The organism is Methylovirgula sp., from assembly GCF_037200945.1.
GTDB lineage: Bacteria > Pseudomonadota > Alphaproteobacteria > Rhizobiales > Beijerinckiaceae > Methylovirgula.
This window is the reverse complement of sequence record NZ_JBBCGP010000001.1, coordinates 743,836-798,444: the sequence shown is the minus strand read 5'-3', so window position 1 is coordinate 798,444 and position 54,609 is coordinate 743,836. Positions and strand designations below refer to the sequence as shown.

Sequence of the window (54,609 nt, the reverse complement as noted above, 5' to 3'; positions counted from 1 at the left end):
ACTACACGGTTTTCCGACCTTCCGCGTCCCGGCGAAGGGACCTCGGAGAACGTCCTTACGGACTGTTCAATTCATCAACAACATTACGACTTCATGCCGAAGCGGCGCCTTCCTCCCGGTTCCAGTGGAACTCGCTGCCATCGACCCACATGCGATGCAGGACAGTGGCCAGCTTGCGGGCCACAGCCACCAGCGCCCGCTTGGCGCCTCGCCGGCGGGCGACCATCATCCCCCAGGCTTTCAGCGACGATGGCCGCGCCTTGAACAGCAGGACCAGGGCGGCTTCATAAAGGGTAGCACGCACCATAGCGTCGCCAGCCTTGGTGATACCGCCGCTCACGTCCGTCTCGCCCGACTGGTATTTCCGCGGCGTCAGGCCGAAATGAGCGCCGACGGCACGCGATGATTTGAACCGCGCAGGATCGTCGATCGCCGAAGTAAAGGTCAGCGCCACCACCGGCCCAACGCCCGGTGCCGTCATCAACCGCCGACATATCCCGTCCTGCCGCACGATCGCCAGCAGTTGGCGGTGTAGCTTGGCGAACTCCGTCCGCAGCGCTTCCCGGCACCGCAACAGTGGCTCAATGACGCTTTCCAGCATCGCCTGGCCAGCGATCAGCTCATGCACTCGGCCGGCGAATCCCAACCTGCTCGCCAGACCAACCTTCAAACCGAAGCCCCGCAACAGGCCGCGGATCGCGACCTCAATGTCGATCATCTTGCCGAGCAGCAGCTTGCGCGCCGTTAGCAGGACCCGCGTTTCCTGCGCCGGCAGCGACTTGCGATGCACTGAACGAAACCAGCCCATGCGCAGCAGCTGGGCAATGCCGCGGGCATCCTTCCGGTCGGTCTTCACCGTCATTGCCGAAAGGGCCGCCTTGACGTGCCGGGTTTCCAGCAAGACCACTTCGTAACCGGCATCCGTCAACCCCGCGTGCAGCCACTGCGACAGCGGACCCGCCTCAAGCCCGATCCGGATTACAGGAAAAGCCAAGCCTGCAAACAGCGCCGCCAGCGCAGCCGGCTCGCTCGAGACCTTCGCCTCCCGGATGATCTGGCCTTTCTCGTCCACAATACACACGCTGCTCTGTTCCAACGAAACGTCGATCCCGGCATAATACTCCATGGCAGTCCTCATACTGTTTGGGGCCGTAAGGACCCCGTTGATCTACACATCATCAGTATCGGGGACTGCCACCCCTACCGGCTAGAGCCAGTGCGCCGGCCCATTACGTCATCTCAGTTTGAAATTCAAATTGATTTACGCCCCCAGAAGAAGAACATGCCTATTGTGAACAGATTCGGACAGCCTGATATGCCCAGAGGCCCCAAAGGACAATACCGGCCGAATGACCCGGTCGCAGCTGCAGCCGCCGTGGTCCGGATCGCCACAGGCGAAAGCGATGAAGCGACAGAGAGCGCCCGGGCAATAGCGTCAGAAAAGAAAGACGCAGCGAAATCCCAGACCGCAAAGTTCCTGCGAACCAAACCTACGCCGATCGATCGTTAACCAGCATCAATTAAGCCACCTTAAACTTGGGGGTGGCTATGGATCAAATCTGGCGGGAAGCACGGGCGTTCCAGCAATGGGTTCGTACAGGCGAAATTCCAGCCTCGACAGCTTCGGATATATCCAAAGAAGAAGCATCCCCAAGGCCACTAAAGCTAGTTCCAATCAACCTTGATCTCACCGGCGCGCTCAATACGCTCAGGCAGTGTAAAGTCAACATTGTATGCGTGGCTCCCGGACTCAGAGAAATCCGAGTCGGCCTCGAAAAATTTCCAAAGACAAGGGAGAAAGATAGCCTCCCAACTGGAACGGCAAGCAACCACGCCATCCGATATCATGAAATTAAGACGCCGCAGATAGCCTTCCCAACTGCGAGCATATTATTTAGCCATGCTAACGCTCTTCGCCATGGCTACTACCCGTGCGGATCCTCAATCTCAATCGCAAACAAGATCGCCACAGGAACAGTGGGATGTCTGGTCCAAAAGGACGATGTTCTTTACGGCCTGACGAACAATCATGTGACGGGCCTATTCAGCCATAACAGAGTCGGAATGCCAATTCTCGGGCCCGGCCTAATGGACGTCAGCCCGGAAAACATAGACCCATTCGTAATAGGCCATCATACCCGCGGAATCGCCTGGACGCCCGGGACCTCCGATAACGTATCGATCGAAGACAACCTCGACCTAGCAATATTTCGCATAAAGAACGAAAACTCCGTCACATCGTTTCAGGGTCATCACTACGACACGCCGACAAAAATCGCGAACACAGCAGACCTATTCAAACGAGATCTGCCAAACGTCAAAGTCAAGAAAGTTGGACGAACAACCGGCCTAACGAGCGGATGGCTTTTCGGAAAAGCGGGCGGCGAATTTGAGGTACGTATCAAAGACCCAGACTTCACCAGCTCAATCTACTTCAATGACATGTTTGCAATCACTGATGACAGCAGCGGGAAGCCCTTCGCGCTCCCTGGGGACTCTGGCTCTCTCGTTGTACGTGACAACAACGGCACCTTGGAAGCCGTTGGAATCGTCTTCGCCATATCGCCTCGCACTATGATCACTCACGTCATGCCGATTGAGGTGGTCTTAGACCGCCTCGGCGTCACTCTCGTAGGAGATCATAATGTCAGCCCAACTAATGGACCATGAGGACATTTGCCAAGTCGCGCGCGAATTCGCCAAGGAATACAATCTCACCCCCGAGTTCTCGATCGTAATCGTCCGCTGCGCGAAGGAGCCCACCATTCATGTCATGACTATTATTGGCTACGAAAAGATGATGCCGAAACTGCCCACGACCTACAAAGAATGCATCATCGAACAAAGCAAATCTGACAGACCGATTATGAGCCCGGCGTATAGATGAGAACGAAAACTCAAAATTGACTCTCCTAAATGTTCTCTTTATGTTCTGTATAAGCCGCCGTTAATTCAAATACTTATCAAATTGACCGCCATGAACCATCTGCCTCTCGCATCGCGCGTCAAAATTCTTCAACTCACTGTCGAGGGATCATCGATGCGATCGATTGGGCGCGTCCTCGACGTTAGCCCAAACACCGTCGACAAGCTCCCGCGAGAAGCCGGCCAAGCATGTATCACCATCCACGACCAGGGAATCAGGAACGTCCGCGCTCAGCGCGTACAGTGCGATGAAATTTGGTCATTCTGCTATGCCAAACAGAAGAAAGTTGCCACGGCTAAAAGCCCGCCTCCAGAGGCAGGCGATGTCTGGACATGGACTGCGATTGACCCGCAAACAAAGCTGCTGATCTCTTGGTTTGTCGGAGACCGCTCCGCCACAGCGGCCAGCGTTCTGATCGATGACCTGAAAAACCGTCTCGCCAATCGCGTGCAACTGACCACGGACGGCTATCACGCCTACCTTCAGGCAGTCGAAGATGCCTTCGGCGCCGACATTGATTACGCCCAGCTCGTGAAGATCTACGGAGAGGCCCCCGCCTCCAAAGGCGAGGCGCGCTACAGCCCGGCGCAAATCGTCGCCGCCGAGCGCAAAAGGATCGAAGGATCACCTGATCCTGACCACATCTCTACGTCCATGGTCGAACGGCATAACCTGACCATACGCATGTCTCTGCGCCGTTTCACCCGCCTGACAAACGCTTTCAGCAAGAAAATCGAAAACCACATCAATGCGCTGGCCGTAGGCTTCGTGCATTACAACTTCATCCGGATTCACAAAACCCTCCGAGTCTCCCCCGCCATGGCCGCCGGCATCGCAGACCACCTTTGGTCATGGGAAGAAGTCATCGCCCGTATGGACGCCATAGCACCGCCACCAGCACCACGTGGACCGTATAAAAAACAAGCGCCAGCACCACCATAGCCCGAACCAAATAGTCGAGCTGGACCGCCCCGCTAGGGACCAATCGAGGTTGAAAACCCAACTGGATAGGTTATATTACTATGGTCACGATCTATCGTGGAAACGGACTGCAAGTCGTGATCTTCGTAGACGACCATGAGCCAGCCCATGTCCATGTCTTTGGTGATGGCCAAGCCAAGATCAACCTCATCGGGCCCGATGGCGATCCGGAGCTGATTTGGGCGGATAACATGAAGCGCAACGACGTGCGCCGCGCCATGCGGATCGTGACCGAGCACCAAATGTTGTTTTTGGAAAGATGGACCAAGATACATGGCTGAGTTGACCGACGCAGTAATCGACGCCGCGCTTGCGCGTGGAAAGATCGCGCGTGCGAACGAGCCGTGCGCGACCAAAGCCCGCTATGACCGCAGGCTAGGCCGGATAGTGGTTGATTTGACCAACGGCTCTACCTTCTCCTTTCCCCCTCGTCTGGTACAGGGCTTGGAAACGGCGACAGACGACCAACTCGCCGCTGTCGAGATGCTGGGCCACGGCTATGGCCTGCATTGGGAGGCCCTGGACACCGATATCTCGATTCAGGGCCTCATGGCCGGTATCTTCGGAACCAAGGTATATATGGCCCGGCTCGCCGGCCAGGCGAAGTCTTCCGCCAAAGCGGCGGCCGCGCGCGCCAACGGCGCAAAAGGCGGACGACCTCGTAAGGCAACACTCGCTTAAAATAACTTCGTATTCAAAAGCAAATGCTGAAAATCCGAAGGTTCCATAAGCACAATTCGCGTTGTCATCCCGGTTCACGCCGTTCATCGAAAACTCGGACAAATCCCGGCCCGAGGGCCTCCTAAATTCTAAAATTCAAACTGAGATGACGTAATGGGCCGGCGCACTGGCTCTAGCCGGTAGGGGTGGCAGTCCCCGATACTGATGATGTGTAGATCAACGGGGTCCTTACGGCCCCAAACAGTATGAGGACTGCCATGGAGTATTATGCCGGGATCGACGTTTCGTTGGAACAGAGCAGCGTGTGTATTGTGGACGAGAAAGGCCAGATCATCCGGGAGGCGAAGGTCTCGAGCGAGCCGGCTGCGCTGGCGGCGCTGTTTGCAGGCTTGGCTTTTCCTGTAATCCGGATCGGGCTTGAGGCGGGTCCGCTGTCGCAGTGGCTGCACGCGGGGTTGACGGATGCCGGTTACGAAGTGGTCTTGCTGGAAACCCGGCACGTCAAGGCGGCCCTTTCGGCAATGACGGTGAAGACCGACCGGAAGGATGCCCGCGGCATTGCCCAGCTGCTGCGCATGGGCTGGTTTCGTTCAGTGCATCGCAAGTCGCTGCCGGCGCAGGAAACGCGGGTCCTGCTAACGGCGCGCAAGCTGCTGCTCGGCAAGATGATCGACATTGAGGTCGCGATCCGCGGCCTGTTGCGGGGCTTCGGTTTGAAGGTTGGTCTGGCGAGCAGGTTGGGATTCGCCGGCCGAGTGCATGAGCTGATCGCTGGCCAGGCGATGCTGGAAAGCGTCATTGAGCCACTGTTGCGGTGCCGGGAAGCGCTGCGGACGGAGTTCGCCAAGCTACACCGCCAACTGCTGGCGATCGTGCGGCAGGACGGGATATGTCGGCGGTTGATGACGGCACCGGGCGTTGGGCCGGTGGTGGCGCTGACCTTTACTTCGGCGATCGACGATCCTGCGCGGTTCAAATCATCGCGTGCCGTCGGCGCTCATTTCGGCCTGACGCCGCGGAAATACCAGTCGGGCGAGACGGACGTGAGCGGCGGTATCACCAAGGCTGGCGACGCTATGGTGCGTGCTACCCTTTATGAAGCCGCCCTGGTCCTGCTGTTCAAGGCGCGGCCATCGTCGCTGAAAGCCTGGGGGATGATGGTCGCCCGCCGGCGAGGCGCCAAGCGGGCGCTGGTGGCTGTGGCCCGCAAGCTGGCCACTGTCCTGCATCGCATGTGGGTCGATGGCAGCGAGTTCCACTGGAACCGGGAGGAAGGCGCCGCTTCGGCATGAAGTCGTAATGTTGTTGATGAATTGAACAGTCCGTAAGGACGTTCTCCGAGGTCCCTTCGCCGGGACGCGGAAGGTCGGAAAACCGTGTAGTGCCTTGCGCTTCGAGCGCGCAACTGAGATCGGCTCCGACTTTCCATCTGATGTCATCTTGTGGCGGCAAGACGCCGACCACGGACGGAAGCGTGATACCGGCGGATGGATAAACGAGGATTGACACCCAAAGGCCCATTACGGAAGGCACTACCTAAATGGGGTTGTCTCGACAAGTCCTGCGGTCTCGTGTAGAAGCCGCGGCTTAACTTAAAACAGCGTTCCGAAACGCTCGCCGGGCGGCCCAGGCCGAACCAGGCGGAACGGCAGGGTTTTACCATGGCTAATATTATCGAAGAGCTGGAAGCGGCCCAGGTCGCCAAGCTCGTTGCAGTGCGTCCGGTCCCGGAATTTCAGGCTGGCGACACGCTGATTGTCAACGTGAAGGTGAAGGAAGGCGAGCGCACCCGCGTTCAGGCCTATGAGGGTGTCTGCATCGCCCGCACCGGCGGCGGCATCAACGAGAGCTTCACCGTTCGCAAGATTTCCTATGGTGAGGGCGTTGAGCGCGTCTTTCCGGTTCATTCGCCGAATATCGATTCGATCAAGGTCGTGCGGCGTGGCAAGGTCCGGCGCGCCAAGCTCTATTACCTGCGTGACCGGCGCGGCAAGTCGGCCCGCATTGTCGAGAAGCTTGAGACGCCGGCGCAGAAGGCTGCACGCGAGGCGGCCAATGCCCAGGCGCCGACCGTGAAAAAGGCACCGCCACCGAAAAAGGCCGGCGGCGCCATCCGTGCGCCGAAGAAGGGTGGCAAGGGCTAAATCGGCCCTCATCCCATCGGGGCATTCAGGATCCAACGATGACCGAAGGGGTCGCGGAAGGTTGCAAGCCGCGTCCCCCAGAAGCTGTTCGTCGGATTGGTTTCGCCTTTGCTGCCGAGGCTGACCGCGCGCTTGAAGACGGTGTCAACCTCTTCGGCCGTCTCGAATTCGAGACTGACCGAGGCGGTCATCGGCTCGCCGGGGACGGGCACGCGGGTGTTGCCAAACTCCGGAAATGCGTCGGCCAGCATGATCGAGCCGCCGTTGATCGTTAGTTCGCAATGCATGATCCGCAAGCCGTCGAGCGCCGGCATCAGCGCCTGCTGCTTGGCCCCGAAGACGGTCGTATAAAAGGCAATGGCCGCCATGGCCGGCGAGACGGTGAGATAGGGCGCGACGGGCGGGCGCATTCTGTTCTCCGGTGCTGCGGGCCTAGATCACGACGATTTCGGATCGAATCGATCCAAAAATCATAAACATGATCGATTCTTAAACTTAGAGCAGGATTTACGCGAAAACCGGCATCCACTTTTCGCATTCTGCTCTTGCGAGCCAAGACGCCTTCGCATAGTGGCGATGATGTTTTTATAACTGTTCCTATATGGGGGATGAGGTTAATAACGCCTCAGTTTCCGCCAGACGCGCCGCCCCGGCAAGCGGCGAACGGCTGTAACCCGATGAAGAGTGCTTTAAAATGGCCGAGTTACGCACGCTCTACGACAAAATCTTCGATGACCATGTGGTCGATCGTCAGGACGATGGCACCTGCCTCCTCTATATCGATCGCCATCTCGTCCACGAAGTGACGAGCCCGCAAGCATTTGAAGGTTTGCGAATTGCCGGGCGCGAAGTGCGCGCACCGCAAAAGACGCTCGCTGTCGTCGATCATAACGTGCCGACCTCGGATCGCTCGCAGGGCATCAAGGATGAGGAAAGCCGCATCCAGGTCGAGACTCTCGCCGCCAATGCCAAGGACTTTGGCATCGACTATTTCCACGAGCAGGATCGTCGCCAGGGCATCGTCCATATCATCGGGCCGGAGCAGGGCTTCACGCTGCCGGGCACGACCATCGTCTGTGGCGACAGCCATACCTCGACGCACGGTGCTTTCGGCGCTTTGGCGCATGGCATCGGCACGTCGGAAGTCGAGCATGTGCTGGCGACGCAGACGCTGATCCAGTCAAAGGCCAAGAACATGCGCGTCGTCGTTGACGGCACGCGCGGCCCCGGCGTCTTCGCGAAGGACATCATCCTCGCGATCATCGGCGAGATGGGCACCGCGGGCGGCAACGGCCATGTGATCGAATTTGCCGGCGAGGCGATCCGTGATTTGTCGATGGAAGGCCGCATGACCGTCTGCAACATGACGATCGAGGGTGGCGCCCGCGCCGGGCTCATCGCGCCGGACGAAGCGACCTATGCTTTCCTCAAGGACCGGCCGCGTGCGCCGAAAGGCGCGGACTGGGATGCGGCGCGGCGCTTCTGGGACACGCTGCACTCGGACGAAGGCGCACATTTCGACAAGGAAATCCGTCTAGATGCGGCCAATCTGCCGCCGATCGTCACCTGGGGCACGAGTCCCGAAGACGTGATCTCGATCACCGGTCGCGTGCCGACGCCTGAGACTGCGGCGAGCGAAGGCAAGCGTGCCTCGATCCGCCGTGCGCTCGATTATATGGGCCTGCAGGGCGGTGAGCAGATCAGCGACATCGCCGTCGACCGGGTATTCATCGGCTCCTGCACCAACGGCCGGATCGAGGATTTGCGTATTGCCGCGAAAATGGTCGCCGGCAAGAAAGTCTCGGAGCGCGTCAACGCGATGGTCGTCCCGGGTTCCGGCCTCGTCAAAGAGCAGGCCGAGGCGGAGGGTCTGGACAAGATCTTCAAGGCGGCGGGTTTCGATTGGCGCGAGCCGGGCTGCTCGATGTGTCTGGCGATGAACCCCGACCGTCTTGAGCCGGGCGAACGCTGCGCTTCGACCTCGAACCGCAATTTCGAGGGCCGGCAAGGCTTCAAAGGCCGCACGCACCTTGTCTCTCCCGCCATGGCGGCCGCGGCGGCGGTGGCCGGCCATTTCGTCGACGTGCGCGACTGGCATTAACCGCATCGTGCCGAAAAGTTGCGGACTTTTCGGATCAGGTGATGCGCAAAGACCAGTTTGAAATTGCGGCTCGCGTCTTGCGGGCCGCAAATCAATCTTATAAGTGAGCGCCTCGGCACAATTCTGAGCATGTTCTCATCGAAAAGTGGGTTAGCTTTTTCGGAACATGCGCGGGCGGGCGTGGCGGAACTGGTAGACGCGCCAGACTCAAAATCTGGTTCTGGTGACAGAGTGTCGGTTCGATTCCGACCGCCCGCACCAAAAATAAAAATCATGATGCTCTCGGCGGCGATGCCGTTTTCTGATTGAGCATCGGTGCGTTCATGCTGCGGCTTGGACGCTTCATCTGACATTGCTGTCGAGGCCCATGTGCCGCGTGCTTCGCTCCTGGAGCGCTTTGCGCGATCATCAATAGTCCGTCGTCATATTGATCCGGCAGATAAGCATCCAATTTTCGGACGGCATTCAACGTTTCGTATGAATTTTTAACGGTTGCAGTGCAGCATTTTTGAGTCGCACCCCTGTGAGATTCTGAAATGTTTGCTTTGCTTTCTCGCCTTTCGATTCCAAGGCAGTTCACGCTGCTAGGTCTACTCGCTGTCGTTCTGACGCTTCTGGGCCTGGGAATGACTTTGAAGCAAAGTTACGATCTCGCGCTGGAAGAAAAGCGCCAGGATCTGCGAAGCCTGGTTGAGAGCGCGGCATCGAGCATAGACTTCCTGGTCCAGCAGGAAAAAGCCGGTGCTTTGAGCACGGCCGAGGCACAGAAAAGGGCCAAGGCGCTCATCGCGGCGATGAAGTTCGACGGCAACAATTATTTCTTTTTGTACGATTACGACTGCGTTCTGCTCTCAATCAACGAGCGGATGCGCGGGTCGATCGGAAAGAATCTTTCCCATAACGTCGACGCTTATGGTCATCCCACCGTTCTTCCGATGATCGAATCGGCGAAGGCCGGGAGTCCACAATACAATTTCTACTATTGGCCAAGGCCCGACAATCCGCAGCCGCAGCCGAAGGTCGGCTATGCGCTTGCGATTCCGGAATGGCAATGGGTTGTCGGTGCCGGTCTTTACGTTGACGACATTCAAGCCACTTTCGTCGCGAGCATGTTGAAGCTTTCCGCGATCTTCGTTCCGCTCTTTCTTGGATTGATCGCAATCATTCTGATGATGCGGCGTTCCGTCTCGAAGCTTCTGGGATCGCTGACAACGAATATGCAGAGCCTGGTGCGCGGCGACTATGAAACCGAGATCGTCGGACGCACGCGCGTCGACGAAATCGGCGAGATGGCCGCCGCCGTCCAGGTCTTTAAGGACAATGGACTGCGGCTCAAGGCTGCGGAAATCGAAACCGAGCGTTTGAATGAGGCCGCGCAGGTGACGCGCAAAAGCAATGACGAGGCTCGGTCGGAGGCCGAGCATCGGCAGAAGACGGTTGTAGCGGCGCTCGCCGAGGGGCTCGGCCGTTTGGCCAAACGCGACCTTACAAGCCGGCTGGAACAAGGGTTCCCACCGGAATATGAAAAGATTCGTGCTGATTTCAACGCGACAGCGGAAAGCCTCAATCAGGCGATGCGCACGATTATCGCGGCCACGGTGAGTATCGATTCCGGCTCCGACCAAATTGCCATCGCGGCGGACGATCTTTCCCGTCGAACCGAGCAGCAGGCCGCGAGCCTCGAAGAGAGCGCGGCGGCGCTTAATCTCATCACCGGAACCGTGAAGAAGATGGCGGCCGATGCCGATGAGGCTGCGACGGTCGCGCGCGCCACGCGGCAATCCGCCGAAGCCTCGGGTCAGGTCGTCGCGCGAGCAGTCCAGGCAATGGACAAGATCAAGGAATCGTCCAACCAGATCACCCAGATTATCGGCGTGATCGACGAAATCGCGTTCCAGACGAGTTTACTCGCGCTCAATGCTGGGGTTGAAGCGGCGCGCGCTGGGGAGACGGGACGCGGTTTCGCAGTCGTGGCCTCAGAAGTGCGCGCGCTCGCGCAACGTTCGGCCGAAGCGGCGAAAGAGATCAAGGCGCTGATCTCGACGGCGACCGTCGAAGTCGATAACGGGGTCGCCCATGTCAGCCAGACGGGGATGGCACTTGGCGAGATCACGGAAAAGGTCACAGCGATGGATGCGCTGATTCACAAAATCTCGACATCCTCGAACGAGCAATCCGGGGGCTTGGCGGAGATTAATACGGCGATCGGCAGCATGGACACGATCATTCAGCAAAACGCCGCCATGGTTGAGGAATCGACGGCCGCTGTTCACGGTCTGAAAGACGAAGCCAAAGACTTGATGGTTATCGTCGGCGAGTTTCAAACCGGCACGGACGCATACCAGCGCGATTCATCTTCGCAAAACATGGGCCGGTCACAGCGGGCCTCGGCCGCATCGCCACAGGCACCAAGACCGCAGGCGGCAAAGCAGCAGGCGGCAAAGCAGCAGACGCCAAAGGCTTCGCCACGACCTCTCTTGCGCACAGTCGGCAGCGCCGCTCGGAAGGTTCTATCACCTGCACAAGACGAAGCCTGGGAAGAGTTCTGACAATTCGGGACCCGCAGGTCGGCCCGCGCTTATCGATCTCGGAGCCGTGCCGACATTCCCCGTCTCTAAATCCCGAAATGGTCGGGAATTAGTCCTGTAGCTTTTCGGATTTTCCTAAGCATTATGCGCGGTTAGAGAAAAAGCGGCGCCCGCTTCGATTCCGCCTCTCCCCGAGGTCTTTGAATCGAGAGACGAAATAGCTTTCGCAATAGAGTGAACAAGGCCGCCAGGCTTTCACGGCTCAACTTTCAGATTCGGCCATGCCCGCTTCGCAAGCTCTCGGGTTTGTGATCGCGGGCGTTGTTTGTTGTCGAAAATAATTCGTTGGAATGGAGAATCGGAATGAAGTGTCGTAGGGTAATATCGATCTGCGCCGGGATTGCCGGCGCGTGGTTATATGCCGGGGCAGGCTTCGCGGAAGACGCCTCCACGCTTGCTAAAAACCCCAATCTGTGGCCGGCGCCGGGACGTGATCTTGCACTCACCCGCCACAGCGAACTGAACCAGATCAATACGAAGAACATCTCGCATCTTCAGCTTGCCTGGGACCAGTCGACCGGCGCTCTGCGCGGTCATGAAGGGCAGTCGCTGGTCGTTGATGTCGACGGCACGCCGATGATGTACATCTTCAGCGCATGGCCGAACATCGTTCAGGCGCTCGATTTGAGCGATCCCGACTATCCGAAGGAAGTCTGGAACTACGTCAAGAAGACCGATCGTGATGAATCGGCTGTTCCGCGCGCTTGCTGCGACACCGTCAACCGCGGTGGTTCCTATGCCGACGGCAAGGTTGTCTACCTGACCCTCGACGGCTGGCTGATCGCGCTCGACGCGAAGACCGGCAAAGAAGCCTGGGTCGTCAAGAACAACTACCCGGACAAGGGTGAAGACGGCACACCGGCGCCGCTGATTGCGGATGGCAAGGTGTTCGTTGGCTTCGGTGGCGACGAATTCGCCGCCCGCGGCTCCTTCAGCGCCTATGACCTTAAGACCGGCAAGCTGGTTTGGAAAAAATACAGCACCGGCTCCGATGTCGATGTCGGCATCACCGCCGATACGAATAAGGACAATCAGCGGCACAGCCATACCACTGGCGACCTGGGCATCCACACCTTCCCCGAAGACAACAATTATAAAATCGGCGGCGGTGCGGCCTGGGGCTGGTACAGCTACGATCCGAAGCTGAACTACGTCTATTACGGAACGGGTAACCCCGGTCTGTGGAGCCCCGGCTATCGCTGCGGCGAGAAGCCTCTGACGCAGGCTGGCTGTAACTCCGGCAAGTGGGACAACAAGTGGTCGCTGACCATTTTCGCCCGCAAGGCGGACACCGGCGAAGCGGTCTGGGCCTACCAGATGACCCCCTTCGACCAGTGGGACTATGACGGCATCAACGAGATGATCCTCGTCGACTTCCCGAACATCGATGGCAAGGCCGTCAAGGGCCTCGTCCACTTCGACCGTAACGGCTTCGTCTTCGTTCTCGACCGCGTCACGGGCAAGTTGCTGCGCGCCCATAAGTACGTGACGGCGAACTGGGCCGAAAAGTACGACATGAAGACCGAACTGCCGGTCAAGGTGCCGGAGCATTCGCCGCTCGAAGTCGGCCGCAACACCCAGGCTTGCCCGTCGGCGATGGGCGGCAAGGACCAGCAGCCGGCTTCGGTCGATCCGAACGATCCGACCAAGTTCTATGTGCCGACCAACAATTGGTGCATGGAAGACAACCCGCAGACCCGGGCCTACCAGCAGCAGGGCACGGTCTACGTGTTCTCGAACGTCTATATGTATCCTGAGAAGCCCGGCGTGACCGGTCGCATCAAGAAGTTCGACGTTCTGACGGGCAAGGCTGATTGGGACATCCCGGATCCGTTCCCGAACTGGAGCGGCACGGTGAACACCGCCGGTGGTCTCGTGTTCTACGGCAGCCTTGGTGGTGACTTCCGCGCCGTCGATCGTAAAACTGGTGAAATCGTGTGGCAGCGCAAGCTCGGCTCGGGCATCATCGGCAACCCGATCACCTATGAGGTCAAGGGCAAGCAGTACGTGTCGGTTTATTCCGGCATCGGCGGCTGGATTGGTCTGCCGGTTACGGCTGGCCTCGATCTCAGCGACAAGTTCGGTGCGATCGGCGCGACGGCCATGACCAAGGCCACTGGCCTTGCCATGATCCCGCAGGGTGGCATGGTCTCGACCTTCCGCCTCTACCAGTAAGCGGTTGCGATATTAACAGGATGGCGCCCGGGTCTTTCGACCCGGGCGCCATTTGCATTCTTGGGCTGTCCGATCTTGGCCCAGCTAGGCGCCATCTAACTTCGCCGCCGCGCCAACGCGGATAATGACACTACGCGCTTTGCGCTGACCTGTTATCGAACGAGACCGGCGCAATCCTTCAGGTCGTCGAGCGCCTTGTTGGCGTCCTGAATCGACGAATAGGTTTTGTCGCCGACGATCTTCATGCCGGGATAATGGGTCGATGTAACCGCGGCGGAACAATTTCCGACGGTATCTTTGACAAGCGAATATGTGTCGTCAGCGAGCGCTGGTGCGCAGGCAACAACGACGAATCCGCAGGCAAGTATCAACTTCTTCATAGCTTCCTCCCATTTTTTATAAACGGGCGTAGGATTCCATGAAGTTTCCGCTCTGATAATTAGAAATTTTGTAAAAAATCCGGGAAAAACCGGAAGTCGCGCGAGCGCTTCGCGTTCACTGCCCTCCGCCGCCGTGCGTTGCAGCAAAGTCGATGCCCGCCCGAACCTCATGGATCGCATCGCGGACCAATTGCATCGCGCGCTCCCGATGACCGCCCTTGTTCGGGGTGGATTGGCGAAGAAAATCGAGCGCCTCGTGCAGCGAACCGAGCGCATTCTCCATGTTCCCCTGGTAGGCGGCCGCGGGTCGCACGGCCGCTAACGTCCCGGCAGAGGCGAGCGCCGACATCAGCGCAAGTTGGCGACGCGATATTGTCTCCGACATACCCAATCTCCCCTCATTTCCCGCAGGCTTGTAGCTGCAGCTGGAGAATAGCATAGCAGCATCGGCTCTGCCTCGAGAGACCACCGCCGCGCCCCGATATCGCCCAAGATTAAAGCGATTGGCGCAGGGTGACGATCCCGGATAGCCGGGATATAAGCCAGCCCGACCGGGAATGATAAGAACAGGGAGTGTTGGAATGCGTTCGAAGGTAGCCCTCTGGGCGAGCCCCGCTTTGATCTGCGGATTTATGGGAGTTTCGGCGTTCGGGCTTGGCGCCGCGCGGGCCGACGATGCCGCCTGCAAAGGCATTGCGGATGCGATGCTGATGAATTCCAAGACGCCATATCACAGCGTCGGCACAATCGCGTTCGATCCGAAAGACCCGCCTATTCCGGGCGCCGAGGCCATGCCGGCTATCAAGACCGAGACCATCTTCACCGGCACGCAGGTCTTCGTGAAATTGCCGACGGGACAGTGGAAGGACATCCACGCCAATATCGCCGACCTGCGAACCAAGGTGAAAGACAGCGCCAACAATTTCAACGATTGCACGCGCCTGCCCGATGAAAAGGCCGATGGCAAGACGCTCGCGGTCTATACCGGCGGGGACAAGACGGACACGATGAGCGTTTCAACCAAAGTTTGGGTGGCCGACGGTGCTATCCAGCGCTCCGAAACCGACGTCGGTGGCCCGACCGCGCCGGATGGCAAAGTCCGGCATCAGCATCTGTCGCTGCACTACGATTACGCTGACATCAAAGCGCCGGCGGAGTCGAATTAGCATAATCCCGAAAAGTTGCAGACTTTCGGATCAACTTGCGCGTCGAACAAAAGTTACCAGCGCGCGGCGGCAGCTTCGTCGTCATCCTTCGCGGCGACCCAGTCGCCGCTGCCGCCGCTGCGATGCGTCTTCTTCCAGAATGGCGCGCGGGTCTTGAGATAATCCATCAGGAATTCCGCAGCGTGAAAGGCCTCAGTGCGGTGTGCGCTGGCCGTCGCGACGAAAACGATGGCTTCGCCGGGGCGAATATGCCCATAGCGATGGATGACCGCTATGGCATCGAGCGGCCAGCGTTGCTCGGCTTCGTCCACGACACGCGCGATTTCGGCTTCGGCCATTTCCGGATAGGCTTCGATTTCGAGCGTCGCGAGCATACCGCCTTCGTCGCGGCAAAGCCCGGTGAAGGTGACGAGTGCGCCCGTGCCGGCGCCGAGTTCCAATGTCGCCGTTTCGGCGGCGATGTCGAAGGGCTGGTCTACAACGCGGACGATCCGCTGCGCCATGTCAGCCCCCCGTCATAGGCGGGAAAAAGGCAATCTCGGCGGCATCGGCGATCTTTGCCGCAGGCTTGACGTGCTGACGGTCGAGGGCGGCACGGATCGTCGCCGCATCGGCGAAAGCCGCGGCATAATTCTCACCACGCTCCTGTTGCCAGGCAATCAGGTCGGCGACGGTCTCGACAGAGGCTGGCGGCGCGATCTCTTCTTCGGCGAGGCCGATGCGCTCACGCACCCAGGCGAAATAACGGGCCTTCATACTTTCTCATCCTCGGCGAGAAGATGTTTGACCCCCGCAATGAAATAATCACCCCCGGTGTAAAACGTAAGGATCGCCGAGACCCAGAGCAGGCCGAGGCCGATCGTCGTGATGACTGGCGCTGAAGCCGGCCCGGCGATGAGAAAGCCGAGCGCGACGAGCTGTAGAAACGTCTTCCATTTTGCGACCCGACTCACCGGCACCGACACTTTGAGTTCGGCGAGAAATTCGCGCAGGCCCGAGACGAGAATTTCGCGGCAGAGAATGACGATCGCCGCCCAGAGCGAGACGCCAGCAATCGTATGGTCGGCGGCGAGCATCAGGAGGACCGCCGAGACGAGCAATTTGTCGGCGATCGGGTCGAGCATCCGTCCGAGCGAGGATTGCTGCGCCAAGGCACGCGCCAGATAGCCATCAAGAAAATCGCTGATGCCGGCGAGAATGAAAATCGCCAGCGCCGCCCAGCGCGCTGCCGCGACCTCCGGCCAGAACAGGCAGCCGACCACCACCGGCACGGCCGCGACCCGGCCGTAGGTCAACAGGTTGGGAAGGCTGAAGCGACGGCTTGACCCGCGCGTGAGACTGGACACGGCCATAGGGCGAAGGAACATGCCGTGGCGCGAAAGGTCAATAGAAGGATGCGTGAGTGTGAATGGTGTGGCACCGCTACGCCCGTTCGCCATGGAAGAAATCGTAGACGAGCTTCGCCGTGGCGGAATTGATGCCGTCCACCTTTTCGAGATCGGCCAAGCCGGCGTGAGCAACAGCCTTGGCCGTGCCGAAGGCCTGCAACAGCGCGCGTTTGCGCGCCGGGCCGACGCCGGCGATCTCATCCAGCGGGCTGCGGGTAAAATCCTTCTTGCGGCGAGCGCGATGCGTGCCGATGGCGAAGCGATGCGCCTCGTCGCGCAATCGCTCGACGAAATAAAGCGCCGGATCGCGCGGCGGCAGCCGGAACGGCTCCTTGCCCTCGACAAAAAATGTTTCGCGGCCCGCTTCGCGATCGAGCCCTTTGGCAATCGCGACGATTGCGACATCGTTGACGCCGAGATCGGCGAGTACGGTCCGCGTTGCTTCGAACTGGCCCTTGCCGCCGTCGATCAGGATAAGGTCAGGCCGCTGCGGAAAAGCCTCGGGGTCTTGGTTGGCGCCCTCGTCCTCTTTGGCGAGACGGGTGAAGCGGCGGCGCAGCACTTCGCGCATCATGCCGAAATCGTCGCCGGGCGTTAAATCCTCGCCCTTGATGTTGAAGGTGCGATAATGCGTCTTCATGAACCCGTCCGCCCCGGCGACGATCATCGCGCCGACGGCATTCGTGCCCATGATGTGGGAATTGTCGTAGACCTCGATCCGCCGCAGCGTATCTTCGATGCCGAACGCAGTGGCGAGCGCCGCGAGCAGCTTTTCCTGGCTCGCGCTATCTGCCAGTTTGCGGCCGAGCGCTTCGCGCCCATTTTGCGTGGCGTGATCGACAAGGTCTTTCTTTTCGCCCCGCTGCGGCACGGCGACTTCGATGCGATGCCCGGCGCGTTCGCAAAGCGCGCGTTCGAGCAGGTCGCGGTCCTCGATCTCGTGCGAGAGCAGGATGAGCCGGGCAGCGGGCTTGTCGGCATAGAATTGTGCGACGAAGGCATCGAGCACTTCGCTTGGGCTGAGGCTCTTGTCGGCACGCGGAAAATACGCGCGGTTGCCCCAGTTCTGATAGGTGCGGAAGAAGAAGACTTCGATACAGAATTGTCCCGCTTCCTCGGCGATGGCGAACACATCTGCTTCTTCGACCGAATGCGGATTTATCCCTTGCGCGCCCTGGATATTGGAGAGCGCTGCAATACGGTCGCGCAGCCGCCCCGCGTGCTCATAAGCAAGCACTTCGGCGGCTTCGTTCATTTCGGTCGCGAGTATGTCGCGCACCGCGCGGCTCTTGCCGGAGAGAAAGGCGCGTGCCTCGCCGACCAGTTCCGCATAATCTCCAAGTCCGATTTCACCGGTGCAAGGCGCCGAACATCTCTTGATCTGATGCAGCAGACACGGCCGCGTGCGATTGGCGAAATAGGAATCGGTGCAGGAGCGCAGGAGAAATGCGCGCTCCAATGCATTCAACGTGCGGTTGACCGCCCAGACGCTGGCGAAGGGGCCGAAATAATCGCCCTTCCGGTCGCGCGCCCCACGATGTTTCATGATCTGCGGCGCCGGATGATCGCCGCTGATGAAAATATAGGGAAACGACTTGTCGTCGCGCATCAGCACGTTGAAGCGCGGCTTCATCTGCTTGATGTAATTCGTCTCAAGCAGCAGCGCCTCGGTCTCTGTTCCGGTCGAAACAAAAACCATCGAGGCGGTGAGCGAGATCATCCGCGCGATGCGGTGGGTCTGGCCGGCAAGCCGCATATAACTCGCGATGCGCTTGCGCACGCTTCTCGCCTTGCCGACGTAGAGGACTTCGCCGTCGGCGCCGAGCATCCGATAGACACCGGGGCCGGGCGGCGCATGTTTCCAATGCGCCCTGATGACCTCGACGCCGCGCTTCAGCGCGCCATCAGGCGGCGCGTCGCCAAATTCGATGACCGGCTCGGTTTCGCCGGTCTCGACCGCCGCGTCTTCGGGCGTGGCGAAGCTGGAGGTCTCGGAATTTTCTGTCGGTCGCATTTGTTGAGATGTAGGCGGCGGGGGCGGCGAGGGAAAGCCGGATTTCGCTGCTCTTGGCCTTTGTTGTGGGGCATGCGGCCGCCGCCAGCGATTCGATCTAGGAAGATGATTCCGCAGGCAATTCATCCAGGAGGCGGGGCTGGCGGGGGTCGCCCGTCTGGACCTTGGGTTAAAATCGGGTTAGCTGTTCCATCCGGGCAATGCCCCAAGTTGGCCCACGCGGCCGCCGGTCCGCCGTGCAGAAGCGGCGTTATTTGAGGCGACATTAGAGGCGACATGGATCGAAGCTTCGGCGTTCCGACGCCCGTCCGCCATTCCGTATCCGCAGCCCGTCTTTGGATGATCTGGGCGGCGCTGGCGTGCGGATTTGGGCTCAGCGGCTGCGTCGAGGATGCGGCGCAAGCGCCGGTCGCCGCCATGCCGTCGTCGTCAGACAATATCACGCCGCGTCCGGGCGTCAGCCCGTCCGGTGCCACATTGGCCGTGGCCAGCATCAGCGGTGCGCCGGGCGGCCTCGACGACAGATTCCAGGCGATGCTGACGGCCTATGCCAAGCGTGGTGGTATCTCGATCGCCGATGCCGGGCAGCCCAATTATCTGGTGCGCGGTTATCTCAGTGCCGATTCCGAGGGCGATGCCGCGACGCTCGTATCGTATGTTCTCGATGTCTTCGATGCCGGGAAGCATCGCACGCAGCGCGTCGAGAATGAGGTCGTCCTCCGCGGTACGGCGCCGGATCCCTGGTCGCTGGTCAATGATGACGTTCTGGCAACAGTGGCGCAGAAAAGCGCCGCCGACCTCGCCGCTGTCATGACCAATACGCCCGAGGCGATCGCCGCGAGCACGCCCGCCACGGCGCCAACGCAGCAGGTTGCAGATGGCGCGCCGCCGCCAGCGCAAGACGGGCGAACCGTGGTTGCCGCCTCAGGGCCTGCAGCAGCCACCACGCCAACCGGGGCCCCCGCTAGTGCCGTGGCCCCTGCCAGTAATGGCTACGGTATGACTGCGCAGCGCTAGCCAGCCCTTTCCCGATGCTATAAGCACACCCCCGGCCGCCGGTCGCAGCTTTGCAGACCGCGAAGAAAAGTTTGAACACGAGGATAGCCTATGACCTTTTCGCAGCTTGCCCGCCCGCTTTGCTTGACAGGTTTGCTCTTGGCCTCGACCGCCGCTTTCGCCGAAATCACGCCGGCCGGTGACTGGCGCGTTGCCGATGGCACCGCGACGATCCGCATTCATCGCTGCGGCGCGGCCTGGTGTGGCAAAGTGGTGCAGACGATCACGCCCGCGGGCAAGGACGTGCATAATCCCGATCCGCGCCGGCGCAATCACACCGTTCTCGGCCTCGAAGTTCTTTATAGCCTGCGGGCCCACGGCCCGAACAATTGGGCGGGCTATAGCTACAATGCCCAGGACGGCCAGACCTATACGATCTCCGTTTCGGTGCAGAGCGCCGCGGCGTTGCGCATTCAAGGTTGTGTGCCGGGCGGCGGCGCCTGCGGCGGCGAGACATGGACGCGGGTGCGTTAAGCACCGCCGTTCAATTCTATGGACGCACGGGCGTCTTATCCGTCAATGTCGATGTCGATGAAAATCCTCTCTGGTAATTCCAATCATGCGCTGACCGCTGCCATCGCCGCTTACATCGGCGTGCCTTTGACCAAGTGTCAGGTGCGGCGTTTCGCGGATATGGAGATTTTCGTTGAGATCCAGGAGAACGTCCGCGGCCAGGACACGTTCGTCGTGCAATCGACGTCGTTCCCGGCCAATGACCATCTGATGGAAGTGCTGATCATGACCGACGCGCTCCGCCGCGCGTCAGCCCGGCGCATTACTGCGGTCATTCCCTATTTCGGCTATGCGCGGCAGGACCGCAAACCCGGTCCGCGCACGCCGATCTCGGCCAAGCTCGTTGCCAATCTCATCAGCCGCGCCGGCGCCGACCGCGTGCTGACGGTCGATCTCCATGCCGGGCAGATTCAGGGCTTTTTCGACATTCCGACGGACAATTTGTTCGCGGCGCCAGTGATGGTGCGCGACATCAAGGAGCGCAACGACCTGAAAAACGTCATGGTCGTTTCGCCCGACGTGGGCGGCGTCGTGCGCGCCCGCGCGCTTGCCAAGCGCATCGACGCGCCGTTGGCCATCGTCGATAAAAGGCGCGAACGGGCGGGCGAATCTGAAGTGATGAATGTCATCGGTGATCCGACCGGCAAGACCTGTATTCTCGTCGATGACATCGTCGATTCCGGCGGCACGCTTTGCAACGCCGCCGACGCGCTCATTGCGCAGGGCGCCAGGGATGTCTACGCCTACATCACGCATGGCGTGCTGTCGGGCGGCGCCGTGGCACGGATCGCCAAGTCCTCTCTCAAGGAGCTGGTCGTCACCGACACAATCGCGCCGACCGAAGCGATGCTTCAGACCAACAACATCCGCGTTCTGCCGATTGCCCCGCTGATCGGCGAGGCAATCGCGCGCACCGCCAAGGAAGAAAGCGTTTCGAGCCTTTTCGATTGAATTCGGGCGCCGGATTAATCTTCTTTCGCGATGCGCCTTTATGAGGCTGGCGCGAAACCCCATCTTGCTTGACTGAAAGCGTCTATTTCGGCAGTTCTCCCCGCTTTGTTCACCTGACTGGCTTTATGCGCACCTACCTCGATTTTGAAAAACCGGTTGCCGACCTCGACACCAAAGTCGAGGAATTGCGCGCGCTTGTCGGCGACGGTGAGCATGGCGTGGGGAGCGAGGATCTGACGCGGCTCGAAATCCGCGCCGAGAAGGCCTTGGCCGATCTGTATGCCGGCCTCACGCCCTGGCAGAAGACCCAGGTCGCCCGCCATCCGCAACGGCCGCATTACGCTGACTTCGTTGCCGGCCTTGTCACCGATTTCACGCCGCTCGCCGGCGATCGGCTGTTTGGCGAGGACGCGGCCATTATCGGCGGCTTCGCGCGTTTTCGCGGCACCTCGGTTTGCCTCATCGGGCAAGAGAAGGGCAATGACACCGAGACGCGCCTCAAGCATAATTTCGGCATGGCGCGGCCGGAAGGCTATCGCAAGGCCGTGCGGCTGATGGAGCTCGCCGACCGCTTTTCGTTGCCGGTGATTTCGCTGGTCGATACGGCGGGCGCGTTTCCTGGCGTCGATGCGGAAGAGCGCGGCCAAGCCGAGGCGATTGCCCGCTCTACCGACAGGTCGCTGTCGCTCGGCGTGCCAAATGTCGCGGTCGTCATCGGCGAGGGCGGTTCAGGTGGCGCCATTGCGATCGCCGCCTGCAATCGCGTGCTGATGCTCGAACATGCGATCTACACTGTTGCCTCGCCCGAAGCCTCGGCCTCGATCCTCTGGCGCGATGCGGCCAGGGCGCAAGACGCCGCAACCAATATGAAGATCACTGCGCAGGATTTGCTGCGCTTCGGTCTCATCGATGCGATCATTTCCGAGCCGATCGGCGGCGCGCATCGCGATCCAGCCGCGGCGATTGCCGCCACAGGCAATGCCATTGCCTCGGCGCTTGAGAGCTTCGGCAATATGTCGCCAGACGCGCTTCGCGACGCCCGCGCCGACAAGTTTCTGGCGATGGGCCGGAAGATTTAGCGCGTCATTGCTCGTCAGGGCACGTCATGGCCGGGCTTGTCCCGGCCATCCACGCAGCCACACCACTGCTTAATCATAATCATCACAGCAATGTCTCGGCGTGGATACCCGGCACAAGGCCGGGCATGACAGCTACCTAATGCCGGAAGTGCCGTGCGCCGGTGAAGACCATCGCGAGCCCCTCGGCGTCCGCCGCCTCGATGACATCGCCATCACGCAATGAGCCGCCGGGCTGAATCACGGCCGTCGCACCCGCCGATGCCGCCGCCAGCAAGCCGTCAGAGAACGGGAAGAAGGCGTCGGACGCGACGACCGCGCCTTTCGCCAGACTCTCTGGAAGCCCCGCCGTCTGCGCGGCTTCGAGCGCCTTCTGCGCGGCGATGCGCGAGGAATCGACGCGGCTCATCTGCCCCGCACCAATGCCGACGGTCGCGCCGCCCTTGGCATAGACGATCGCATTCGATTTGACGTGTTTGGCGACGCGGAACGCGAACTTGAGATCGGCGAGTTCGGCTGCCGTCGGCGCGCGTTTCGTGACGACCTGCAATTCCATGTCATCGACAAGTGCGTTGTCGCGGCCCTGCACCAGAAAGCCGCCATTGACCGAGCGAAAGGTGAGTTCGTGGCGGCGCGGATCGGGCAGGCCGCCGGTGAGCAGCAGCCGCAGATTGAGCTTCGTCGCGATGATCGCGCGTGCCTCTTCGGTTGCGTCCGGCGCGATGATCACCTCGGTGAAAATTTTAATGATCTCCCGCGCGGTGGCGGCATCGAGTGTCCGGTTCAGCGCGATAATACCGCCGAAGGCCGAGACCGGATCGCTGCGCAGCGCAAGCCTGTAAGCCTCGTCGAGACTTTGCGCCTGCGCCACGCCGCAAGGATTGGCATGTTTGATGATCGCGACCGCCGCATTCTTCGCGGGATCGAATTCGCTGACGAGTTCGAGCGCCGCATCGGTATCGCCGACATTGTTGTAGGAAAGCTGCTTGCCTTGAATCTGTTTGGCAGTGGCAAGCCCGAAACTCGGCTGCTCGTTGGCGTAGAAGGCTGCGGCCTGATGCGGATTCTCGCCATAGCGCAGTGCTTCGAGCTTCAGACCGCCGAAAGCGCGATAATATGGCGCTTTCTCGCCGATCTGCGCCGCGAACCAATTGGAAATTCCGGCATCATAGACGGCGGTACGCGCGAAAGCCTTTTGCGCCAAAGCACGACGGAAGCCGAGGCTCGTCTTGCCGGTGTTCGTTTCAAGCTCGGCAAGCAGTTTCGGATAATCCGCGACATCGACGATCACGCTCACGGCGTCGAAATTCTTCGATGCTGCGCGGATCATTGCGGGGCCGCCAATGTCGATGTTTTCGATACATTCGTCGAAGTCGGCGCCTTTGGCGACCGTCGCTTCGAACGGATAAAGATTGACGACGAGAAGATCGATCGGCGCGATGTCGTGCGCCAGCATCGCCGCTTCGTGCTCCGGGTTTTCGCGGATGGCAAGCAGGCCGCCATGCACTTTCGGATGCAGCGTCTTGACGCGGCCGTCCATCATTTCGGGAAAGCCGGTGAGTTCCGAAACATCACGCGCGGCGATGCCTGCCGCAACGAGCGCCTTATGCGTGCCGCCGGTCGAGACGATCTCGATACCGCGCGCCGCGAGCGCTTGCGCGAACTCCACGAGGCCAGTTTTGTCTGACACGGAAATCATCGCGCGAGCGATCGAATGGAGCTTTTCTGACATCGGGCCTCTCGAACTATCCGCGCGCTTTAGCACGTCCGTGAAAATGCGTCAGCGTCGCCGCCGTCGCAGAAGGCTCGTCCATTCGGGCAAACTCAGGACAGCGCCTCGGCGATCAACATCTTGCCATCGTGGCGGCCAATCCGGGCGTTCATGAGCCGTCCGGCCGGAATGTTGCCGACGCGCACTTTTGTGAAATCCTCCGCCCGCGCGGTGTCGCCGCGCTCGGTCAGAACGGTCAGGATCTTTCCGGTCTGGGCCGTGAGATGGCGCTGGAGCGCCGCTTCGCCGGCCTGCCGCAATGTTTTCGCGCGCGCGGCGGCAATGCCCGGCGGGAGCTGCGGCATCAGTGCTGCCGGGGTTCCCGGCCGCGGCGAAAACGGGAAGACATGCAGATGCGTCAGGCCGCAATCTTCAATGAGCGCCAGCGTGTCGGCAAACATCGCCTCCGTCTCGGTCGGAAAGCCGGCGATGAGATCGGCGCCGAAGACGATGCCGGGGCGCGCCTTACGGATATCGGCGCAGAATTGCACGGACTCGGCGCGGCTATGGCGGCGCTTCATCCGTTTCAGGATCATGTCGCTTCCGGCTTGCAGCGAGAGGTGCAGATGCGGCATCAGCCGCGGCTCGTTGGCGATGACGTCGAGCAGATCGTCGTCCGTCTCGATACAATCGATCGAAGACAGCCGCAGCCGAGCGAGACCCGGCGCCGCGCGGAGTATCGCCTTTGCTAGTTTGCCGAGGCCGGGTCGCCCGTCGAAATCGCGGCCATAGGCGGTGAGATCGACGCCGGTCAGGACGATCTCGTGAAAACCTTGCGCGACACAATTCTGCGCGGCGGCAACGATCTCGTCCGCGGGCGTCGAGCGCGACGGGCCGCGTCCATAGGGGATGATGCAAAAGGTGCAGCGATGGTCGCAGCCGGTCTGAATCGCAAGGAAGGCACGGGTATGATCTTCGACGCTGCCCAAAGCCCTCGGCGGCGGCGCCGGTTCGGCGAAAATATCGCCGACATCGACGCGCTGGTTTCGGCGTGGCGCGAAAGCGTCGGCACGGAATTTCTCGACATTGCCGAGCACCCGCGCGACCTCAGGCATATCGGCAAAGCTCGCGGGCGACGTCTGCGCCGCGCAGCCGGTGACGAGGATTTGGCGCTCCGGCGCTTCGCGCTTCAGCCGGCGGATGGTCTGGCGGGCCTGCCGCGCTGCTTCGGCGGTGACGGCGCAGGTGTTGATAATGACGAGATTGTCGCGCCCGGCCGCCTCTGCCGCGCGGCGCATGGCTTCGCCTTCGACGAGATTTAACCGGCAGCCGAAATTGACGATTTCAACCTTGGGACGCGCCACGGCACTCACGCCGCGGCGTCCTCAAGCCAGTTCGATTCGAGCACCACTTCGAATTCCCACTCGACCGGCCCTGATAGGACGACCTGATCGTCGCTCTCGCGCCAGGTCACTGAGAGATCGCCGCCCGGCAGGCTGACGACGGCATGGCGCCCTGTCAGGCCCTTGCGGGCCGCGGCGACCAGGACGGCACAAGCCGCGGAGCCACAGGCATAGGTGAGGCCGGCGCCGCGCTCCCAGACGCGAATGACGATATGGTCGCGGGCACGAACCCGGGCGAAGGAGATGTTGGCGCGCTCGGGAAACAGCGGATCGCGTTCGAGCTCCGGTCCCAGGACGGAAAGATCGTAGACGGGCAGATCTTCAAAGAAGAAGACAGCGTGCGGATTGCCCATGCTGAGGGTTGCCGCGAAGCGTGGCGTGCCATCCGGGCCGATCGGGAAGGGAATCGCCGACGTATCGGCAACGGGCTTTGCCAGCGGAATGTCGCGCCAGTCGAATTTCGGCGCGCCCATCTCAACCGAAAAGCGCCGCTCACCCTCGCGTCGGCATTCCAGAATGCCGTTGAGCGTCTCGACCCGAAGATTGTCCTGCGGTCCGTCGTCATCCAGCAGGAACCAGGCGACGCAGCGCGTGCCGTTGCCGCAGGCGCCGGCTTCGCTGCCGTCACGATTGTAAATGCGGACATAGGCCTCGGTGCCGAGCGAGACGGGCGCGTGCAAGACCATGAGCTGGTCGAAACACAGGTCCGGGGCCTGGGCGATCGCGCGAACCATCGGCGGATCGAGCCGATAGCCAGTATCGCGCAGATCGAGGATCAGGATCGCGTTGCCGAGACCATTCATCTTGGTCACGGTTCTGCCCGCGAGGGGGTGCATTTTTTACGCTCCATTACTTTGCACTCCATATAAGACAAAGCTGCCGCCGAGGCCAAGGATTTGCCCGTGGACCATCGCGGCGAGACGGAGAGACGGATGAAGGGTGCCTGGATCGGGTGCGCATTTGCGGTCGGGCTGACGATGTTCGCCGGACCCAGCCTTGCGCAGACGCCACCCCCAGCACCTGCGATTCCGGCGTCGCCTGCGACCGCCTCGCAACCGCCAGCCGCTCATCAACCTGGTGCTCCGCCGCCCGCAGCCGTCTCGAAACCGGCTTCGTCCCCACCGGCCCACGCCGCCGCGCCAGCTGCACCGGGAGAACCGCCGCCCCCACCGCCGGGGCCCCCGCCGGGTTTTGGGCCCAATGACGCGGATCAGGGCGCGCCCGGCGTGCCGAACAATTCCACGACCGTGACCCTCGACGTGCCGCCTCGGCCGGTGGTCCTGCTTACCGCCAAGGCCAAATGGGATGGCGGTTTCAAGACAATCAAGGACACGCTGGAGCGCGTGAAAGGGGCGGCCGACAAGGCGGGTCTCAAAATCACCGGCCATCCGCTGGCGATGTTCACCCAGGAAGACGATAATGGATTTGACTTCACCGCGATGCTGCCGGTCGCGGCAGGGTCAAAAGCCACGCTGACCGATGGCGTCACGCTCGGCCAGTCGCCAGCCGGCAAGGCGATCAAGTTCCAGCATCGCGGCCCCTATGACGACATCGATTCGACGTATGACCTCGTTACCGCTTATCTCGACGAGAAGGGTCTTGAGGCGCAGAATTTCTTCATCGAGGAATATTTGACGTCTTTGACCAGCGCCGAAGATCCTTATCTTGGGGTCGATATCTACGTGTTCCTTAAACCTTGAGGAAAACGCTGCGGAACGGAGACGGGCATGCATAATCATGCGAACGATGGAATGAACCATCCGCATGTCTTTCTCGGCGCTGAGCACGCCGCCAACGAACGACGCACGCTTGCGGTCGTCGCGCTCACCGTGGCCATGATGTTTGGCGAGATCATCGGCGGTCTTGCATTCCGCTCGATGGGCCTGGTCGCGGATGGTTTGCACATGTCGACGCATGCGGCGGCGCTCGGCGTGTCGGCTTTCGCCTATTGGTATGCACGCCGTCACGCCAGCGATCCGCGCTTCGCCTTTGGAACAGGTAAAGTCGGCGATCTTGCCGCGTTCACCAGTGGTCTCGGCCTCGCCATGGTTGCGGTGCTCATCGCGTATGAGAGCGCCATCCGGCTCTTTCATCCACAGCCGATCGTTTACAACGAAGCCTTGATGCTGGCCGCGCTGGGCCTTTGTGTGAATATCGCGAGTGCGTGGCTACTGCGCGACTCGCACGACCACGGGCATTCTCACGGACATACGCATGATCATGGCGAAGCGCATGACCACGATCATGATCATGCGCAGGGCGAGCAGGATCTCAATCTGCGCGCAGCCTATGTGCATGTGATCGCCGATGCGGCGGTCTCCATTCTCGTCATCGCCGCCTTGCTGCTGGCAAGTATCTTCGGCTGGGTATGGCTCGATCCGGCGGTTGGTCTGGTCGGTTCCGTGGTTATCATCAGTTGGGCTTATGGCTTGCTGAAGGCTGCCGGCGGCATTCTCCTCGACATGACGCCGGACGAGAAACCGAAGGAAACCATCCGCGCGCGGCTTGAGCGCAACGGAGATTACGTTTCCGATTTGCATCTGTGGCGTGTCGGTCCGGGCCATCGCGCCGCAATGGTTTCGATCGTCAGTTCCAATCCGCAGCCGACCGAAACCTACAAGGCGCGCTTGGCGGATATGCCGGGTCTGAGCCATGTGACGATCGAAGTTCTAACGTGTCCGGAAGAACATTAAGGCGTGTGCCGCTGGTGATTGGCGCGAGATATGAGCTGGCGTAATTTTTTCATCGTCGATCGCACAAGCCGGGCGAGCGATCGCTATCCGGCGATTTATTACGAGGACATTGCCAAGGCGATTGCGGCACAGATTCCCGCGCCCGGCGCGGTCGTTCTCGATTATGCCTGCGGCGCGGCGCCAGCCGCTTCGCTCATCGCCGAACATTGCGCGACGGTCTATCTTTACGATCCCACGCCGAAGATGCAGACGATCCTGCGTCAACGTTATGCGGCCAATCCCAAGATCAAAATTCTGAACGAGGCGCAGGTCAGGGCGTTGCCGGATGAAACGCTCGATATGGTTTTGTTCAATGGTCTGTTTCAATATCTGACGTTGGCGCAATGCACGGAAGCGGTGGATTTCGCCGCAGCAAAATTGCGGCTTGGCGGCCGGCTCGTCGTCGCCGATGTTATCCCGCCGCACGCTGATCCCCTGAGCGACTCCTGGGCCTTGGTCGAATATGCCTATCGCGGCGGCTTTCTGCTTGCGGCGTTGCGCGGCGCGTTATCGCGTTCGCGGCCGCTTCGGCGCCGCATCGCGCTGACGACCTTTACGATTCCGGACATGCAGCGGTTGCTGGCAACGCATGGTTTTGAGACGCGTCGCGCCGATCGCAACATCGGGCACAATCAGATGCACATGACGTTTCTGGCGAAGCGGGTATAACGGCGACGCTGCTTAACTCAGCTCTGCCGCAAGCCGGCGCATGAATGTCACGCCCGCCGCCAATTGGTCGATCTCGATATATTCATCCGGCTGATGCGCCTGGTCGATCGATCCCGGACCGCAGATGATTGTCGGGATGCCGGCGGCCTGGAATTGTCCGGCTTCGCTGGCATAGGAAACTGTAATCGTCGCGTTGCGGCGCGCCAGTTTCAGTCCCAGATTTTCGGCCAAAGATCCCGGCTCGGGATTGAGGCCCGGCACAGGATGATGTGCCGCCGTATCGACACGGGCGCGCTTAGCCGGGTCCGCGGCTTTCTCGGCGACGATCCGCGCGATCTGCGCGTTCATGTGTGCCAGAGCAAGGTTGTAATCGACATTGGGGAGGCCGCGAAACTCCCATTCGAACACGCATTCCCTGGCGAGGATGTTGCGCGCCGTGCCGCCGCGGATGATGCCGACATGGATGGTCGAGCAGGGTGGATCAAAACGCCCACTGGGATCGCCCGCCGTCTTAAGGTCGTCGGCCAAGCGATAAAGCTCGCCGATCAAAGCGCAGGCGACTTCGATCGCACTCGATCCGAGATAAGGCTTCGAGGAATGGGCCTCATGGCCGCAGACATTGGTGCGATAGGTCGTGATGCTCTTATGTGCATCGGCCACCTGCATGAGGGACGGTTCGCCGACGATCACGCTGGCCGGGCGTGGCAGGTCGTGGCCAAAGCGGGCGATCGTGTCGAGCGAGCCGCGGCAGCCGATTTCCTCGTCGTAACTGAGCAGAATGTGGATCGGGCGCTTGAGATCGGCGCTTAAAAACTCCGGTACCATCGCCAGGCACAGCGCATCGAAACCCTTCATGTCACAGGCGCCGCGTGCATAGACGCGGCCATCCTCGCGCCGCAACTTGAACGGATCGGATGTCCAGGTCTGGCCCGCGACCGGCACGACGTCGGTATGGCCGGAGAGCAGCACGCCTCCGTCAATCTTCGGGCCGATGGTTGCGAACAGAGCGGCCTTGTCGCCGGTCGCGTTGGGCACTTTGACGTAATCGACGCCATGCGCCCGGAAATAGGTTTCGACATCGTCGACGAGCGGCAGGTTGGACTTGGCGCTTTCGGTGTCGAACGATACGAGCCGCGCGAGCATTTCGAGCGTCGCAGCAAGCCGCTCGGTCGAATCGATACGATCAGGCACCATGTCTCCTAAAGACCGAATGGATGAATCGCCGCGCGGGCGAGCCCCTACGATGGCATTAATGAAGAACGCGCGCCTCATAGGGCGAGTCAAGCGAGAAAACCGGGATGGCCGCTTCGAAAACTTCGCCATTCTCCGCCACCATTCGATAGGTGCCGGTCATGATGCCGGACGGAGTGGTCAGCGGGCAGCCGGAGGTATAGCGGAAGGTCTCGCCGGGCTTCAGAACCGGCTGTTCGCCGACGACGCCGGGACCTTTGACTTCCTCGAGCCGGCCATTGGCATCGGTGATTTTCCAATGCCGCTCAGTCAATTGTACGGTCTGGCCGCCCTGATTGGCAATCTCAACAGTATAGGCCCAGAAGAAGGTCGCTTGATCGGCGTCGGACCTCTCCGGCACGAATTCTGGCTCGACAGTAATCTGAATGTCCTGAGTGATCGTGCTATACATTTCGGGCGACATAAGGCACTTTTCTCTAATATGATTTTTCTCTACGCTAGCATAAGTTTCCTCCGGCGCAAAAGAACGCCGTCTTGGTGCCAGTCGCGAGACGATGCCTGAAAATCCTGCGGCGCATCGTTTGCCAGTGCGCATCTATTACGAAGACACGGACTTTTCCGGCGTCGTTCAGCACGTGGCCTATCTGCGTTTTCTCGAACGTGGACGCACGGAGTTCTTGCGGGCCTGCGGGGTCAACCAATCGGCGCTTTTCGCTGGCACGGCGCCGCTCGCCTTCGCCGTGCGGCGGGTCAGCGTCGATTATCGCAAGCCAGCGATCATGGATGACCTTCTGAGCGTCGAGACGCGTATCGCCAAGCTTGGCGGCGCTTCGATCGAAATGGCGCAGAAAATCCTGCGTGGCGACGAAATCTTGCTCGTGGCGGATGTTCAGGTCGCCGCCGTCGCGGGGGGGCGGGCGCAGCGCCTGCCGGCCGAGGTCGCCGCCAAATTGACCGCAGGCTGCTTTTTAGGGGCATAGGAATTGCGAAACTAGGCCTAGGACGGTCCCGAGCCGCGATTTCGTAACCCATTCTTAACGTTGGCGATGGCTCAACAGTATGCGTCGCATTTTAGTTACACGAAGAATCGCAACAGCCCAAGAAATGACGGAATTACAGTGGAGGAAAGGGTTAACCGCCGGTCCGATCAAGAAGTTCCGCGCGCCGAAGGCTTTTCGCAAAGGGTTTGAACCTCTCCCTGGGACGCCCCTAGAGCGGGCCGGGTGTTCCGGAAAGAGGGCGGTTCGCTGGTGCGCCTTGTAACGCGCCGGGGGAGTAACTCGGGCATTTTGACCGCAGTTTTGCAAGGACCTCTGTAATGAATCCTGCCGATATCGCTGCTTCCGGGGTCGCCTCGCCGGCGGTGGAAGTCTCCCTCTGGAGCATGTTTCTATCGGCGCATATCGTCGTGAAACTGGTCATGCTCGGTCTGCTCGGCGCCTCGATCTGGTGCTGGGCGATCATCATCAACAAGACGCTGCTCTTTGCCAAAGTGCGCCGCGCGATGGACAGGTTCGAGCAGGTCTTCTGGTCCGGCAATTCGCTTGAAGAGCTTTACGGTAACCTTTCATCGCGGCCGACATCCGGCATGGCGACGTTGTTCGTTGCCGCCATGCACGAATGGAAGCGCTCGGTGCAAACCACCGCAAGCTCGTTCATGGGGCTGCAGACGCGCGTCGAAAAAGTGCTCGACGTCTCGATCGCGCGCGAGGTCGAGAAGCTTGAATCGCATCTGCTCGTTCTGGCGACGGTCGCCTCGGCCGGCCCCTTCGTCGGTCTGTTCGGCACGGTCTGGGGTATCATGACCTCGTTCCGCTCCATCGCTGCATCGAAAAATACATCGCTGGCGGTCGTGGCGCCGGGTATCGCGGAAGCCTTGTTCGCGACGGCGATCGGCCTCTTCGCAGCGATTCCCGCGCTCATTGCCTACAACAAGCTGCAGGGCGATGTCGCCAAGATGCAGGCGCGGCTCGAAGGATTCGCTGACGAATTCTCGTCGATCCTGTCGCGCCAGATCGATCAGCATGGCACCCGCGATCGGGCGGCGTGAAATTTTAGGCCGCTGAAGCGGCCGCTTGAAAGGAGACGCGCATGGGCATGTCTATGGCGCAAGGCGGGGGTGGCCGAGGCGGTCGTCGCCGCCGCGGGATGCCGCGCTACAAGGCCATGGCCGACATCAACATGACGCCGTTCATCGACGTTATGCTCGTGCTGCTCATCATCTTCATGGTCGCCGCGCCGCTGCTCGCGACCGGCGTGCCGATCGATCTGCCGCATACGAAAGCCTCGGCCCTCAACATCGACCAGAAGCCGCTCTCCGTCGCGATCGACGAAAAGGGCGCCATCTTCGTCATGGACGAGCCGGTCACGATGGATCAGCTTGTCGATAAGCTGAAGGATGCGGCCAAGGACGGCTTTGACGAGCGCATTTACGTGCGCGGGTCGGACGAGGTGAACTACGGCAAGATCGCCGAGGTCATGTCGCTCATCACAACTGCCGGGTACAAGAAGGTCGCTCTAGTTACCGAGCCGGCCAAGCCGCAGTGAGCCAAGGGGCCACGATGGATACATCGGGAAAGCCCGGTTACATCGCGTCCGGTGTGATGCATGTCGCGCTGCTCGTCTTTGCGCTTGTCTCGTTCTCGCGCACGCCGCCGTTCCAGAATGCGGAAGAGACGGTCCCGGTCGATCTCGTCACTGATTCCGACGTGAACCAGATCATCAAGGGCGACAAGACTGCGAAGAAAGTCATGGCCGATCCGCATGTCGACAAAGTCGCCGACGCGGAGGATTTGAGGCCGAAGCCGCCGATCGCCGACGCCAAGCGCGATGTGCTGACCCCCCCCGCCGCCGTTGAAACATCTCGACGATCCGGGCGATGCCGATAAGGTCGAGCCGCCGAAACCGCCAGCCGATGCCGCGGCGCCACCGCCTGCACCCAAACTGCCGCCGCTGCCGCCCGTCGAGGACAAGCCGCCCCCGGACACGACCGCCGACGAACCTTTGCCGCCGCCGCGTCCCAAGACTCCGCCGCCGAAGAAGGTGCCGCCGAAGGTCGAGGCCAAAAAGCCGCCGCAGTTCAAGCTCGACCAGATCGCCAAACTGCTCGACGAGGATAAACCGGAGAAGCCAACGAAATCGCACGAGCATCACGCAGCGAAGCCGAAATCCGGCGACGATAGCCACGACCCGCCACGGCGTTTCAGCGCCGACGATATCAGCCGGCTTTTGAACCACGACGCGCCGGAGCGGCGTGCCTCGACAGGCCGCCGGCTGCAGCAGCTTGCCTCGCTTGGCTCGCCGACCGCGAATGCGGAACGGATGTCGCCCTCACTCCAGGCGACGATGGACGGTTGGTTCCAGGACAAATTCCAGGGATGCTGGATTCAGCCGATTACGATGCCGCAAGGGCCGAAATACGTTCCGCAAATCCGCGTGCAGTTGAATGTCGATGGTTCGCTGGCCGCAGACCCCGTGCTGACCAATCCGCCGGATGATCCCGCCTGGCAGGCGCTGGCGGACAGCGCGATGCGCGCCGTGCAAAAATGCGATCCTCTGCCGGTGCCCGATAAGTTTAAAACTTACTACGACGAATGGCGCGATCGCATCGTGCAGTTCCAGGATCAAGACGAGGGCATGTAAGCTTGGCCGAAGATTTGGGACTGAGCGGGAGTAACTTTCGCGCCATTGCCGCAATTGCATCCTAACCTGACGCGCGAACCCTCCGGATATCCTTCATGTCTTTATCGATCTCCCGCCGCACCGCCTCCGGACTGATTCTCGGAGTTGCCGCGAGCCTTGCATTGCCGCGCCGGGCTTTCAGCCAAACGAGCAATCCGCTCATCGTGACGCCCGGCTCCGCGTTCAAGCCGATCAACGTCGCGGTAACGCAATTCGCCGGCGATACCGGGCCGAATATTTCATCGATCATCAGCAATGATCTCGGCCGTTCCGTGTTTCTGGCGCCGATTGATCCCGGCCGTTTCCCGGAGCAAATCAGCAATCCCGATCAGCCGCCGCAGTTCGCGGCCTGGAAGGGCGTTGATGCGCAATTCATCGTCACTGGCCGCTGCAGCTCTGGCGGCGACGGGCGGCTCCAGACGGCGTTCCGCCTCTGGGATGTGAATGCCGGCACGCAAGTCGCGGGTCAAGAATATACGACGGACGCAAACAATTCGCGGCGCGTCGCGCACATCATCTCGGATGCGGTGTTTACCCATGCGACCGGCGAGAAGGGCTTCTTCGATTCTCGCGTCGTCTTCGTCGATGAAACCGGGCCGGCCGAGAACCGCCGCAAACGGCTTGCGATCATGGATCAGGACGGCGCCAACGTGCGCTATCTGACCAGCGGACAGGACCTCGTCGTCACACCGCGTTTCTCGCCCTCGTCGCAGGATGTCACTTACATGGCCTTTGGCAGTGGCGATCCGAAGGTTCTGCTGCTCAATATCGAGACTGGCCAGCGCGAAGTCGTCGGTAATTTTCCGGGCATGGAATTCTCACCGCGTTTCTCGCCGGATGGCCAACGCATCGTCATGTCGATGGAACAAAACGGCGCCGCCAATATCTATGAAATGGATATCCATTCGCGCGCGACGACACGGCTGTCGAATTCATCCGCGATCGATACATCGCCCTCGTTCTCGCCCGACGGTTCGCAGATCGTCTTTGAGTCCGATCGCGGCGGCAATCAGCAACTCTACATCATGCCAGCGAGCGGCGGCGATGCGCAGCGCATCTCCTATGGCAACGGCCGCTACGCGACGCCGGTCTGGTCGCCGAAGGGCGATTACATCGCCTTCACCAAGCAAGATTCAGGTGGTTTCGCAATTGGCGTGATGAAGCCGGATGGCTCTGGCGAGCGCATCCTGACGGAAGGCTTCCATAACGAAGGCCCGACGTGGGCGCCGAACGGCCTGTTCGTGATGTTCTTCCGCGATCCGGGCGGCGAATCCGGACCGCATATTTTCATGCGGGACGTCTTTGGCCGCGCCGAATTTCAGGTGCCAACGCCGTCCTATGCGTCGGACCCGGCCTGGGGGCCGCTGCTGGGGTAAGGCGCGCGTCTTTGCGAGCGCAGCAAAGCAATCCAGACCAAGTGGCTGGATTGCTTCGTCGCTCATTCCTCGCAATGACGGCTTACAAACTCGCCTTCAACTCCGTCAGGATCGCGTCGCCCATCTCAGTGGTCGAGATCGACGTCGGTGCGTCGCCCTTGATGTCAGCCGTGCGCAAGCCCTTGTCGAGAACGCTTGCGATGGCGCCTTCGAGCTTGTCGGCAAGATCCGTAAGGCCGAACGAATAGCGCAGCGCCATGCCGAACGAGCCGATCATGGCGATCGGATTGGCGAGACCCTTGCCGGCGATGTCGGGCGCTGAACCATGCACCGGTTCGTAAAGCGCTTTGCGCAGGCCGGTCTTTTCATCGACCGCACCAAGGGAGGCCGAGGGGAGCATACCGAGCGAGCCGGTCAACATGGCCGCGACGTCCGAAAGCATGTCGCCGAAGAGATTGTCGGTGACGATCACGTCGAACTGTTTCGGTCGGCGGACAAGCTGCATGCCGAGCGCGTCGGCGAGCTGATGCTCAAGCTCGACATCGGGGAATTCCCGCTTGTGCAGATCGATGATGATCTCGCGCCAGAGCACGCCCGATTTCATCACGTTGTGCTTTTCGGACGAGGTCACCTTGTTGCGGCGCTTGCGCGCGAGCTCGAAGGCGATGCGGCCGATGCGCTCGATCTCGTAGGTGTCGTAGACCTGCGTATCGATCGCGCGCTTCTGGCCGTTGCCGAGATCGATGATTTGTTTCGGCTCGCCGAAGTAAACGCCGCCGGTCAATTCGCGGACGATCAGCAGGTCGAGCCCATCGATCAATTCGCGCTTCAGCGATGAGGCATCGGCGAGCGCCGGATAACAGATCGCCGGGCGCAGATTGGCGTAGAGATTGAAATCCTTGCGCAGCCGCAGCAGGCCGGCCTCGGGGCGCACGTCATAGGGCACCTTGTCCCATTTGGGGCCGCCGACAGCGGCAAGCAGGATGGCGTCGGCCGCGCCGGCGCGGGCCATGTCGTCCTCGCTGATCGCGACTTGATGCGCGTCATAGGCCGCGCCGCCGACGAGGCCGCGCTCGATCTCGAAATGGGCGACGCCCTGTTTGGTAAGGAAATTGGCAATCTTCTCGACCTCGGCCATCACCTCGGGGCCGATGCCGTCGCCCGGCAAAACGAATAGCTTCAAAGTCGACATTTTTGCTCCTGCTTTCGGCGGGTTTTAAGCAGGTTGAGCGGGGCGGGGCAAGATAGGCGCTTAACTGCCGGTTTCCGGCCCCGAAAGGGGAGCATCGCGAAGCTGCAGCAGATCGGCCATTTTGATGATATCGGCCAGCGTGTAAGCGCCGATCTTCTTCATCAGCCGACCACGGTGGATTTTGACGGTGATTTCGCTCAAACCCAATTGTGCCGCGACTTGCTTGTTGAGCAAACCCTTGGCGAGAAGGATCATGACGTCGCGCTCGCGCGTCGTCAGCGTCTCGAAAACTTCTCGGGGGGCGGCGATGTCCTTTTCGCTCTGACGGCGGCGGCGATCGAGCGCAATTGCGTCCGTGACGGCGTCAAGCATGTCCTGATCGCGAAATGGCTTGGTCAGAAAATCGCGCGCCCCAGCCTTGATCGCTCTGACGGACATCGGAATGTCCCCGTGTCCAGTCATGAAGACGATGGGGAGCTGGATATTCGTCTCGCCAAGATACGTCTGAAAATCGAGCCCGCTGATCCCCGGCAAACGGACGTCGAGAACGAGGCAGCATGGCGTCGGTGGTAGCTCACTTTGCAAGAATTCATGCGCCGAGACGAACGCGCGCGTCCTGAGCCCAACGGAGCGAAACAGGCTGTCGAGTGCCTCGCGCACAGAAATGTCGTCATCGATAACGAGTACGGTCCCGGAATCCGAGGTCGCATCCGGCGATGATGACGGCCGGCTCATGCGCCGCCTCTTTGATAGACCGGAAGCGTGAACTGAAACGTGCTGCCAGAATCCTCATTGCGCGAAGGCCAGATACGGCCGCCGTGCGCCTCGATAATCGACCGGCAAATGGAAAGGCCCATACCGATACCGTCCGATTTTGTCGTAAAGAACGCGTGAAACAATTGTGCTTCCACATTTGCAATTCCGCAGCCGGAATCGACGATTGCAATGAGAACTTCATTGTCTTCGAAGGATGTGCGAATCTCGATCACGCGCGCGGCGCTCGTCTGCATTGCCTGTATGGCATTCATCACCAGGTTGATGAGCACCTGTTGCAATTGCACGCGGTCGGCTTTGACGATGGGCAGATGCGGCGGCAAGTCGAGCTTAAGCGAAACATGCCGCGCGTCGATCTCGCGCTGCAAAAGTGAGACGGCGTCGGTGACAATATCGTTGATCTCGAGCGGCATGCGCTGCGGCTCGGCTTTCCGTGACAGGGTGCGCAAACGTTGGATCACGTCCCCCGCGCGCCGGCCATCGCGCACGATGCGCTTCAGCGTATCGGTAACTTCATCGATATCGATTTCGTCGCGATCGAGCCAGCGGAGACACGCTTCCCCATTGGTGACAATTCCCGTCAGAGGCTGATTGACCTCATGCGCAATTGTCGTCGTCAATTCGCCAAGCGTCGCGATCCGCGCGACATGAGCCAGCTCGGCCTCAGCGCGTTCCAAAGTATCCTGTGCCTGCCGCGAGGCCGTTATATCGGTGTCGATTTGGAGGATAGCCGTTGGCGTGCCCCGCTCGTCTTTCTGCAAAGACCAGCGACTTGCGACAATCGCCTGCGTCCCATCCCTCCGAGTCTGGACAAGTTCACCCTCCCAGCGGCCATTCCGCAATAGGGTCGCGAATGTCTTCTCGCGCATGGCGGGGAACTCTGTCTCCAGCATTTGATGTGAGATTTGTCCCCGCGCGTCGACCTGACTCCAGCCGTACAGTTCTTCTGCGCCACGGTTCCAGTAGATGATAGCGTCCGTCATTCCCCGGACAAGGATGGCGTCGTGGCTGAGATCGAGCAGTCGCGCCTGGTTTTGCGTCCTCTGCGCAGCAGCCTGTATCTGGACGACGAGGAAGGTCGTGATGCCGATCGCGAGAAGACTGACCGCAGAGCGGCCAATCGAATCCGCCGAGTAAATGGGCCCGTCGGAAATCAAAAAGCTCAAGATGGTCAATAATGCGCAGCCGAAGCCGACGGCGATCACGCCTCTGCGCCCACAAAAATTGACCGCGAGGAGGACGACAGCAACATAAAGAACCGCGATAGCGATTCGATTGTTCCAATAGGTGTGAAGTGCGAAGATCGCCAAGACACAAAGCGCGGCGAGCACCGGCGAAAGTTTAGCGCGCCATCGCGCAGACCGTGACGGTAGATCAAAATCCAAGGATTGCAGTTCGGTCGGTGGAAGGTCTGTCATTCGCCCTCGGTAGGCAGAATGCACTGCGCGTCTGGCGGTTCACATCTAGGTCACCAAAGGGCAAATGAAAAGGCAGAGCGAATCTCCGCCGTTTCTCGTCAATTGCCGGACAGGCCATAATAGGTCGGCTGGGATTCCCTCGCCCGGCGCTCGTTGGCATCACGCTCACAATTGAGGCCGCACGGCGCGCCATTAATATCCCGAACAAAATCGGAGAGTGACGGATAGGAGCCGTCGAGATTCTGATTTCCATCCGGCTGTGAGGGTTCCTGCGCGAATGCATCCGTCTCGGCGTTCCGAGGAGCAGCGGATACGTCGGCGGCGTAGAGAGAGAGAACTGCCGTGGCCAAAAAAAGCTGGAATGATTTCATGGTCGTTGCTCGCAATTGAATCGCAGATATCGCTTTCGGCGTGTCACGGCCGAAAGCGGCTTCCGCAAGTGCCGCGAGACTAGGCCGAGAGCAGGCGTTTGATCAGTATGCGCGAGGTCTTGCGAGTATACGCCACGTATAATTTTGCCCGCGATTGCAAAGAAATATTGGTGCCAGGCACGCGGCAACGCAGCGCCTGGCACAGATCCCCGGACCCCAGTGCGCACGTCTGCCTTGAAAATCAAGTCTGCCTTGAAAATAAGGAAAAGCGCATGGATCCGTTTTCACGCCGTAATGTCCTCTCGCTTGGCGCGGCCGCCGGCGCCACCGTGACGGCATTTGGCGCACGCGCAGCGACATTTGGAAATCCCGATAGCCCATTGGAAGGCGCAGTCAATTCCAATCCGAAGAGTCTTCAGGAACCCGGACCGAAAAATCCGGTTCTCGACAGCCAGTTTCCCGACGTTGGCAGTCCGCCGCAAACCGATATCGGCGACATGCCGCAGTTCTGGTCCTCGTTCAACATCATGCCGAAGCGCATTCAGGCTGGCGGCTGGGCGCGACAAGTCACGCAGGCTGATTTCCAGATTTCCGATGCGATTTCGGGCGTCAATATGCGCCTCGCGCCGGGCGGCATCCGCGAACTGCATTGGCATCTTGCGGCGGAATGGGCGATCGTGACGAATGGCTCATGCCGTGTCACCGTTCTCGATCCGGACGGGCACGCCTATGTTCAAGATGTCGGTCCGGGCGACCTCTGGTTTTTCCCTGCGGGTTATCCGCATTCGCTCCAGGGCCTCGGCAAAGACGGGTGTGAATTCGTCATCGCCTTCGATCAAGGCCACCAATCCGAATACAACACATTGCTGGTGACGGATTGGATCGCGCATACGCCGCCGGACATTCTCGCCGAAAACTTCGGCGTGCCGGTCGATGCCTTCAAATCGATCCCGCTCAACGATCTCTGGATCTTCCAGGGCCAGGAACCCGGCCCGCTGGCACAGGATCAGGCTTCGGTCGCTTCAGGCGGCATCGCGCCGAACCCGTTCACCTTCGGCCTCGGCGGCGTGACGCCGATCATGAGCAACAAGTCCGGCGCATTGCGTCTTGCCGATAGCCGGACGTTCAAGGCCTCGACGACGATTGCCGCGGCGCTTGAGACGATCAAGCCGGGGGCCGTGCGCGAGATGCATTGGCATCCGAATGCCGACGAATGGCAATATTGGATCAAGGGCGAAGGCCGGATGACGGTGTTCGACGCTGGACCGCGCAGCAAGACCGCCGATTTCAAGGCGGGTGATGTTGGCTACGTCAAGAGAAGCCAGGGTCACTTCATCAAGAACACCGGCACGGAGGATCTTCAGTTCGTGGCCGTGTTCAAGACGCCTGTCTATCAGGAGATCAGCCTGTCCGATTGGCTAAGCCACACGCCGCCCGCGCTCGTCGCTCAGCATTTGAATATGAGCGTCTCGGATGTGAAGAGGTTCATCGATAGCCGGCCTGGCATCATGCCGGTTTGATGAACGGAAAAGGCGCCGCTCGTGGCGGCGCTTTTTTGTTTCGTCGGAATGACAGAGCTTACGCCGCCGCGAGTTGGCGCAGCACGTAGGCCAGAATGCCGCCGTTGTTGAAATAATCGAGTTCGTCCTCGGTCGCGATGCGGCAGAGGAGCGGCACTTTCTTCGTCTTGCCGTCGGAATATTTGATCTCGGCTTCCATCGTCCGGCGCGGTTTCAATTCCGCGCCGAGACCATGGATCGTCACTTGCTCGTCGCCTCTGAGGCCGAGCGATTTCCAGCTCGTGCCTGGCTCGAAGGTCAGCGGCAGCACGCCCATGCCGACGAGGTTCGAACGATGGATGCGCTCGAAGCTTTCGGCGATCACGGCGCGCACGCCAAGGAGCTTTGTGCCCTTCGCCGCCCAGTCGCGCGACGAGCCGTTGCCATATTCAGCACCGGCGAAGATGACGAGCGGCACCTTTTCCGCCTCATATTTCATTGCCGCATCGTAGATCGACATTTCCGCGCCGTCCGGCCAATGCTTGGTCATGCCACCTTCGGGCACGTTGCCGTCGGCCTTGGCGAGCAGGAAGTTCTTGATGCGGATGTTGGCGAACGTGCCGCGCATCATGATCTCATGATTGCCGCGGCGCGTGCCGTATTGGTTGAAGTTCTGCTGCGAGACCTGACGTTCAAGCAGGAACTGGCCGGCGGGCGAAGCCGCCTTGATCGAACCGGCCGGCGAAATATGGTCGGTGGTGATCTTGTCGCCGAAGAGCGCGAGAATGCGCGCGTCGACGATGTCCGTGACCGGCACCGGCTCTTTAGTCAGGCCTTCGAAATAGGGCGGGTTCTGCACATAAGTCGAACCTATGTCCCACTTGTAGGTCTCGCCGTCCGGCACTTTCACTTTGCGCCAGTGCGTATCGCCCGCGAAGACATCGGCATAGCGGCTCTTGAAGACTTTCTTCGTCACATATTTCGTGGCGAATTCGTTGATCTCTTCAGTGGTCGGCCAGATGTCGCGCAGATAGACGGGCACGCCTTTCTTGTCATGGCCGAGCGGTTCGGTTTCGAGGTCCTTCGTCACCGTGCCGGCGATGGCGTGGGCAACGACCAGTGGCGGCGAAGCGAGATAATTCGCCTGCACATCCGGGCTCACGCGGCCTTCGAAATTGCGGTTGCCCGAGAGCACGGCGGCGGCGACGATGCCATTCTTGTTGATCGTGTCGGAAATCTCCTGCGGCAGCGGGCCGGAATTGCCGATACAGGTCGTGCAGCCGAAGCCGACGAGATTGAAGCCGAGCTTGTCCAAGTCCTTCTGCAGGCCGGAATTGGCGAGATATTCGGCGACGACCTGGCTGCCCGGCGCAAGCGACGTCTTGACCCACGGTTTGACGCCGATGCCGCGCGCCACGGCGTTGCGGGCGAGAAGCCCCGCGCCGATCAGCACGCTCGGATTCGACGTATTGGTGCAAGAGGTGATCGCGGCGATCACCACATCGCCATGGCCGAGATCGTAATTCTTGCTTTCGACGGCATAGCGCTTCTCGGAATCTTCGGTCTTCTTGTATTCCGCCGCGAGCGCGGTCTTGAAGCCCGGCGCAACGCCGCCAAGCGCGATACGCCCTTCCGGCCGCTTGGGGCCGGCCATCGACGGCACGACGGTCGTGAGATCGAGTTCGATCGTGTCGGTGAAGACGGGATCGGGCGTCGCCGAGGTGCGGAACAGGCCCTGCGCCTTGGCATATTTCTCGACAAGCGCGACACGCGCGGGTGTGCGCGCCGAGGTTTCGAGATAGTTGAGCGTCTCGGTATCGACCGGGAAGAAGCCGCAGGTCGCGCCATATTCCGGCGCCATATTGGCGATCGTCGCACGGTCGGCGAGCGAGAGATGCTTGAGGCCAAGGCCGTAGAATTCGACGAATTTGCCGACGACGCCGAGCTTGCGCAGCATCTGCGTCACGGTCAGCACGAGATCGGTCGCGGTCACGCCCTCTTTCAATTCGCCCGTCAGTTTAAAGCCGATGACCTCGGGCAGAAGCATCGAGAGCGGCTGGCCGAGCATGCAGGCTTCCGCCTCGATGCCGCCGACGCCCCAGCCGAGCACTGCGAGTCCATTGACCATCGTCGTATGCGAATCGGTGCCGACGAGCGAATCGGGATAGGCGACTTCGACCGTCACATGCTTGCCGCGGCCAGGCTGGAATTTCTCTTTGCGCGTCCAGACGGTCTGCGCGAGATATTCAAGATTGACCTGATGGCAGATGCCGGTGCCGGGCGGCACGACGCGGAAATTGTTGAACGAGCCCTGACCCCACTTCAGGAAACGATAGCGCTCGCCGTTGCGGTCATATTCGAGATCGACATTGGTCTTGAGGGCTTTGTTGTTGCCGAAGGCATCGACGATCACCGAATGGTCGATGACGAGATCGACCGGCACGAGCGGATTGATCTTCTGCGGGTTGCCGCCGAGTTTCAACATGGCATCGCGCATTGCGGCGAGATCGACGACCGCCGGCACGCCGGTGAAATCCTGCATCAGAACGCGCGACGGACGGAAAGCGATTTCCTTCTCGACCTTGCCTTTGTTGACGAGCCATTCAGCGACGGATTGGATCGATTCTTTGGTGACGGAGCGGCCATCTTCGAAACGCAGCAGATTTTCGAGCAGCACCTTCATCGAGAAGGGCAGCGCGGAAATGCCGGTCAGCCCGTTCTTCTCCGCCGTCTTGAGCGAATAATAATGATAGGTCTTGGCGCCGACGTTGAGGATTTTTCGGCATTTAAAAGAATCGAGCGAAGCCATAGGCTATGGGGCCCCTGATGTTGAGAAATGCAATGACGATGGGTTTATAGATAATTTCTAATCTGGTCGCTACACCACCATTCGCCGCGCCATGCAGGCCGCGCGCCATAAGGATCAAGCCGCGCCATCATGCAGATCGAAGCCTCGGCTCTCAGCGTGGAACGCGGCGGCCGCATTATTTTCGCGGGTCTCGACTTTCGGCTTGCGGCGGGCGAAGCGCTTCTAGTCAAAGGACCGAACGGCGCTGGCAAATCGACGCTTCTGCGCGCCTTCGCGGGTTTTTTGCCGTTGGCGGCGGGCGCTATCGCCATTACGCCTGAAACGGAGGCGCGCCGGGCAGAGCTTTGCCATTATATTGGGCATGCAGATGCCTTGAAACCAGCGCTGACGCTCGCTGAAAATCTCGCCTTCTATAGCGCCCTGCTCGGTGGCGGTGGCATCGAGCGCGCGCTTGCGCGGCTCGGATTGACGGGGATCACTGATCTTCCCGCGGGGTATTTGTCGGCCGGGCAGAAACGCCGCGCCGCTCTGGCGCGGCTTATCGCGATTGCGCGGCCCATCTGGTTGCTTGACGAGCCGCTGACGGCGCTCGACACCAAATCTCAAATCGTCGTCGGCGAATTGATGCAGGAGCATCTCGCCGGCGGCGGCTGCATTCTGGCTGCGACCCACACGCCCTTGCCGATTGCGGCGCGCGATCTGATGCTTGGTCGGCCGGTATGACGGAGAGCCAGCAAGCCCGTCCTTCGGCGCTCGGTGCGCTCCTGACGCGTGAATTGCGCGTCGGCCGCCGGATTGGCGGCGCGGTCAGCATGGGCGTGGTTTTCTTTCTATGCCTCGTGACAGTGACGCCGTTCGCCGTCGGGCCGGATCAGGCGCTGCTGGCGCGGATCGGTCCGGCGATCCTCTGGATCGCGGCATTGCTTGCGACGCTGCTCGGCCTCGACCGTCTCTTTCAGGCCGATGCCGAGGACGGCTCGCTCGATCTGTTTCTAACCAGCGAGACGCCGCTCGAACTCATCGTTCTGGTCAAATGCCTGGCGCACTGGCTGCTGACCGGCCTGCCGCTTGTTGCGGCGAGCCCAATCTTCGGCCTGATGCTGGGGCTCGGGCCGGAGGGATTGCTGCGCGTCGCATTCTCGCTGCTCGCGGGGACGCCGGCGCTGACCCTTCTCGGCGCGATCGGCGCGGCGCTGACGGTAAGCCTGCGCCGCGGCGGTCTGTTGCTGGCGGTGCTCATTCTGCCGCTGAGCGTGCCGGTCCTGATTTTCGGCGTGGCGGCGGCCGGCGATCCGGTCGTCGGCTTCAAGACGCCGTTCCTGATCCTTTGCGGCCTGACGCTCGCCGCCGTGGCGCTGACGCCCTTCGCCGCTGCCGCGGCGCTGCGCCAGGCCGGAGATTGACGCTACATCGGCGGCGTGAGACCGGCGCGGCCGATGCTGAGCGAGAGCGGCACATAAGCGCCTCGCCCGTCCGGGATGGCGAAGGCGATGAAATGGTTGCCGGCTTTGAAGTCATGGGGATCACCGGGCAGGAAGGTGACGATCCGGGTTCGTGGCGTCACTTTGATTTTGGATTGGCCGCCGCGATAGGTGAGCGTCAAATCCTCGCCGTGAACACCCGCGACCGACGCGACGGTGGCATTCGTCATCCGGCTACCGGGGCCTTTGTCCCAGGGGCGGTCGCCTTCGCCAGTCCCGCGCAAAGCTTCGGGGAAAATATGGACTTCCAGCGCAACCCGCTCGCTGCCGTCGCCCGGCATGCTGGTGATTCCGACGAAGCTGCCCGGCTTGATCCCGGCGAGGGAGGCCGGAACGATAGCGGCAAGACGTGTTTGAGGCGCGATTTTGATCTTGATGACGGCGCCATCCTGCCCACGGGCCGACATGACACCGCCTTGCAGCGAGAGGATCGTGCCGCGCAGCTTCACGGGATGCGGGGCGTCGGCGCGCGTCGCGCCCGCGAACGTCATGGCGAGCGCGAGGCCCAAGGCCAGACCCGCCGCTTTCATAGCGTGGCCTCTGTTAAACATTTTCCGCATTTGATCTCCAAAAAGGGATGTCGGCGATGCCGCCGGTGATACCCCGAACTTCGTCGGCCCGGCCGGATTATCGGCGAATTCGTGCCCCAGGGTCGATCAGCTTTTGGTGAACCAAAATCGGGAGCCGGATACGAACAGCGGAAGCCCGTTTTCGCGTAATCCGGTCCTGACTTTTACGGATCGAAACATTTGCCTTCCGGCAAGGGGCAGCCTAGAGGAAAAGCGATGGCGAATTACGCTAACCCGACGCAATTTCTGCGGCTGACGCGCGCGCTCGTGCCGGTCACGGCGGCACTGACGGTCGTGTTGCTGGCGGTCGGGCTTTATCTCGCGCTTGTCGTGGCCCCGGCCGATTATCAGCAGGGCGAGACGGTGCGGATCATGTATCTGCATGTGCCCTCGGCCTGGATGGCGATGTTCGTCTATCTGGTGATGTCCGTGGCGGCGATCAGCACGCTGGTCTTCCGTCACCCGCTCGCCGATGTAGCGCAGAAGGCGGCGGCGCCGCTCGGCGCCGGGTTCACCTTTCTGTGTCTCACCACCGGTTCGCTCTGGGGCAAGCCCGAATGGGGCACCTGGTGGGTCTGGGATGCACGGCTGACGTCGGTGCTTGTCCTTTTCCTCATCTATCTCGGCATCATCGCGCTCTGGCAGGTGATCGAAGATCCGGGCAAGGCGGCGCGACTCGTCGCCATTTTTACGCTCGTTGGCGCGGTCAATATTCCGATCATCAAATTCTCGGTCGATTGGTGGCACACGCTGCACCAGCCGGCCTCGGTCTTCCGCATGGGCGGCCCCACCATCGCCGCCTCGATGCTCTGGCCGTTGCTGATCATGGCGGTCGCCTTCACGACGCTGTTTCTGACGTTGCATATGCTGGCGATCCGCAACGAAATCATGCGCCGCCGCCTCCGCCGTCTATCGATGCTCGCGGCCGATGGCGCTACGTCGCTCCACGCAATGCCGGAGCCGGCCGAATGAATTTCGCCGCCCCGCATATCGGCTTCGTGATCGCCGCCTATGCCATCGCCTTCGTCGTCATCGGTGGCATGGTGATCGGCACGCTGGGCGATTATCGTTCGCTCAGGAAAAGCCTTGAGCGCGTCGAGACGCGAACCCGCCGTAAGCAGGATTCAAATTCTTGAGCGTCAGTTCGCCGTCCCAGGACACTCAGTCCCAAGACACGCCTGCCGAAGATGCGCCCGCGCCGAAACCGCGCCGCTTGCCGCTCGCCTATCTGCCGCTGATCATCTTCGTTGCGGTGATGGGCCTGCTGTTCGTGCGGCTCTTTGATGGCGATCCCTCGCGGCTGCCCTCGGCGCTTCTGAACAAGTCTGCGCCGCAATTCAATTTGCCCGCGCTGCTCACCAATGTGCCCGGCCTGTCCGACAAGGATTTACGCCAGGGCCATGTGACGATCGTGAATATCTTCGCCTCGTGGTGCGGCCCCTGCCACGAGGAAAATCCGCAGCTCGTCGCGCTCTCGCAGGACAAGCGCCTCGCGGCAGAGGGCGTCAAACTGGTCGGCATCGCCTACAAGGATCAGCCGGAGAACACCCGCCGTTATCTCGGCCTGGAGGGTGATCCCTATTCGGCGATCGGCGTTGATTTGAGCGGTCGCACCGGCATCGACTTCGGCGTCTACGGCGTGCCCGAGACCTATGTCATCAAGGGCGATGGGACGATCGCCTTCAAATTCGTTGGGCCGATCGACGACGCTACGCTGGAAAACGCCATCTGGCCGCAGATCGAGGCGGCGCGGAAATAATCACCCAATTCTAATCGCTAATGCTCGCGCGCCGCGTGCGCGAGGGCGACCAGCGCCTGGCGCAATTCGGTTGGCGTCGCGATTGGCGCGGGGAATGGCAACCGCAAAATCACATCGTCATTGCCGAGATCGACGCCCTCGGGATCGAAGCCGAGGGTGCGCCAATGGCCGCTGTTCTCCCCGAACGCGGCCGCGAGGAGCGGGGCGAAATCGGCATGATCCTGGTTCACATGCGCCAGCGCGCCGGCCTCAGTGGCGATCAGCTCGCTCTTGCCCTCGATCGGTGTGAGGATTTGCGCGGTCGTCAAACCGGGCGCAGCGCGGCCGAAACCGCCGTTCATATGGACGCTTTCGAGGTCCACACGAAAAAATGCGAAATCGGGAAAATCGGCATAAAGCGCGGATTTGGGGTGCCGGACGAGGAAGCGGGCCCGCAAATTCGCCAGCGCCGCCGGTTCATCGACGATGGACGCGTGCCCGTTGAGGGTCAGGCGCGGATGGGCGAGCGGATCGCCCTTCTTCGACAGATAGTAGAGCAGCGAGACGCGGGGATCGACGGCGATATGTTTTCGATGCGCGGAAAGGCGCGATATCAAGAGGATAGGGCTACCATCCGGAGCGCTGGCGACATTGACGAGGGTAGCGAAAGGGGAGCCCGAGTCCGGCACCAGCGTCGCCAGCGAGGCCCAGCGCGTTGATCGCAGAAGCCGCTTGGCCTCGGCAATGGGATCGAATTTCTGGCCTTCGGGCGGGCTTTCGGCCGCGTCGGAACCGGTCATGGGCAAGTCCTTGTTTCGGGGGCGGCGGAATCTAAAGCTTTGCTTTCAAAGGCTTCAGGGCTGGATTCCCCTATAGTTCTAATGGTATGCATTGCAAAGATGCGGGGAATGGCCTCATTTCGGCCCTCAAGCTCACGGAGCTTCCCGCTGCGTACCGCGTGGGGCGGAAGAGGCGTCCCTCACGTCGTGTTCATGCGCTGACGGTTGAACTACGTCGCCCTGCCAACCGGCAGCTTCTTACAAGACTCGGCCCTTTAATCTGAGGAGTGTTGATGCCGACGATCGCCTTGGTCGATGACGACCGCAACATTCTCACATCGGTTTCCATAGCCCTCGAAGGCGAGGGGTATCGGGTGCAGACCTACACCGATGGTTCGACGGCGCTCGACGGCTTGAAGACCAACCCGCCCGATCTCGCCATTTTCGATATCAAAATGCCGCGCATGGACGGCATGGAGCTTTTGCGGCGGCTGCGGCAGAAGTCCGATTTGCCGGTGATCTTCCTCACCTCGAAGGATGAGGAGATCGATGAATTGTTCGGTCTCAAGATGGGCGCCGACGATTTCATCCGCAAACCCTTCTCGCAACGCCTGCTCGTTGAGCGCGTCCGCGCCATTCTACGCCGTGCCAATCCTAAGGAAGCGGCGGCGCAGAAGGAATCCGAGGCCAAGATTCTCGAGCGCGGCCCGCTCAAGATGGACCCCGAGCGTCACACCTGCACCTGGAAAAATGATCCGGTGACGCTCACCGTGACCGAATTCCTCATCCTCCAGGCGCTCGCCACGCGTCCCGGCGTAGTGAAGAGCCGCAACGCGCTGATGGATGCGGCTTACGACGATCAGGTCTATGTCGACGACCGCACGATCGATAGCCACATCAAGCGTCTGCGCAAGAAATTCAAAGCCGTCGATGACGACTTCGAGATGATCGAAACGCTTTACGGCGTCGGTTATCGTTTCAAGGAATGATCGCGGCGTACTGAATGAGCGTCGACGCGCACGAGCAGCAGTTCGATCAGGCCCTCGAAACGCCGCGCAAGCGCAGTCGGCGGCGTACTTTCGGCTGGCGCGTGTTGCGGCGTGTCCGCACGGTCGAGCGCGCGGTCGCAGTCCGTTTTTCGTCATCGCTGACGCGCCGCATCGTGGTTCTCAACCTCGGCGGCCTCGTCGCGTTGCTGCTCGGTTTTCTTTATCTCAATCAGTTTCGCGAAGGTCTCATCGACGCGCGAGTGCAGAGCCTGCAGACGCAAGGCGAGATCATCGCCGCGGCGGTTGCGGCCTCGGCGACTGTTGCGACGGATTCGATCACCGTTGATCCGGAAAAGCTTCTGCAGATGGTGCCTGGCGAACGTGCCGGCATTGCCGACGAAAGCCGGCCGTCGCTCGAATTTTCCATCAATCCCGAGCGCGTCGGGCCCGTGCTGCGCCGCCTTGTTTCGCCAACGCGCACGCGGGCGCGCATTTACGACCGCGATGGTTATCTGCTGCTCGATTCCCGCGCGCTGAGCGCCCGCGGCGACATCCTTCGGCTCGATTTGCCGCCGCAGAGCGACGAGGCAGGAAACTGGCTCGAACGCGTCTGGGCCGTGATGAAACGCTCGTTCACCTATAACGAATTGCCGCTCTACGAAGATATTGGCATTGCCAACGGTCGGACCTATCCCGAAGTCTCTCGCGCGCTCGACGGCCAGGCGCAGTCGATTGTGCGGATGAATAACAAGGGTGAGACGATCGTCTCCGTCGCGGTGCCGATTGAGCTTTTGCGCACCGTCCGCGGCGCATTGCTGCTTTCGACGCAAGGCGGCGACATTGACAAGATCATCGCTTCGGAACGCTGGGCGATCATCCGCGTCTTCCTGGTTTCGGCCGCGATCATGCTGCTCTTGTCTCTGCTGCTCGCGGGCACGATCGCGGGGCCGATGCACCGGCTGGCGGAAGCGGCCGAGCGGGTACGCCGCGGCATCAAATCACGCCAGGAAATTCCAGATTTCACCAATCGCAGCGACGAGATCGGTCATTTGTCCGGCGCGCTGCGCGACATGACGCGGGCGCTCTACAATCGCATGGACGCGATTGAAAGTTTCGCCGCCGACGTGGCCCACGAACTCAAGAACCCGTTGACCTCCTTGCGTAGCGCCGTCGAGACTTTGCCGATCGCTCGCAATCCGGAATCGCATGCGCGCCTGTTAGCCATCATTCAGCACGACGTGCGCCGGCTTGATCGGCTGATCAGCGATATTTCCGATGCGTCGCGGCTCGATGCCGAACTGGCGCGCGCCGACATGGAGCCGGTCGATCTCTCGCGTATCATCCTCACCGTGGTGACGATGGCCAATCATGCGGAGCATGAAAGCGTGCAGGTGACGCTCGATCTCGCCAACAATGAAGATGCGAAAAAGAACAGTTTCATCGTCCTCGGCCATGATTCGCGTCTGGGCCAAGTTTTCAACAACCTCATCGATAACGCGAAATCCTTTTCACAGCCCGCCGGCAGCGTGCGCGTCGGCCTGCGCCCGGCAAAGAGCGCGCTCACCAATGGGCTGCTGACGGACGGGTTTGAGATCGTCGTCGATGACGACGGGCCGGGCATTCCCGCCGACGCGTTCGAGCGCATTTTCGAACGCTTTTATACCGACCGCCCCAATCATGGCTTCGGCCAGAATTCGGGACTTGGGCTTTCGATTTCGCGCCAGATCATCGAGGCGCACGGTGGCCGTATCCGCGCGATGAACCGGATCGCCACGAGCAGGGACGGAACACCTATCATCCTCGGCGCACGCTTCATTGTCTGGATCCGGGCGGCGCGGTGAGCGCAGAGGCGACCGCGCCCGTTGCAATCCACGCCAGCGGCGTCGTGGTCGGCGAGGCAGGGATCGTCATCCGTGGCGTATCTGGCATTGGTAAAAGCAGTCTGGTGCTGGCTCTATTGGATGCCGCGGCCCAGGCAGCGCTTTTCGGCGCGCTGATCGGCGACGACCGGCTGCTTCTCTCCGCGAGCCACGGCCGGTTAATTGCGCGCGGGCATCCGGCCATCCGCGGCCAGATCGAGCAGCGCGGCGTCGGGATTCTGGAGATCGGTGCCGAGCCGGCCGCTATTGTCCGGCTTGTCATCGACATTTTTCAACCGGAACAGATGCTTCGCTATCCCGAGGCGATCAACGCTTCTGTTACGCTTTGTGGCGTAGATTTGCCGCTCTTGGCTTTGGCGAAGGCTGGCTCCGCGTCCGATTCGGCGCGTGCCGTTTTTGCCCGGCTTCGACAATTTGGGGCAATCTGACGCAGGAGGGCGTCATTCCTCTTGCGAATTTCGCCGCGCTGCACAAGATGGCGTCCCCAATTGCGTCCGGAAAAAAAGCGCCTCGAAGCCTGGACTTGAATTTGCGACCGTCTTCACCGCCTGAGATCGAAGAGCAAGAAATGAACGGCAGTCTCGGCGTTTCGCCATTCGCCCTGCGCGGCTCATCGCGCCATCGTGGCCGGAGGCGTTGCTGTCGATGATCGGCATGGTGCTCGTCACCCACGGCCATCTGGCCACCGAATTCCGCGCGGCGCTCGAACATGTCGTCGGCCCGCAGAAGCAGATCGCCACTGTTTCCATCGGCCCCGAGGACGATATGGAAGAACGCCGCAAGGATATCCTCGCGGCTGTGAAGCAGGTGGATCGCGGCATTGGCGTTGTCGTTCTCACCGATATGTTCGGCGGCACGCCATCCAATCTCGCCATTTCGGTCATGAATGGCGGCCAGGTGGAAGTTGTCGCCGGGATCAATCTGCCGATGCTGATCAAGCTCGCTTCGATCCGCGATACGACGAGCCTGGAACAAGCCGTGTTGCAGGCGCAGGACGCCGGCCGCAAATATATCTACGTCGCAAGTCGGGTGCTCGGCGGAAAATGACCGATACATCGCAACCTGTCCCCGCCGCCGATGACGGCACGCTCGTGCGCGAAATCGAGATCATCAATCGCAAGGGCTTGCACGCGCGCGCCACGGCAAAATTCGTTCAATGCGTCGAGCAATTCGTCGCCGAAGTCACGGTGAGCCGCGCCGGTGAGACGGTGGGCGGCACATCGATCATGGGCATTCTGACGCTTGGCGCCGGCATTGGCTCATCCATCGTCGTCACTGCGAAGGGGCAGGAGGCCGAGGAAGTGCTTAATGCTCTGGCCACCTTGATCGGCAACAGGTTCGGCGAAGACGAATAACGAAAGCGTTTTCCGGCGAAGTGGGGACCGGTTCGCGTGAAGAAACGCGTCAAAAAAGAATCCTCGCGCCTCATCAGAACCGGGAAAGCTTTATATGCGGCAGTCGCTGCACCGCCTTGTCGTCGAGACGCACGGTCAGGGTCTTGTCGAGATCACCGCCGCGATCAAAGAACGGCTCGTCCATGTCGATATCAATGAAGGACTGCTGACCGTCTATTGCCGGCACACGTCCGCATCGCTTCTGATTCAGGAAAATGCCGATCCTGATGTGTGCAAGGATTTGCAGACCTTCTTCGCCAAGATCGTGCCGGAGGGCCGCGGGCTTTACGTGCATGAGTCCGAAGGACCAGACGACATGCCGGCGCATATTCGCGCCGCGCTGACGCAGACGCAGCTTTCAATTCCCATGCGTGACGGCGAATTGCTGCTCGGCACCTGGCAGGGCATTTATCTCTTTGAACATCGCCGGGAACCGCACCGGCGCGAGATCGTGCTGCATGTGATCGGGGAGTGAGGTCATCGCGAGGCGCGAGCGCCAAAGCGATCCGGTCATGAGTCTGGATTGCTTCGCTTCGCTCGCAATGACGGCGACTTGAGCAAATCCGGCCGGCGTGCTTCGGTCAGCGCGCGCGCTTCGGCCTCGCGCCATGCGGCGATTTTGCCATGAGCGCCGGAGAGCAGAATTTCGGGGATTTCGCGGCCCTCGAAAACGCGCGGCTTTGTATAGTGCGGATATTCGAGCAACCCGTTCTCGAAGCTTTCTTCCGCGCCGGATTCTTCCTTGCCCATGACACCCGGCAGCAAGCGCACGGCGGCATCGAGCAAGACAAGTGCTGCCGGTTCGCCGCCCGACAGCACGTAATCGCCGACCGAGATTTCTTCGAGCTGCCGTGCGGCAATCAGGCGCTCGTCGACGCCCTCAAAACGACCGCAGATGATCGCAGCGCCCGGCCCGGCGGCGAGGTCGCGAACGCGCGCCTGCGTCAGCGGCTTTCCGCGCGGGCTCATGAGTAGCCGTGGGCGCGGATCGTCCGATGCCAGCGCCGCATCGAGACTTGCGGCGAGCACATCGGCGCGCATCACCATGCCGGCGCCGCCGCCGGCTGGCGTGTCATCGACACTGCGATGTTTGCCAAGCCCATGCGTGCGGATGTCGATCGCTTCAAGCTGCCACACGCCGCGCTTCAACGCGTCGCCGGCCAGCGAAAGCCCAAGCGATCCCGGAAACATTTCCGGAAAGAGCGTGAGGATGGTCGCGCGCCACATCAGTTCGGACCGCCGTCTTCGGGGGTCGCTTCGACTTCGACCGGCGGGATGACGACAAGCCGTTTTTGCGTAAGATCGATTGTTGGGACGCAGGCTTTCGTGAACGGCAGGAGCAGCGTTTCGTCGCCGTCGACGGGCACAATTTCAAGAATATCGCCGCCGCCGAAGTTGAGCACGTTCAGCACACGGCCGATCTCGACGCCCATGCTATCGACGACCCTCAGGCCGAGAAGATCGGCGTGATAGAATTCATCGTCCGCGGCCGCGGGCAGCGCCGCGCGGGGAAGATAAAGATCGAGATTGTTCAGAGCCTCGGCCGCGTCGCGTGTCGAAATGCCGACAAGACGCGCGACGAAAATATTATCCTTCAACGGCCGCAGCGCGGCGATTTCAAAGCGCCGCGCACCGCTGGCATCGCTCAGCGGCCCGTAGCTGCCGACCGCCTTCGGATCTTCGGTGAAGGAGACGAGGCGCACGTCGCCCTTGATCCCGTGCGCCGCACCGATCCGCCCGACAAGCACGAGGTCTTGCGCTGCGGACGGATTGGAGCGGCCCTCCGGCATCGTCAGGCCGCAGGGGCTTCTTCGCTGGCCTTGCCGGCCCTGGCGGCGGCGGCGGCGGCGCGTTCTTGCGCCTTCTTCTTCGGCTGCGCCTTCTCAGGATTATTCTGCGCTTCGCGCTTCACAACGCCGAGCCCATCGAGCAGGCGCGCCACGCGATCCGTCGGCTGTGCGCCCTTGGCGATCCAGGCCTTCGCCTTCTCGGTATCGAGCACGAGACGATCAGCGGCGTCCTTCGGCTTCACCGGATCGAACGTGCCGAGCTTTTCGATGAAGCGGCCATCACGTGGCATGCGCGAATCGGCGACGACGACACGATAGAAGGGGCGCTTCTTGGCGCCACCACGGGCGAGACGAATTTTCAGAGACATTGTTTTCCTTTCTAACGAACGAGTGAGTTATTTCTTCTTTGCGAATGGATTGAATCCGCCGCCGCCAAGGCCGGGCAAACCGCCCGGCAATTTGGCGCCGCCGAGACCCGGCAGGCCGGGCAAACTCTTCGGCGGATTGTTCAGGAGACCCGCTGGCAGTTCCGGTATTTTCGGCATTCCGCCGCCGCCGGCCTGTTTCTGCAATTCGGCAATCTGTTCGGGCGAGGGCACCGGCATGCCGCCGCCCATACCGAGCGCGGACGCCATTTGCGACAGCGGCCCGCGCTTGGCGCTGCCGAGCTGTTTCATCATATCGGCCATGCCGCGATGCTGCTTCAACAGCCGGTTCACATCCTCGACTCTTGTACCAGAGCCTGCCGCGATGCGTTTCTTGCGCGAGGCTTTGAGAATGTCGGGGTTGCGCCGCTCCTGCTGCGTCATCGACAGGATGATGGCACGCTGGCGCTTGATGACTTTCTCGTCGAGGTTGGCGGAGGCGATCTGGTCCTTCATCTTGGCCATGCCGGGCAGCATGCCCATGATGCCGCCAATGCCGCCGATCTTCTCGACCTGCGCCAATTGATCGGCGAGATCTTCGAGATCGAATTTGCCCTTGCGCATCCGGTCGGCGATCTTCTGCGCCTTCTGCGCATCG

At 60.9% G+C, this 54,609-nt stretch carries 60 protein-coding genes and 1 tRNA gene (1 of these 61 only partly in view); 37 read left to right on the top strand and 24 right to left on the bottom strand.

Annotation, left to right across the window (positions count from 1 at the left end; all coding sequences use genetic code 11):
- Positions 1-91 precede the first annotated feature (91 nt).
- A complete protein-coding gene (locus WDN02_RS03775; protein WP_337292223.1) occupies positions 92-1,126 on the bottom strand; it encodes an IS110 family transposase in 1,035 nt (344 codons plus the stop codon).
- Between the two features lie 422 nt (positions 1,127-1,548).
- On the opposite strand from WDN02_RS03775, the gene WDN02_RS03770 reads away from it, so the two are divergent.
- The 7 genes from WDN02_RS03770 (at position 1,549) to rplS (ending at position 6,732) form a co-directional block, all read left to right on the top strand.
- The gene (locus tag WDN02_RS03770; protein WP_337292228.1) at positions 1,549-2,670 is read left to right on the top strand and encodes a hypothetical protein; all 1,122 of its coding nucleotides are present in this window, start codon (positions 1,549-1,551) and stop codon (positions 2,668-2,670) included.
- Positions 2,645-2,887 (top strand): hypothetical protein, encoded by a 243-nt coding sequence (locus tag WDN02_RS03765; protein ID WP_337292227.1) that lies wholly within the window; start codon positions 2,645-2,647, stop codon positions 2,885-2,887. The genes WDN02_RS03770 and WDN02_RS03765 overlap by 26 nt, the downstream gene beginning before the upstream one ends.
- 90 nt (positions 2,888-2,977) lie before the next feature.
- Positions 2,978-3,868 carry an IS1 family transposase gene (locus tag WDN02_RS03760; RefSeq protein WP_337292226.1) on the top strand — a complete coding sequence of 297 codons (891 nt, stop codon included), beginning with the start codon at positions 2,978-2,980 and terminating at the stop codon, positions 3,866-3,868.
- Positions 3,869-3,948: 80 nt separating this feature from the next.
- Positions 3,949-4,188: a DUF4160 domain-containing protein gene (locus tag WDN02_RS03755; protein WP_337292225.1), complete on the top strand. Its 240-nt coding sequence runs from the start codon at positions 3,949-3,951 to the stop codon at positions 4,186-4,188.
- Positions 4,181-4,588 (top strand): DUF2442 domain-containing protein, encoded by a 408-nt coding sequence (locus WDN02_RS03750; protein WP_337292224.1) that lies wholly within the window; start codon positions 4,181-4,183, stop codon positions 4,586-4,588. Before WDN02_RS03755 ends, WDN02_RS03750 begins: the two co-directional genes overlap by 8 nt.
- Before the next feature lie 257 nt (positions 4,589-4,845).
- Positions 4,846-5,880: an IS110 family transposase gene (locus WDN02_RS03745; protein ID WP_337292223.1), complete on the top strand. Its 1,035-nt coding sequence runs from the start codon at positions 4,846-4,848 to the stop codon at positions 5,878-5,880.
- A gap of 369 nt (positions 5,881-6,249) precedes the next feature.
- A complete protein-coding gene (gene rplS / locus WDN02_RS03740) occupies positions 6,250-6,732 on the top strand; it encodes a 50S ribosomal protein L19 (protein ID WP_337292222.1) in 483 nt (160 codons plus the stop codon).
- An 8-nt stretch (positions 6,733-6,740) separates the two neighbouring features.
- Here the strand turns inward: rplS and WDN02_RS03735 are convergent, their stop codons facing one another.
- Complete coding sequence (locus WDN02_RS03735; RefSeq protein WP_337292221.1) at positions 6,741-7,142, bottom strand: VOC family protein; 402 nt, start codon at positions 7,140-7,142, stop codon at positions 6,741-6,743.
- Between the two features lie 284 nt (positions 7,143-7,426).
- Between WDN02_RS03735 and leuC the strand changes: the two genes are divergently transcribed.
- The 4 genes from leuC (at position 7,427) to WDN02_RS03715 (ending at position 13,596) form a co-directional block, all read left to right on the top strand.
- Positions 7,427-8,833 carry a 3-isopropylmalate dehydratase large subunit gene (gene leuC, locus WDN02_RS03730; protein WP_337292220.1) on the top strand — a complete coding sequence of 469 codons (1,407 nt, stop codon included), beginning with the start codon at positions 7,427-7,429 and terminating at the stop codon, positions 8,831-8,833.
- Positions 8,834-9,007: 174 nt separating this feature from the next.
- Positions 9,008-9,094 (top strand) — tRNA-Leu (locus WDN02_RS03725).
- Positions 9,095-9,459: 365 nt separating this feature from the next.
- The gene (locus WDN02_RS03720) at positions 9,460-11,382 is read left to right on the top strand and encodes a methyl-accepting chemotaxis protein (protein ID WP_337292219.1); all 1,923 of its coding nucleotides are present in this window, start codon (positions 9,460-9,462) and stop codon (positions 11,380-11,382) included.
- A gap of 300 nt (positions 11,383-11,682) precedes the next feature.
- Positions 11,683-13,596 carry a PQQ-dependent dehydrogenase, methanol/ethanol family gene (locus WDN02_RS03715; RefSeq protein ID WP_337292218.1) on the top strand — a complete coding sequence of 638 codons (1,914 nt, stop codon included), beginning with the start codon at positions 11,683-11,685 and terminating at the stop codon, positions 13,594-13,596.
- Positions 13,597-13,748: 152 nt separating this feature from the next.
- Here WDN02_RS03715 and WDN02_RS03710 read toward each other — a convergent pair whose 3' ends face one another.
- Together WDN02_RS03710 and WDN02_RS03705 are read right to left on the bottom strand one after the other, a co-directional pair.
- Complete coding sequence (locus tag WDN02_RS03710; RefSeq protein ID WP_337292217.1) at positions 13,749-13,976, bottom strand: hypothetical protein; 228 nt, start codon at positions 13,974-13,976, stop codon at positions 13,749-13,751.
- 115 nt (positions 13,977-14,091) lie between these two features.
- Entirely contained in the window at positions 14,092-14,361 is a 270-nt protein-coding gene (locus WDN02_RS03705) for a hypothetical protein (RefSeq protein ID WP_337292216.1), read from the bottom strand.
- Positions 14,362-14,557: 196 nt separating this feature from the next.
- Between WDN02_RS03705 and WDN02_RS03700 the strand changes: the two genes are divergently transcribed.
- Entirely contained in the window at positions 14,558-15,142 is a 585-nt protein-coding gene (locus WDN02_RS03700; RefSeq protein WP_337292215.1) for a hypothetical protein, read from the top strand.
- Between the two features lie 53 nt (positions 15,143-15,195).
- On the opposite strand, the gene WDN02_RS03695 is transcribed toward WDN02_RS03700, so the two are convergent.
- The 4 genes from WDN02_RS03695 to uvrC form a co-directional block, all read right to left on the bottom strand.
- Positions 15,196-15,645, bottom strand: coding sequence for a molybdenum cofactor biosynthesis protein MoaE (locus WDN02_RS03695; protein WP_337292214.1), 450 nt, complete (start codon positions 15,643-15,645; stop codon positions 15,196-15,198).
- 1 nt (position 15,646) lies between these two features.
- Positions 15,647-15,898: a molybdopterin converting factor subunit 1 gene (gene moaD / locus WDN02_RS03690; RefSeq protein ID WP_337292213.1), complete on the bottom strand. Its 252-nt coding sequence runs from the start codon at positions 15,896-15,898 to the stop codon at positions 15,647-15,649.
- A complete protein-coding gene (gene pgsA, locus WDN02_RS03685; RefSeq protein ID WP_337294858.1) occupies positions 15,895-16,494 on the bottom strand; it encodes a CDP-diacylglycerol--glycerol-3-phosphate 3-phosphatidyltransferase in 600 nt (199 codons plus the stop codon). The genes moaD and pgsA overlap by 4 nt, the downstream gene beginning before the upstream one ends.
- A 70-nt stretch (positions 16,495-16,564) precedes the next feature.
- Positions 16,565-18,544: an excinuclease ABC subunit UvrC gene (gene uvrC / locus WDN02_RS03680; RefSeq protein WP_337292212.1), complete on the bottom strand. Its 1,980-nt coding sequence runs from the start codon at positions 18,542-18,544 to the stop codon at positions 16,565-16,567.
- 276 nt (positions 18,545-18,820) lie between these two features.
- On the opposite strand from uvrC, the gene WDN02_RS03675 reads away from it, so the two are divergent.
- The 4 genes from WDN02_RS03675 to WDN02_RS03660 all read left to right on the top strand — a co-directional run bounded on the left by WDN02_RS03675 (position 18,821) and on the right by WDN02_RS03660 (position 22,143).
- A complete protein-coding gene (locus tag WDN02_RS03675; RefSeq protein WP_337292211.1) occupies positions 18,821-19,561 on the top strand; it encodes a hypothetical protein in 741 nt (246 codons plus the stop codon).
- Positions 19,562-19,651: 90 nt separating this feature from the next.
- Entirely contained in the window at positions 19,652-20,074 is a 423-nt protein-coding gene (locus WDN02_RS03670) for a DUF2147 domain-containing protein (RefSeq protein ID WP_337292210.1), read from the top strand.
- Between the two features lie 57 nt (positions 20,075-20,131).
- Entirely contained in the window at positions 20,132-21,064 is a 933-nt protein-coding gene (locus WDN02_RS03665) for a ribose-phosphate pyrophosphokinase (protein WP_337294857.1), read from the top strand.
- A gap of 125 nt (positions 21,065-21,189) precedes the next feature.
- Positions 21,190-22,143: an acetyl-CoA carboxylase carboxyltransferase subunit alpha gene (locus WDN02_RS03660; protein ID WP_337294856.1), complete on the top strand. Its 954-nt coding sequence runs from the start codon at positions 21,190-21,192 to the stop codon at positions 22,141-22,143.
- A 136-nt stretch (positions 22,144-22,279) separates the two neighbouring features.
- On the opposite strand, the gene purH is transcribed toward WDN02_RS03660, so the two are convergent.
- From purH to dapF, 3 genes are all read right to left on the bottom strand, one after another.
- Positions 22,280-23,872, bottom strand: a complete 1,593-nt coding sequence (purH, locus tag WDN02_RS03655) for a bifunctional phosphoribosylaminoimidazolecarboxamide formyltransferase/IMP cyclohydrolase (protein ID WP_337292209.1) — start codon at positions 23,870-23,872, stop codon at positions 22,280-22,282.
- Positions 23,873-23,964: 92 nt separating this feature from the next.
- Positions 23,965-25,224 (bottom strand): tRNA (N(6)-L-threonylcarbamoyladenosine(37)-C(2))-methylthiotransferase MtaB, encoded by a 1,260-nt coding sequence (mtaB, locus tag WDN02_RS03650; protein WP_337292208.1) that lies wholly within the window; start codon positions 25,222-25,224, stop codon positions 23,965-23,967.
- Complete coding sequence (dapF, locus tag WDN02_RS03645) at positions 25,221-26,090, bottom strand: diaminopimelate epimerase (protein WP_337292207.1); 870 nt, start codon at positions 26,088-26,090, stop codon at positions 25,221-25,223. Before dapF ends, mtaB begins: the two co-directional genes overlap by 4 nt.
- Before the next feature lie 96 nt (positions 26,091-26,186).
- Between dapF and WDN02_RS03640 the strand changes: the two genes are divergently transcribed.
- Genes WDN02_RS03640 through WDN02_RS03630 form a run of 3 tightly spaced genes read left to right on the top strand, consistent with a single transcriptional unit; the run spans position 26,187 to position 28,655 of the window.
- Positions 26,187-26,954: a GyrI-like domain-containing protein gene (locus tag WDN02_RS03640; RefSeq protein ID WP_337292206.1), complete on the top strand. Its 768-nt coding sequence runs from the start codon at positions 26,187-26,189 to the stop codon at positions 26,952-26,954.
- 27 nt (positions 26,955-26,981) lie between these two features.
- A complete protein-coding gene (gene dmeF, locus WDN02_RS03635; RefSeq protein WP_337292205.1) occupies positions 26,982-27,947 on the top strand; it encodes a CDF family Co(II)/Ni(II) efflux transporter DmeF in 966 nt (321 codons plus the stop codon).
- A gap of 30 nt (positions 27,948-27,977) precedes the next feature.
- A complete protein-coding gene (locus tag WDN02_RS03630) occupies positions 27,978-28,655 on the top strand; it encodes a class I SAM-dependent methyltransferase (protein ID WP_337292204.1) in 678 nt (225 codons plus the stop codon).
- 12 nt (positions 28,656-28,667) lie between these two features.
- On the opposite strand, the gene argE is transcribed toward WDN02_RS03630, so the two are convergent.
- Positions 28,668-29,849 (bottom strand): acetylornithine deacetylase, encoded by a 1,182-nt coding sequence (gene argE, locus WDN02_RS03625; RefSeq protein WP_337292203.1) that lies wholly within the window; start codon positions 29,847-29,849, stop codon positions 28,668-28,670.
- Positions 29,850-29,904: 55 nt separating this feature from the next.
- The gene (gene apaG, locus WDN02_RS03620; protein ID WP_337294855.1) at positions 29,905-30,297 is read right to left on the bottom strand and encodes a Co2+/Mg2+ efflux protein ApaG; all 393 of its coding nucleotides are present in this window, start codon (positions 30,295-30,297) and stop codon (positions 29,905-29,907) included.
- A gap of 103 nt (positions 30,298-30,400) precedes the next feature.
- Between apaG and ybgC the strand changes: the two genes are divergently transcribed.
- The 6 genes from ybgC to tolB all read left to right on the top strand — a co-directional run bounded on the left by ybgC (position 30,401) and on the right by tolB (position 34,903).
- On the top strand, positions 30,401-30,826 hold the full coding sequence (ybgC, locus tag WDN02_RS03615) for a tol-pal system-associated acyl-CoA thioesterase (RefSeq protein ID WP_337292202.1): 426 nt from the start codon (positions 30,401-30,403) through the stop codon (positions 30,824-30,826).
- Positions 30,827-31,164: 338 nt separating this feature from the next.
- Complete coding sequence (tolQ, locus tag WDN02_RS03610) at positions 31,165-31,896, top strand: protein TolQ (protein WP_337292201.1); 732 nt, start codon at positions 31,165-31,167, stop codon at positions 31,894-31,896.
- Positions 31,897-31,937: 41 nt separating this feature from the next.
- On the top strand, positions 31,938-32,393 hold the full coding sequence (locus WDN02_RS03605; RefSeq protein ID WP_337292200.1) for a biopolymer transporter ExbD: 456 nt from the start codon (positions 31,938-31,940) through the stop codon (positions 32,391-32,393).
- Positions 32,394-32,407: 14 nt separating this feature from the next.
- The gene (locus tag WDN02_RS03600; protein ID WP_337292199.1) at positions 32,408-32,734 is read left to right on the top strand and encodes a hypothetical protein; all 327 of its coding nucleotides are present in this window, start codon (positions 32,408-32,410) and stop codon (positions 32,732-32,734) included.
- A complete protein-coding gene (locus WDN02_RS03595) occupies positions 32,700-33,488 on the top strand; it encodes a cell envelope biogenesis protein TolA (RefSeq protein WP_337292198.1) in 789 nt (262 codons plus the stop codon). The genes WDN02_RS03600 and WDN02_RS03595 overlap by 35 nt, the downstream gene beginning before the upstream one ends.
- Positions 33,489-33,583: 95 nt before the next feature.
- Complete coding sequence (gene tolB, locus WDN02_RS03590) at positions 33,584-34,903, top strand: Tol-Pal system beta propeller repeat protein TolB (RefSeq protein ID WP_337292197.1); 1,320 nt, start codon at positions 33,584-33,586, stop codon at positions 34,901-34,903.
- An 82-nt stretch (positions 34,904-34,985) separates the two neighbouring features.
- On the opposite strand, the gene leuB is transcribed toward tolB, so the two are convergent.
- From leuB to WDN02_RS03570, 4 genes are all read right to left on the bottom strand, one after another.
- Positions 34,986-36,095 carry a 3-isopropylmalate dehydrogenase gene (gene leuB / locus WDN02_RS03585; RefSeq protein ID WP_337292196.1) on the bottom strand — a complete coding sequence of 370 codons (1,110 nt, stop codon included), beginning with the start codon at positions 36,093-36,095 and terminating at the stop codon, positions 34,986-34,988.
- A 60-nt stretch (positions 36,096-36,155) separates the two neighbouring features.
- Positions 36,156-36,830, bottom strand: a complete 675-nt coding sequence (locus tag WDN02_RS03580; RefSeq protein WP_337292195.1) for a response regulator — start codon at positions 36,828-36,830, stop codon at positions 36,156-36,158.
- On the bottom strand, positions 36,827-38,287 hold the full coding sequence (locus WDN02_RS03575) for an ATP-binding protein (protein WP_337292194.1): 1,461 nt from the start codon (positions 38,285-38,287) through the stop codon (positions 36,827-36,829). Before WDN02_RS03575 ends, WDN02_RS03580 begins: the two co-directional genes overlap by 4 nt.
- 98 nt (positions 38,288-38,385) lie before the next feature.
- Positions 38,386-38,658 carry a hypothetical protein gene (locus tag WDN02_RS03570; RefSeq protein ID WP_337292193.1) on the bottom strand — a complete coding sequence of 91 codons (273 nt, stop codon included), beginning with the start codon at positions 38,656-38,658 and terminating at the stop codon, positions 38,386-38,388.
- A 272-nt stretch (positions 38,659-38,930) separates the two neighbouring features.
- Here WDN02_RS03570 and WDN02_RS03565 point away from each other — a divergent pair, with 272 nt between their 5' ends.
- A complete protein-coding gene (locus tag WDN02_RS03565; protein WP_337292192.1) occupies positions 38,931-40,178 on the top strand; it encodes a cupin domain-containing protein in 1,248 nt (415 codons plus the stop codon).
- Positions 40,179-40,236: 58 nt separating this feature from the next.
- On the opposite strand, the gene acnA is transcribed toward WDN02_RS03565, so the two are convergent.
- Positions 40,237-42,966: an aconitate hydratase AcnA gene (acnA, locus tag WDN02_RS03560; protein WP_337292191.1), complete on the bottom strand. Its 2,730-nt coding sequence runs from the start codon at positions 42,964-42,966 to the stop codon at positions 40,237-40,239.
- Between the two features lie 129 nt (positions 42,967-43,095).
- Between acnA and ccmA the strand changes: the two genes are divergently transcribed.
- Both ccmA and ccmB read left to right on the top strand, forming a co-directional pair.
- Positions 43,096-43,689, top strand: coding sequence for a heme ABC exporter ATP-binding protein CcmA (ccmA, locus tag WDN02_RS03555; protein ID WP_337292190.1), 594 nt, complete (start codon positions 43,096-43,098; stop codon positions 43,687-43,689).
- On the top strand, positions 43,686-44,369 hold the full coding sequence (gene ccmB, locus WDN02_RS03550; RefSeq protein ID WP_337292189.1) for a heme exporter protein CcmB: 684 nt from the start codon (positions 43,686-43,688) through the stop codon (positions 44,367-44,369). The genes ccmA and ccmB overlap by 4 nt, the downstream gene beginning before the upstream one ends.
- 2 nt (positions 44,370-44,371) lie before the next feature.
- On the opposite strand, the gene WDN02_RS03545 is transcribed toward ccmB, so the two are convergent.
- On the bottom strand, positions 44,372-45,007 hold the full coding sequence (locus tag WDN02_RS03545) for a hypothetical protein (RefSeq protein ID WP_337292188.1): 636 nt from the start codon (positions 45,005-45,007) through the stop codon (positions 44,372-44,374).
- Positions 45,008-45,232: 225 nt separating this feature from the next.
- Here WDN02_RS03545 and WDN02_RS03540 point away from each other — a divergent pair, with 225 nt between their 5' ends.
- The 3 genes from WDN02_RS03540 to WDN02_RS03530 are packed head-to-tail and all read left to right on the top strand — an operon-like array spanning position 45,233 to position 46,775.
- The gene (locus tag WDN02_RS03540; protein WP_337292187.1) at positions 45,233-45,988 is read left to right on the top strand and encodes a heme ABC transporter permease; all 756 of its coding nucleotides are present in this window, start codon (positions 45,233-45,235) and stop codon (positions 45,986-45,988) included.
- Positions 45,985-46,152: a heme exporter protein CcmD gene (gene ccmD / locus WDN02_RS03535; RefSeq protein WP_337292186.1), complete on the top strand. Its 168-nt coding sequence runs from the start codon at positions 45,985-45,987 to the stop codon at positions 46,150-46,152. Before WDN02_RS03540 ends, ccmD begins: the two co-directional genes overlap by 4 nt.
- Positions 46,149-46,775, top strand: a complete 627-nt coding sequence (locus WDN02_RS03530; RefSeq protein ID WP_337292185.1) for a DsbE family thiol:disulfide interchange protein — start codon at positions 46,149-46,151, stop codon at positions 46,773-46,775. Before ccmD ends, WDN02_RS03530 begins: the two co-directional genes overlap by 4 nt.
- 17 nt (positions 46,776-46,792) lie before the next feature.
- Here the strand turns inward: WDN02_RS03530 and WDN02_RS03525 are convergent, their stop codons facing one another.
- Positions 46,793-47,554 carry a DUF2470 domain-containing protein gene (locus WDN02_RS03525; protein ID WP_337292184.1) on the bottom strand — a complete coding sequence of 254 codons (762 nt, stop codon included), beginning with the start codon at positions 47,552-47,554 and terminating at the stop codon, positions 46,793-46,795.
- A 272-nt stretch (positions 47,555-47,826) separates the two neighbouring features.
- Between WDN02_RS03525 and WDN02_RS03520 the strand changes: the two genes are divergently transcribed.
- The 6 genes from WDN02_RS03520 to WDN02_RS03495 all read left to right on the top strand — a co-directional run bounded on the left by WDN02_RS03520 (position 47,827) and on the right by WDN02_RS03495 (position 52,271).
- The gene (locus WDN02_RS03520) at positions 47,827-48,522 is read left to right on the top strand and encodes a response regulator transcription factor (protein WP_337292183.1); all 696 of its coding nucleotides are present in this window, start codon (positions 47,827-47,829) and stop codon (positions 48,520-48,522) included.
- Positions 48,523-48,536: 14 nt separating this feature from the next.
- Positions 48,537-50,363, top strand: coding sequence for a stimulus-sensing domain-containing protein (locus WDN02_RS03515; protein ID WP_337292182.1), 1,827 nt, complete (start codon positions 48,537-48,539; stop codon positions 50,361-50,363).
- Complete coding sequence (locus WDN02_RS03510; RefSeq protein ID WP_337292181.1) at positions 50,360-50,830, top strand: aldolase; 471 nt, start codon at positions 50,360-50,362, stop codon at positions 50,828-50,830. Before WDN02_RS03515 ends, WDN02_RS03510 begins: the two co-directional genes overlap by 4 nt.
- Positions 50,831-51,047: 217 nt before the next feature.
- Positions 51,048-51,449, top strand: coding sequence for a PTS sugar transporter subunit IIA (locus tag WDN02_RS03505; RefSeq protein ID WP_337292180.1), 402 nt, complete (start codon positions 51,048-51,050; stop codon positions 51,447-51,449).
- Positions 51,446-51,757: an HPr family phosphocarrier protein gene (locus WDN02_RS03500; RefSeq protein ID WP_337292179.1), complete on the top strand. Its 312-nt coding sequence runs from the start codon at positions 51,446-51,448 to the stop codon at positions 51,755-51,757. The genes WDN02_RS03505 and WDN02_RS03500 overlap by 4 nt, the downstream gene beginning before the upstream one ends.
- 94 nt (positions 51,758-51,851) lie before the next feature.
- The gene (locus WDN02_RS03495; RefSeq protein WP_337292178.1) at positions 51,852-52,271 is read left to right on the top strand and encodes a secondary thiamine-phosphate synthase enzyme YjbQ; all 420 of its coding nucleotides are present in this window, start codon (positions 51,852-51,854) and stop codon (positions 52,269-52,271) included.
- 35 nt (positions 52,272-52,306) lie between these two features.
- Here WDN02_RS03495 and trmD read toward each other — a convergent pair whose 3' ends face one another.
- The 4 genes in view from trmD to ffh are tightly spaced (at most 27 nt apart) and all read right to left on the bottom strand, a layout consistent with a single transcriptional unit that may run on beyond the window.
- On the bottom strand, positions 52,307-53,023 hold the full coding sequence (gene trmD / locus WDN02_RS03490; RefSeq protein WP_337292177.1) for a tRNA (guanosine(37)-N1)-methyltransferase TrmD: 717 nt from the start codon (positions 53,021-53,023) through the stop codon (positions 52,307-52,309).
- Positions 53,023-53,586, bottom strand: coding sequence for a ribosome maturation factor RimM (rimM, locus tag WDN02_RS03485; protein ID WP_337292176.1), 564 nt, complete (start codon positions 53,584-53,586; stop codon positions 53,023-53,025). Before rimM ends, trmD begins: the two co-directional genes overlap by 1 nt.
- Before the next feature lie 2 nt (positions 53,587-53,588).
- On the bottom strand, positions 53,589-53,954 hold the full coding sequence (rpsP, locus tag WDN02_RS03480) for a 30S ribosomal protein S16 (RefSeq protein WP_337292175.1): 366 nt from the start codon (positions 53,952-53,954) through the stop codon (positions 53,589-53,591).
- 27 nt (positions 53,955-53,981) lie between these two features.
- A protein-coding gene (ffh, locus tag WDN02_RS03475) for a signal recognition particle protein (protein ID WP_337292174.1) crosses the window boundary here: on the bottom strand, positions 53,982-54,609 show its 3' portion. Its footprint extends 932 nt past the window's final position; only the last 628 of its 1,560 coding nucleotides appear in the window; its start codon lies beyond the right edge, outside the window; its stop codon occupies positions 53,982-53,984.

Coding starts and splice junctions, on each gene's coding strand:
- WDN02_RS03770 (WP_337292228.1), top strand. CDS start 1,549: ATGGATCAAATCTGGCGGGAAGCACGGGCGTTCCAGCAATGGGTTCGT.
- ybgC (WP_337292202.1), top strand. CDS start 30,401: ATGCCTGAAAATCCTGCGGCGCATCGTTTGCCAGTGCGCATCTATTAC.
- WDN02_RS03765 (WP_337292227.1), top strand. CDS start 2,645: ATGTCAGCCCAACTAATGGACCATGAGGACATTTGCCAAGTCGCGCGC.
- WDN02_RS03545 (WP_337292188.1), bottom strand. CDS start 45,007: ATGCGGAAAATGTTTAACAGAGGCCACGCTATGAAAGCGGCGGGTCTG.
- WDN02_RS03675 (WP_337292211.1), top strand. CDS start 18,821: ATGGATCGAAGCTTCGGCGTTCCGACGCCCGTCCGCCATTCCGTATCC.
- WDN02_RS03660 (WP_337294856.1), top strand. CDS start 21,190: ATGCGCACCTACCTCGATTTTGAAAAACCGGTTGCCGACCTCGACACC.
- WDN02_RS03575 (WP_337292194.1), bottom strand. CDS start 38,287: ATGACAGACCTTCCACCGACCGAACTGCAATCCTTGGATTTTGATCTA.
- WDN02_RS03605 (WP_337292200.1), top strand. CDS start 31,938: ATGGGCATGTCTATGGCGCAAGGCGGGGGTGGCCGAGGCGGTCGTCGC.
- WDN02_RS03565 (WP_337292192.1), top strand. CDS start 38,931: ATGGATCCGTTTTCACGCCGTAATGTCCTCTCGCTTGGCGCGGCCGCC.
- WDN02_RS03640 (WP_337292206.1), top strand. CDS start 26,187: ATGAAGGGTGCCTGGATCGGGTGCGCATTTGCGGTCGGGCTGACGATG.
- ccmD (WP_337292186.1), top strand. CDS start 45,985: ATGAATTTCGCCGCCCCGCATATCGGCTTCGTGATCGCCGCCTATGCC.
- WDN02_RS03775 (WP_337292223.1), bottom strand. CDS start 1,126: ATGGAGTATTATGCCGGGATCGACGTTTCGTTGGAACAGAGCAGCGTG.
- ccmA (WP_337292190.1), top strand. CDS start 43,096: ATGCAGATCGAAGCCTCGGCTCTCAGCGTGGAACGCGGCGGCCGCATT.
- WDN02_RS03580 (WP_337292195.1), bottom strand. CDS start 36,830: ATGAGCCGGCCGTCATCATCGCCGGATGCGACCTCGGATTCCGGGACC.
- WDN02_RS03670 (WP_337292210.1), top strand. CDS start 19,652: ATGACCTTTTCGCAGCTTGCCCGCCCGCTTTGCTTGACAGGTTTGCTC.
- rplS (WP_337292222.1), top strand. CDS start 6,250: ATGGCTAATATTATCGAAGAGCTGGAAGCGGCCCAGGTCGCCAAGCTC.
- WDN02_RS03525 (WP_337292184.1), bottom strand. CDS start 47,554: ATGACCGGTTCCGACGCGGCCGAAAGCCCGCCCGAAGGCCAGAAATTC.
- WDN02_RS03500 (WP_337292179.1), top strand. CDS start 51,446: ATGACCGATACATCGCAACCTGTCCCCGCCGCCGATGACGGCACGCTC.
- WDN02_RS03505 (WP_337292180.1), top strand. CDS start 51,048: ATGATCGGCATGGTGCTCGTCACCCACGGCCATCTGGCCACCGAATTC.
- leuC (WP_337292220.1), top strand. CDS start 7,427: ATGGCCGAGTTACGCACGCTCTACGACAAAATCTTCGATGACCATGTG.
- WDN02_RS03720 (WP_337292219.1), top strand. CDS start 9,460: ATGACTTTGAAGCAAAGTTACGATCTCGCGCTGGAAGAAAAGCGCCAG.
- WDN02_RS03700 (WP_337292215.1), top strand. CDS start 14,558: ATGCGTTCGAAGGTAGCCCTCTGGGCGAGCCCCGCTTTGATCTGCGGA.
- WDN02_RS03735 (WP_337292221.1), bottom strand. CDS start 7,142: ATGCGCCCGCCCGTCGCGCCCTATCTCACCGTCTCGCCGGCCATGGCG.
- WDN02_RS03710 (WP_337292217.1), bottom strand. CDS start 13,976: ATGAAGAAGTTGATACTTGCCTGCGGATTCGTCGTTGTTGCCTGCGCA.
- WDN02_RS03540 (WP_337292187.1), top strand. CDS start 45,233: ATGGCGAATTACGCTAACCCGACGCAATTTCTGCGGCTGACGCGCGCG.
- WDN02_RS03750 (WP_337292224.1), top strand. CDS start 4,181: ATGGCTGAGTTGACCGACGCAGTAATCGACGCCGCGCTTGCGCGTGGA.
- acnA (WP_337292191.1), bottom strand. CDS start 42,966: ATGGCTTCGCTCGATTCTTTTAAATGCCGAAAAATCCTCAACGTCGGC.
- uvrC (WP_337292212.1), bottom strand. CDS start 18,544: ATGCGACCGACAGAAAATTCCGAGACCTCCAGCTTCGCCACGCCCGAA.
- tolQ (WP_337292201.1), top strand. CDS start 31,165: ATGAATCCTGCCGATATCGCTGCTTCCGGGGTCGCCTCGCCGGCGGTG.
- dapF (WP_337292207.1), bottom strand. CDS start 26,090: ATGCACCCCCTCGCGGGCAGAACCGTGACCAAGATGAATGGTCTCGGC.
- WDN02_RS03705 (WP_337292216.1), bottom strand. CDS start 14,361: ATGTCGGAGACAATATCGCGTCGCCAACTTGCGCTGATGTCGGCGCTC.
- purH (WP_337292209.1), bottom strand. CDS start 23,872: ATGTCAGAAAAGCTCCATTCGATCGCTCGCGCGATGATTTCCGTGTCA.
- pgsA (WP_337294858.1), bottom strand. CDS start 16,494: ATGGCCGTGTCCAGTCTCACGCGCGGGTCAAGCCGTCGCTTCAGCCTT.
- leuB (WP_337292196.1), bottom strand. CDS start 36,095: ATGTCGACTTTGAAGCTATTCGTTTTGCCGGGCGACGGCATCGGCCCC.
- WDN02_RS03695 (WP_337292214.1), bottom strand. CDS start 15,645: ATGGCGCAGCGGATCGTCCGCGTTGTAGACCAGCCCTTCGACATCGCC.
- WDN02_RS03760 (WP_337292226.1), top strand. CDS start 2,978: ATGAACCATCTGCCTCTCGCATCGCGCGTCAAAATTCTTCAACTCACT.
- argE (WP_337292203.1), bottom strand. CDS start 29,849: ATGGTGCCTGATCGTATCGATTCGACCGAGCGGCTTGCTGCGACGCTC.
- WDN02_RS03755 (WP_337292225.1), top strand. CDS start 3,949: ATGGTCACGATCTATCGTGGAAACGGACTGCAAGTCGTGATCTTCGTA.
- ccmB (WP_337292189.1), top strand. CDS start 43,686: ATGACGGAGAGCCAGCAAGCCCGTCCTTCGGCGCTCGGTGCGCTCCTG.
- WDN02_RS03520 (WP_337292183.1), top strand. CDS start 47,827: ATGCCGACGATCGCCTTGGTCGATGACGACCGCAACATTCTCACATCG.
- WDN02_RS03495 (WP_337292178.1), top strand. CDS start 51,852: ATGCGGCAGTCGCTGCACCGCCTTGTCGTCGAGACGCACGGTCAGGGT.
- tolB (WP_337292197.1), top strand. CDS start 33,584: ATGTCTTTATCGATCTCCCGCCGCACCGCCTCCGGACTGATTCTCGGA.
- apaG (WP_337294855.1), bottom strand. CDS start 30,297: ATGTATAGCACGATCACTCAGGACATTCAGATTACTGTCGAGCCAGAA.
- WDN02_RS03570 (WP_337292193.1), bottom strand. CDS start 38,658: ATGAAATCATTCCAGCTTTTTTTGGCCACGGCAGTTCTCTCTCTCTAC.
- rpsP (WP_337292175.1), bottom strand. CDS start 53,954: ATGTCTCTGAAAATTCGTCTCGCCCGTGGTGGCGCCAAGAAGCGCCCC.
- WDN02_RS03745 (WP_337292223.1), top strand. CDS start 4,846: ATGGAGTATTATGCCGGGATCGACGTTTCGTTGGAACAGAGCAGCGTG.
- dmeF (WP_337292205.1), top strand. CDS start 26,982: ATGCATAATCATGCGAACGATGGAATGAACCATCCGCATGTCTTTCTC.
- WDN02_RS03665 (WP_337294857.1), top strand. CDS start 20,132: ATGAAAATCCTCTCTGGTAATTCCAATCATGCGCTGACCGCTGCCATC.
- WDN02_RS03600 (WP_337292199.1), top strand. CDS start 32,408: ATGGATACATCGGGAAAGCCCGGTTACATCGCGTCCGGTGTGATGCAT.
- trmD (WP_337292177.1), bottom strand. CDS start 53,023: ATGTGGCGCGCGACCATCCTCACGCTCTTTCCGGAAATGTTTCCGGGA.
- WDN02_RS03630 (WP_337292204.1), top strand. CDS start 27,978: ATGAGCTGGCGTAATTTTTTCATCGTCGATCGCACAAGCCGGGCGAGC.
- rimM (WP_337292176.1), bottom strand. CDS start 53,586: ATGCCGGAGGGCCGCTCCAATCCGTCCGCAGCGCAAGACCTCGTGCTT.
- WDN02_RS03515 (WP_337292182.1), top strand. CDS start 48,537: ATGAGCGTCGACGCGCACGAGCAGCAGTTCGATCAGGCCCTCGAAACG.
- moaD (WP_337292213.1), bottom strand. CDS start 15,898: ATGAAGGCCCGTTATTTCGCCTGGGTGCGTGAGCGCATCGGCCTCGCC.